This is a genomic window from Pseudoduganella buxea, assembly GCF_009720835.1.
Classification (GTDB): domain Bacteria; phylum Pseudomonadota; class Gammaproteobacteria; order Burkholderiales; family Burkholderiaceae_D; genus Rugamonas; species Rugamonas buxea.
On the sequence record NZ_WNKZ01000056.1, the window covers coordinates 1 to 40,982 of the forward strand.

At 66.8% G+C, this 40,982-nt stretch carries 33 protein-coding genes; 24 read left to right on the forward strand and 9 right to left on the reverse strand.

Annotation, left to right across the window (positions count from 1 at the left end; genetic code table 11):
* The 11 genes from GM672_RS17880 to GM672_RS17930 all read left to right on the forward strand — a co-directional run.
* On the forward strand, positions 1-784 hold a 784-nt coding region (locus tag GM672_RS17880; protein WP_155471894.1), incomplete at its 5' end, for a PEP-CTERM sorting domain-containing protein.
* 246 nt (positions 785-1,030) lie between these two features.
* Positions 1,031-5,095 (forward strand): beta strand repeat-containing protein, encoded by a 4,065-nt coding sequence (locus GM672_RS17885; protein ID WP_155471895.1) that lies wholly within the window; start codon positions 1,031-1,033, stop codon positions 5,093-5,095.
* Positions 5,096-5,536: 441 nt separating this feature from the next.
* The gene (locus GM672_RS29770; protein ID WP_308807481.1) at positions 5,537-6,697 is read left to right on the forward strand and encodes a methyl-accepting chemotaxis protein; all 1,161 of its coding nucleotides are present in this window, start codon (positions 5,537-5,539) and stop codon (positions 6,695-6,697) included.
* Positions 6,698-6,705: 8 nt separating this feature from the next.
* Positions 6,706-7,074: a response regulator gene (locus GM672_RS17895; RefSeq protein WP_155471897.1), complete on the forward strand. Its 369-nt coding sequence runs from the start codon at positions 6,706-6,708 to the stop codon at positions 7,072-7,074.
* A 49-nt stretch (positions 7,075-7,123) separates the two neighbouring features.
* Positions 7,124-7,450 (forward strand): STAS domain-containing protein, encoded by a 327-nt coding sequence (locus GM672_RS17900; RefSeq protein ID WP_155471898.1) that lies wholly within the window; start codon positions 7,124-7,126, stop codon positions 7,448-7,450.
* Positions 7,447-9,561: a chemotaxis protein CheA gene (locus GM672_RS17905; protein ID WP_155471899.1), complete on the forward strand. Its 2,115-nt coding sequence runs from the start codon at positions 7,447-7,449 to the stop codon at positions 9,559-9,561. The genes GM672_RS17900 and GM672_RS17905 overlap by 4 nt, the downstream gene beginning before the upstream one ends.
* 36 nt (positions 9,562-9,597) lie before the next feature.
* Positions 9,598-11,238, forward strand: a complete 1,641-nt coding sequence (locus GM672_RS17910) for a methyl-accepting chemotaxis protein (protein ID WP_170300124.1) — start codon at positions 9,598-9,600, stop codon at positions 11,236-11,238.
* 30 nt (positions 11,239-11,268) lie between these two features.
* Positions 11,269-13,188: a HAMP domain-containing methyl-accepting chemotaxis protein gene (locus GM672_RS17915; protein ID WP_155471900.1), complete on the forward strand. Its 1,920-nt coding sequence runs from the start codon at positions 11,269-11,271 to the stop codon at positions 13,186-13,188.
* A gap of 11 nt (positions 13,189-13,199) precedes the next feature.
* Positions 13,200-13,736: a chemotaxis protein CheW gene (locus GM672_RS17920; protein ID WP_155471901.1), complete on the forward strand. Its 537-nt coding sequence runs from the start codon at positions 13,200-13,202 to the stop codon at positions 13,734-13,736.
* 4 nt (positions 13,737-13,740) lie between these two features.
* The gene (locus GM672_RS17925) at positions 13,741-14,559 is read left to right on the forward strand and encodes a CheR family methyltransferase (RefSeq protein WP_155471902.1); all 819 of its coding nucleotides are present in this window, start codon (positions 13,741-13,743) and stop codon (positions 14,557-14,559) included.
* Positions 14,560-14,591: 32 nt separating this feature from the next.
* Positions 14,592-15,683, forward strand: coding sequence for a protein-glutamate methylesterase/protein-glutamine glutaminase (locus GM672_RS17930; protein ID WP_188915869.1), 1,092 nt, complete (start codon positions 14,592-14,594; stop codon positions 15,681-15,683).
* A gap of 22 nt (positions 15,684-15,705) precedes the next feature.
* On the opposite strand, the gene GM672_RS17935 is transcribed toward GM672_RS17930, so the two are convergent.
* From GM672_RS17935 to GM672_RS17945, 3 genes are read right to left on the reverse strand one after another with little or no spacing between them, the layout of a single operon-like run.
* Positions 15,706-16,674 (reverse strand): sensor domain-containing diguanylate cyclase, encoded by a 969-nt coding sequence (locus GM672_RS17935; RefSeq protein WP_155471903.1) that lies wholly within the window; start codon positions 16,672-16,674, stop codon positions 15,706-15,708.
* Positions 16,675-16,677: 3 nt separating this feature from the next.
* Positions 16,678-17,331 (reverse strand): chemotaxis protein CheC, encoded by a 654-nt coding sequence (locus GM672_RS17940; protein WP_155471904.1) that lies wholly within the window; start codon positions 17,329-17,331, stop codon positions 16,678-16,680.
* Between the two features lies 1 nt (position 17,332).
* A complete protein-coding gene (locus GM672_RS17945) occupies positions 17,333-17,722 on the reverse strand; it encodes a response regulator (protein WP_155471905.1) in 390 nt (129 codons plus the stop codon).
* Positions 17,723-17,868: 146 nt separating this feature from the next.
* Between GM672_RS17945 and rpiA the strand changes: the two genes are divergently transcribed.
* The 3 genes from rpiA (at position 17,869) to GM672_RS17960 (ending at position 20,269) form a co-directional block, all read left to right on the forward strand.
* Positions 17,869-18,546 carry a ribose-5-phosphate isomerase RpiA gene (gene rpiA / locus GM672_RS17950; RefSeq protein WP_155471906.1) on the forward strand — a complete coding sequence of 226 codons (678 nt, stop codon included), beginning with the start codon at positions 17,869-17,871 and terminating at the stop codon, positions 18,544-18,546.
* Between the two features lies 1 nt (position 18,547).
* On the forward strand, positions 18,548-18,895 hold the full coding sequence (locus GM672_RS17955) for a hypothetical protein (protein WP_155471907.1): 348 nt from the start codon (positions 18,548-18,550) through the stop codon (positions 18,893-18,895).
* A gap of 240 nt (positions 18,896-19,135) precedes the next feature.
* Entirely contained in the window at positions 19,136-20,269 is a 1,134-nt protein-coding gene (locus GM672_RS17960) for a glycoside hydrolase family 5 protein (protein ID WP_155471908.1), read from the forward strand.
* A 70-nt stretch (positions 20,270-20,339) separates the two neighbouring features.
* Here GM672_RS17960 and GM672_RS17965 read toward each other — a convergent pair whose 3' ends face one another.
* Both GM672_RS17965 and argA read right to left on the reverse strand, forming a co-directional pair.
* Positions 20,340-20,612, reverse strand: a complete 273-nt coding sequence (locus GM672_RS17965) for an oxidative damage protection protein (protein WP_107143414.1) — start codon at positions 20,610-20,612, stop codon at positions 20,340-20,342.
* 32 nt (positions 20,613-20,644) lie between these two features.
* Positions 20,645-21,955: an amino-acid N-acetyltransferase gene (gene argA, locus GM672_RS17970; RefSeq protein ID WP_155471909.1), complete on the reverse strand. Its 1,311-nt coding sequence runs from the start codon at positions 21,953-21,955 to the stop codon at positions 20,645-20,647.
* 54 nt (positions 21,956-22,009) lie between these two features.
* On the opposite strand from argA, the gene hrpA reads away from it, so the two are divergent.
* Positions 22,010-26,203: an ATP-dependent RNA helicase HrpA gene (gene hrpA, locus GM672_RS17975; RefSeq protein WP_155471910.1), complete on the forward strand. Its 4,194-nt coding sequence runs from the start codon at positions 22,010-22,012 to the stop codon at positions 26,201-26,203.
* A gap of 399 nt (positions 26,204-26,602) precedes the next feature.
* On the opposite strand, the gene GM672_RS17980 is transcribed toward hrpA, so the two are convergent.
* On the reverse strand, positions 26,603-27,286 hold the full coding sequence (locus tag GM672_RS17980) for a PRC-barrel domain-containing protein (RefSeq protein ID WP_155471911.1): 684 nt from the start codon (positions 27,284-27,286) through the stop codon (positions 26,603-26,605).
* Positions 27,287-27,413: 127 nt separating this feature from the next.
* Here GM672_RS17980 and GM672_RS17985 point away from each other — a divergent pair, with 127 nt between their 5' ends.
* From GM672_RS17985 to GM672_RS17995, 3 genes are all read left to right on the forward strand, one after another.
* On the forward strand, positions 27,414-28,538 hold the full coding sequence (locus GM672_RS17985; RefSeq protein WP_155471912.1) for an extracellular catalytic domain type 1 short-chain-length polyhydroxyalkanoate depolymerase: 1,125 nt from the start codon (positions 27,414-27,416) through the stop codon (positions 28,536-28,538).
* 209 nt (positions 28,539-28,747) lie between these two features.
* Positions 28,748-29,458 (forward strand): translesion DNA synthesis-associated protein ImuA, encoded by a 711-nt coding sequence (gene imuA, locus GM672_RS17990; protein WP_155471913.1) that lies wholly within the window; start codon positions 28,748-28,750, stop codon positions 29,456-29,458.
* Positions 29,388-30,863, forward strand: a complete 1,476-nt coding sequence (locus GM672_RS17995) for a Y-family DNA polymerase (protein WP_155471914.1) — start codon at positions 29,388-29,390, stop codon at positions 30,861-30,863. Before imuA ends, GM672_RS17995 begins: the two co-directional genes overlap by 71 nt.
* A gap of 186 nt (positions 30,864-31,049) precedes the next feature.
* On the opposite strand, the gene GM672_RS18000 is transcribed toward GM672_RS17995, so the two are convergent.
* Together GM672_RS18000 and GM672_RS18005 are read right to left on the reverse strand one after the other, a co-directional pair.
* On the reverse strand, positions 31,050-31,685 hold the full coding sequence (locus tag GM672_RS18000; RefSeq protein WP_155471915.1) for a glutathione S-transferase family protein: 636 nt from the start codon (positions 31,683-31,685) through the stop codon (positions 31,050-31,052).
* Between the two features lie 229 nt (positions 31,686-31,914).
* Positions 31,915-33,813, reverse strand: coding sequence for a M61 family metallopeptidase (locus GM672_RS18005; RefSeq protein ID WP_155471916.1), 1,899 nt, complete (start codon positions 33,811-33,813; stop codon positions 31,915-31,917).
* A 218-nt stretch (positions 33,814-34,031) separates the two neighbouring features.
* Here GM672_RS18005 and GM672_RS18010 point away from each other — a divergent pair, with 218 nt between their 5' ends.
* The 6 genes from GM672_RS18010 to coaD all read left to right on the forward strand — a co-directional run bounded on the left by GM672_RS18010 (position 34,032) and on the right by coaD (position 40,410).
* Positions 34,032-34,502, forward strand: a complete 471-nt coding sequence (locus GM672_RS18010; RefSeq protein ID WP_155471917.1) for an Hsp20 family protein — start codon at positions 34,032-34,034, stop codon at positions 34,500-34,502.
* 147 nt (positions 34,503-34,649) lie between these two features.
* Entirely contained in the window at positions 34,650-35,114 is a 465-nt protein-coding gene (locus tag GM672_RS18015; protein WP_155471918.1) for an Hsp20 family protein, read from the forward strand.
* A 435-nt stretch (positions 35,115-35,549) separates the two neighbouring features.
* A complete protein-coding gene (locus GM672_RS18020) occupies positions 35,550-37,070 on the forward strand; it encodes a DegQ family serine endoprotease (RefSeq protein ID WP_155471919.1) in 1,521 nt (506 codons plus the stop codon).
* Positions 37,071-37,164: 94 nt separating this feature from the next.
* Entirely contained in the window at positions 37,165-37,824 is a 660-nt protein-coding gene (locus tag GM672_RS18025) for a response regulator (RefSeq protein ID WP_155471920.1), read from the forward strand.
* Entirely contained in the window at positions 37,824-39,215 is a 1,392-nt protein-coding gene (locus GM672_RS18030) for an ATP-binding protein (protein WP_155471925.1), read from the forward strand. Before GM672_RS18025 ends, GM672_RS18030 begins: the two co-directional genes overlap by 1 nt.
* 52 nt (positions 39,216-39,267) lie before the next feature.
* A complete protein-coding gene (gene coaD / locus GM672_RS18035; RefSeq protein ID WP_155471921.1) occupies positions 39,268-40,410 on the forward strand; it encodes a pantetheine-phosphate adenylyltransferase in 1,143 nt (380 codons plus the stop codon).
* A 57-nt stretch (positions 40,411-40,467) separates the two neighbouring features.
* Here coaD and GM672_RS18040 read toward each other — a convergent pair.
* On the reverse strand, positions 40,468-40,982 hold a 515-nt coding region (locus GM672_RS18040; RefSeq protein ID WP_155471922.1), incomplete at its 5' end, for a tetratricopeptide repeat protein.

The following is a 40,982-nucleotide window of genomic DNA, read 5'->3' on the forward strand; positions in this document are numbered from 1 at the left end:
CGCCAGCGCGCAGGCCACTGCCACGGGCGGCGCCGGTAGCGTGCAGGGCAGTGCCCAGGCCCTGGCCTCGTCGCGCTCGACCGGTGCGGGTGCCGGCAGCGATGCCCTGGCCACGGCCGCCGGCAAGTCCGGCAGCGCTGTGACGCAAAGCGTTGCCAGCCACGGCGGCGTGACGGTGACGACGGACGCACGTGCCGACGTCGCCGGCACTGCCGTGGCCGCCACGGCCGCGCAACTGGGCGGCACGCCGCTGGCGCTGGGCAGTGTCCAGGGCTTCCAGGCAGTCTCGTATGCCACCGGCACGCCGGATGCGGCAGCGGGGGCTTCCCCATTGCTGGGCGCCGGCACGCAAGGCGCTTCCTACAGCGGCACCGGCGTGCTGACGTACGAAACCCAGGCCGGCTTCGCGTTCGACACGGGCACGGACAGCGCGCTGAAACTGGGCACTTTCGGCAGCACCGGCTTCGGCACGGGCCTGACCCTGCTGGAGCTGACGGTGTCGAACAACGGTACGGAACTGTTCTCGCGCTCGTTCACGTCGCTGGCCGACGCCCAGCTGTTCTTCAGCGACGGCAGCTTCTCGCTCGGAACGCTGGCGGCGGGCCATCAGGACCTGCTGCTGACAGCCGGCTTCACCTTCGCCGGCGCCGGCGGCCTGGCCTTCGACTACGGCTTCGCCGTCACGGCCGTGCCGGAACCGGGCACGTGGCTGCTGCTGCTGGGCGGCCTGGCCCTGCTGGCGGCGCGCCAGCACCGCCAGCGTGAGACGGCCGGCAAGGCCTGATTACTTCAGCTCTCCAGCCAAGCCGCGTGCCTGCCAGCACGCGGCTTTTTTTCGCCAACCGAAAGCCGGCGGCATCAAGGCACGCAGCGGCACTTGTGGCTCCAGGTCGCTCCTGCGGATTTCAGGAATTGTTCAGGAATTTTCAACTTGTTTTTTGCTTGTAAAAACGATAATCCCGAGTAAGCGAGATATCGTCGTTTCGCACCGCTCGTCCCCACCGCCATTTACTATTTCAAGAGGAATTCCATGCCAGTATCGACCACACCGCACCGTTTCCTGTGCGCCACCCCATTGTTGCTGGCCCTGTTGGCCCAACACGGGTATGCGGCAGAAACCATCGTCAAGGGCACCGACGGCACCGTCGGCGCCAACGGCGCCACGCCGGGTGCGCCCGGGGCAACGGGGGGAACGGGCGGCAGCGGCATCGCCAATGTCGGACCGGTTGAAGACGCCGAGACCATCGTCCGTGCGACGGGTGGTATCGGCGGCGGCGGCGGCCGGGGTGCGGCCGGCAATGCACAGACGCCCGGTGGCAACGGCGGCAACGGCGGGCAGGGCGGCGATGCGGTCGCCACTGGCCACGGCACGCTGGCCAGTGGCGATACGCGTACCTATGTGCAAGCGACGGGCGGGGCTGGCGGGATCAGCGGCACGGCTGGCGGCGCCGGTACCGGCAGTACCCCGGGCGTGGCGGGTACCGGTGGCACGGGCGGTACGGGCAACGCCGTTGCACACAGCATCGCGCATGGCAACAACAGCGCCAGGGCCGAAGCCTACAGCAATGGTGGCGCGGGCCGCGCCAGCAATGCAGGGCAAGGCGGGCAGGGCGGCACAGCCACCAGCGTCGCCTTCGCCAGCTCCGATACCGGCAACGTTTCCGTACTGGCCCAGAGCACCGGCGGTGTGGGCGGCAGCAGTGCCAGCCGCATGGGCGGCGACGGCGGCAGCGTCACCCTGGTCAACGCCGTGTCCGGCGCCACCACGGGCGCCCTGCGGCTGCAGCAATTTGCAACCGGCGGCAACGCGACGAGCGGGCCGCTCGGCGGTGGCTCGGGCGGCAGCGGATCGAGCTCGCTGGAGTTGAGCGACAGCGCGGCGTCGAGTCTGGATATCGAAGTCAAGGCCCGGGGTGGTGACACTTTTTCCTTCGCGCAGTCGAACACAGCGGCCAACGCGGACGCTGCATTGCGAGCCAGTTCGACGCGCAGTGGCGCGACGATGAAAGCCTATGTTGCCGCCACCAGCGGCCACAGCACCGTCGCCGGCACCGCTACGGGCAGCATGGTGCTGCGTGGCGAAGGGGACGTCACAGGTACCGTGCGGGCAGCCAGCACGGGCGGCGTCGCCACCAGTACTGTCGATATCAGCGGCAAGGGCCGGGTGGTCGGTGCCAGTAGCATCCATGTCCATGCTGCTCGGCAAAATGACTACCTGTCGGCCAATACCGGTACGATTCGTGTTGTTGCGGCGGGTGCCGGCAGCGTCGAAGTGCAGAACCTGGCCGCGGGTGGCTACACCACTGGCGCCACCGGTGTGGGCCGGACGGCAGCGCGGGGCGCGGACACGCTGCTGACGACGGAAGGCCGTTCCACCAGCGGCGCCGTCACCATCGCCGTCACGGGCGATGCCAATGGCGGTGGCAACGGCGACGGCGGCGCCATGGGTGGGGTCGGTGGCAATGCCATCGGTGTCATCGGCGCTGCCACCGGCACCAGCGGCTTGCTGACGATCAGCCAGGACATGACGGGTGGCATTGGCGGCGCCAGCAAGGGCCTGCAGGGTGCAACGGGTGGTAGCGGCATCTCGACGGTGATCGTCAACGACAGCAGCAATACGCGCATGAAGCTGACCGGCACCGGTACCGGCGGCTTGGGCGGCGCTTCCGATACCTCGGTATTCGGTAATGGCGGCAGCGGCAACGCACTGGTCCAGGGCCGCGGCGCCGGCGTCGTCGACGTGACGGCAATCGGGCGCGGCGGCGTGGGCGGCGGCGGGGACGCCCCGGGCAATAGCGGCGGACTGGGCACCGCAGTCGCGCACGGCAGCAGTTCCGGCAGCGGTGCCGTCACCGTCGCCGCCAGTGCCTACGGCGGCAACGGCTACAAGCCGGCTTACTGGATGCCGATGCTGCATCACGGCGATGGCGGCACCGCATCGGCCAGCGCCAGCGGCAGTTCGGCCGGCGGCGGCGCCGTCAGCGTCAGCGCCCTGCAGGTCGGTGGCGATGGCAGCTGGACCGAAACGGATCAATATGTTTACTTCGGCGCGGGCGGCAATGGCGCTGACTCGCATCTCGCCGATGCCGTCAGCGGCGCCACCACGGGCAGCCTGACGCTGGTGCAGGAAGCGCGGGGCGGCAACGGCGGCGTGGGTGAGACGTCCAGCGGCCGCGGCGGCGATGCGTCTTCGCGGCTGTCCGTGGCGGGGCAACGTGCCGGCGACCTGAACGTCACGGTACGTGCGAAGGGGGGCAACGGCGGCGCTGAGGCCAACGCCCGCAGCGGGGGCAACGCCAGCGCGGAACTCGTCCTGACGGGCGTGCAGGCGCGCTCTACCGTCGCTGTCAGCGAAGCCAGCGCCGGCTCGAACAGTGGCCAGCACCAGGCGCAGCCCGATCGGGGCGGCAATGCCAGCGCTACGCTGACGCTGACAGGCAGCGGCAACCTGGATGGCAAGGCCATCGCGACGGGCAATTCGCCCCTGGCAACCAGCAGCGGCGCCCCGGCCGGTGGCAATGCCACGGCCGTGCTTGCACTGGAAGGTGATGGCGCGATCGTCGGCGCCGCCACGGCGAAGGGGAATGCCTTCGGCTCCGACAGCTCCCCAGTCGCCACGACCGGTGGCATGGCAAGCAGCCATGCCACCGGTCGTACCAGCAGCGCGGCGGACGTCACGATTTCGTCCACGGCCACGGGCGGTGCTGCTAGCGGCCCGCTCTCCGTGGGCGGTGGCGTCGATGTCACTGCGTTCGGCAGTTCGGCGGGCGGCAAGGTGGACGTCACGGCACAGGGCACGGGCGGCGTCAGCCTCACTGATAGCGGCGAGCCAGGCAGGGATGGCAAGCAGGTTGCTCTGGTCAATGCGGCACGCGGCAACACGACGGGTGCGCTGGTGCTGAACCAGTTTGCTACCGGCGGCGCCGGCAGCTGGGGCACGGTGGGCGGCAATGGCGGCAATGGCTCTTCGACACTGTCGCTGGACGACGTGACGGCGAACAGCCTGACACTGCGCAGCACAGCCACGGGTGGAGTGGGGGGGCGGGGCCGGTACCATACCGATGGCGGTGCCGGCGGCAGCGGCACCGCCACGGTCAGCGGCAATGCCCGGGATGTGACGTTGCTGGCGCGTGCGATCGGCGGCAACGCCATGCGCGGCGGCGATGCCGTGGCAACGGCCAACGGCACCGGTATCACCCGCGCCGTCAGCCAGGCCGAAGCACGCGGCGGCGAGCGCATCGATCCCCGTGACCCGCTGTCAGTCCACGGCGGCAACGCCCAGGCCACCGCCAGCGCTACGGCGGCGGGTCGCGCCAGTGCTCAAGCCACCGCCACCGGTGGTGCCGGTAGCGTGCAGGGCAGTGCCCAGGCGCTGGCCTCGTCCCGCTCGACCGGTGCGGGTGCCGGCAGCGATGCCCTGGCCACCGCCGCCGGCAAGTCCGGCAGCGCTGTGGCGCAAAGCGTTGCCAGCCACGGCGGCGTGACGGTGACGACGGACGCACGTGCCGACGTGGCTGGCACTGCCGTGGCCGCCACGGCCGCGCAACTGGGCGGCACGCCGCTGGCGCTGGGCAGTGTCCAGGGCTTCCAGGCCGTGGCGTACGCCACCGGCACGCCGGATGCGGCGGCGGGGGCTTCCCCATTGCTGGGCGCCGGCACGCAAGGTGCTTCCTACAGCGGCACCGGCGTGCTGACGTACGAAACCCAGGCCGGCTTCGCGTTCGACACGGGCACGGACAGCGCGCTGAAACTGGGCACCTTCGGCAGCACCGGCTTCGGCACGGGCCTGACCCTGCTGGAACTGACGGTGTCGAACAACGGTACGGAACTGTTCTCGCGCTCGTTCACGTCGCTGGCCGACGCCCAGTTGTTCTTCAGCGACGGCAGCTTCTCGCTCGGAACGCTGGCGGCGGGCCACCAGGACTTGCTGCTGACGGCCGGCTTCACCTTCGCCGGCGCCGGCGGCCTGGCCTTCGACTACGGCTTCGCCGTCACGGCCGTGCCGGAACCGGGCACGTGGATGCTGCTGCTGGGCGGCCTGGCCCTGCTGGCGGCGCGCCAGCACCGCCAGCGTGAGACGGCCGGCAAGGCCTGATTACTTCAGCTCTCCAGCCAAGCCGCGTGCCTGCCAGCACGCGGCTTTTTTGTTCCACTGTCAGCTAGCGACTTTTGAAAGGTATTGCGAATAACCGGTGTCAGACACCGGTTCTCAGGAAATATCACCCTGCGTGTCAATGGGGCACGCCCTACTGCTGGTTTGGACCGCTGCATTAAATGCATGTAGATGGCGAAAAGAAATGCCTTTAAATCAGCCTGCTTTCAATTAGGCATTTCATTAAATCAAGCGCTGTCTGTTTTAAGCGACCTTCCAAGCGAAAAGCCACGCCACTGCTTGCGCTACGGCAATACGATCTGCAATGATTGTGAATAGCACGCGCCATGCATTTCACGCATCCGACCCGTGCCGCGACATTATCGACGACTAGTGGTAATTGTTCGTGATAAATATTCCAATAGTGCTCGTGGAGAATCCTTGGTGCGTTCGTTCAAATTACGCCAGCTGTCCGACTATTATCCGGCCGCGATCGGCGCCGGTGCCGCCGTGGCCATCGTGCCGCTGGCCGACGGTCAATGGCATGGTTGGCTGACCGCCGCCGTACTGCTGGGAGCCGGCGTCGCTGCCAGCCTGCACGGTGCTGCCCGCCAGCCTGCCGCCGACCATGCGCTGGGGGCCTACCTGGCCAGCCGCCAGCAGTTCGGCGAGGAAGTCGCCGGCGTCTGGTCCTCCCACATCGGTGCCTCGCGCGACCAGATGGAAGCGGCCATCGTGGCCCTGGTGGGCCAGTTTTCCGGCATCGTGTTCAAGCTGGAGCAGGCCCTGGCCGCTTCGGGCGAGGCACGCAACAAGGAAGGCGGCGGCATGGTCGAAGTGTTCGCCGACAGCGAGCGCGAACTGCGCTCGCTGCTGGACATGCTGGCCAGCGCGGCGGCCAGCAAGTCGGCCATGCTGGAAAAGATCGAAGGCCTGCAGCACATCACGGCGCAGCTGCAGAAGATGGCTGCCGACGTGGCCAGCATCGCCTGGCAGACCAACCTGCTGGCGCTGAACGCGGCTATCGAGGCGGCCCGCGCCGGCGAGGCGGGGCGAGGCTTTGCCGTCGTCGCCAACGAGGTGCGCATGCTGTCGAACCGGTCGGCCGAAGCGGGCAAGCATATCGCCCAGCAAGTCGGCCAGATCAGCAATGCCATCGCCAGCACCAGTTTCGCGGCCGGCGAGTCGATGCGCGACGAACAGCGCTCGGTACAGGCGTCGGGCGACACCATCAACAAGGTACTGGACGCATTCCGCGGCGTGACCGACGCGCTGGTGCAATCGTCGGACCTGCTGCAGCGCGAAAGCGTGGGCATCAAGGCTGAAGTGGCCGACGCGCTGGTGCAACTGCAGTTCCAGGATCGGGTCAGCCAGATCCTGTCGCACGTGCAGCAGAACATCGCCCGCATGCCGGTCTACCTGGAAGAACACCGCCAGCGCACCGCCGGCGGCCCGACCAACCCGGACGCCGATCTGCCGGTGCTGGAAGCGCGCGCCCTGCTGGCCGAGCTGGAAAGCACGTACGCAATGGCGGAAGAACACGCGCTCCACCAGGGCGCCGCGAAACCTGCACCCCAGCAGGCCGAAGAAATCACATTTTTCTAGGAACTCTCATGGCAAAAACCATCATGGTCGTGGACGACTCGCTGTCGATCCGCCAGGTCGTCAGCATCGCATTGAAGCAGGCTGGCTATGACGTCATCGAAGGCGTGGACGGCGTTGACGCGCTGGCCAAGCTGACCGGGCAGAAGGTCAACCTGATCATCAGCGACGTCAACATGCCCAACATGGATGGCATCACCTTCGTCAAGGAACTGAAGACGCGCGCGGCCTACAAGTTCACGCCCGTGCTGATGCTGACGACCGAATCGCAGGAAGACAAGAAGGCCCAGGGCCAGGCCGCCGGCGCGCGCGCCTGGATGGTCAAGCCGTTCAAGCCGGACACGCTGCTGGCGGCGGTACAGAAACTGGTCATGCCGTAAAGGCCTGGCGAACCAACCCATTGCCGGCGTACGCGCCGGGGAGTATTCCATGACGATTGGCGAAATTGGCCCGGCGGGCCAAGGGGAAGCTGTTGCCCTGCGCATCGAAGGCGAGATGACGATCTACCGCGCGGCGGAGCTGAAGGACGTGCTGGCCGGCGCCGTGGCGCAGGCCGTGGCCGAGGCGCGTGCGCTGGCGCTGGACCTGTCCGACGTGACGGAATTCGACAGCGCCGGCATGCAATTGCTGCTGCTGGCCCGGCGCGAATTGCAGCGCCAGGGCCAGGTCCTGCGGCTCGATGCCTGCAGCCTGGCCGTGCGCGAGGTATTTGAACTGACGGGCCTGACGGCACGTTTCGCCGGGGAGGGCGCATGAATCTCGACCAGCTGATCCACACCTTCATCGCCGAGAGCCGCGACCTGCTCGAGGCGATGGAGCACGCGCTGCTGCACGTGGCCGAGGAAGGCGACGAGGCCGTCAACGCCGTGTTCCGCGCTGCCCACACCATCAAGGGTTCGGCCGGCATGTTCGGCCTGGACGCCGTGGTCGACTTCACCCACGTGGCCGAGAGTGTGCTCGACAAGGTACGCGCCGGCACGGTGCCCGTGACGGACGACCTGGTGGCCTTGCTGCTGACCTGCTGCGACCACATCGGCGCGCTGGTCGATGCGGTCGAAGCAGGCACCCTGGCGGGCGACGACGCGCTGACGGCGCAAGGCGCGCCGCTGTGCGAGCGCCTCCAGGCCTACCTGGGCGCGCCCGCCGCGGCGGCACCGGTGGCGAAGAACGCCCCCGCCGCCGCGGCCCCTGCCACGGCGGAGCAGTGGCACATCTCGCTGCGCTTCGGCCCGGACGTGCTGCGCAACGGCATGGACCCGCTGTCCTTCCTGCGCTACCTGGGCCAGATGGGCCAGATCACCGATATCGCACTGCTGGACGACGCATTGCCGGCCGTGGAAGGCTTCGACGCCGAATCGTGCTACCTGGGGTTCGAGATCGGCTTCTCCACCGCCGCCGACAAGGCCGCCATCGACGAGGTGTTCGACTTCGTCCGCGACGACTGCCAGATCCGCATCCTGGCGCCGCGCACCAAGGTGTCGGAATACGTGCAGCTGATCGACGACATGCCGGAACAACGCAGCCTGCTGGGCGAAATGCTGGTACGCAGCGGCAGCATCACGGCGCGCGAACTGGAGCAGGCGCTGGCCGTGCAAAGCGCCGGCGGCGCCCAGGCCGCGCCGCTGGGCGAAATCCTGGTGGGCCAGGGGCTGGTGCGCCCGCCCGTGGTGGAGGCGGCGTTGTCGAAGCAGAAGCAGGCCAACGAACCGCGCCAGGAAAACCGTTCCGTGCGGGTCGACGCCGACAAGCTCGATCGCCTCATCAACCTGGTCGGTGAACTGATCATCGCCGGCGCCGGCGCCAACCTGATCGCCCGCCGCACGCAGATTCCCGAACTGCTGGAATGCACGTCGACCCTGTCCGGCCTCGTGGAAGAGGTGCGGGACAGCGCGCTGCAGCTGCGCATGGTGAAGATCGGCGCCACCTTCAACCGCTTCCAGCGCGTGGTGCACGACGTCTCGCGCGAGATCGGCAAGGACATCCGCCTGGACGTCAGCGGCGAGGACGCAGAGCTGGACAAGACCGTGGTGGAAAAGATCGGCGATCCGCTGACCCACCTGGTGCGCAATGCGATGGACCACGGCATCGAGCCGGCCGACGTGCGCCTGGCGCGCGGCAAGCCGGCCCAGGGCGTGGTGTCGCTGAACGCCTACCACGAGTCGGGCAGCATCGTCATCGAAGTGAGCGACGACGGCGGCGGCTTGAAGCGCGACCGCATCCTGGCCAAGGCCATCGAGCGGGGCCTGGTCGAGCCGGGCCGGGTGTTGTCGGACAAGGAAATCTTCGGCCTGATCTTCGAGCCGGGCTTCTCCACGGCCGAACAGGTCACCAACCTGTCCGGCCGCGGCGTCGGCATGGATGTCGTCAAGCGCAATATCGTCGCCCTGCGCGGCAGCGTGGAGATGGCCAGCACGGAAGGGGAAGGCACGACGGTGACGGTGCGCCTTCCGCTGACCCTGGCCATCATCAACGGCTTCCAGGTCGGCGTGGGCAAGTCCGTCTTCGTCATTCCGATGGACATGGTGGAGGAATGCGTTGAATTCCGTGACGACCCACTGCACGACTACATCGACCTGCGCGGCCAGGCCATGCCCTTCGTGCGGCTGCGTGAACGATTTGCCGTCGACGGCGCCCCGGCGCGACGGCAGAGCATCGTGGTGGTGCGCTACGGCAGCCGCAAGGCCGGCCTCGTGGTGGACCAACTGCTGGGCGAATTCCAGACGGTGATCAAGCCGTTGGGCAAGGTGTTTTCCGGCGTGCGCTTCCTGAGCGGCTCGTCGATTCTCGGCAACGGCGACGTGGCACTGATTCTCGACATGGCGGCGCTGCTCAGCGTCGAGGACGAGCGCAGCGCGGCGGCGGCATAGGTCATTTTTCAAACGTTTCAATAGTTGGGAGCCATCGTGCTTAAAAATCTGAAAATCGGTATCCGCCTGGCCCTGGCCTTTGGTGCCGTCGTCGCACTGCTGATCGTGCTTGCCGTGCTGGCCATGCAACGCATGAGCGGCATGAACGAGGCCACCCGCCAGATCACGGAAAACGCCTATCCGAAAGTGGTGATGGCCAAGGACATGATCCGCGCCAGCATCGACACGGGCCGGCAAATGCGCAACATGCTGCTGTCGGCGAGCGACGAGGAGAGCAGCAAGTACCGCAAGATCATCGAGGCCAATCGCGCCACGATCGCCACGCAATCGGCCCAGGTCGAGAAGATGCTGGTCACCGACAAGGGTCGCGCGCTGTTCAAGAACATCGCCGACGCCCGCGCCGCACTGGAGCCGAAGTACGAGAAGTTCTTCCAGCTCGAACGCAGCGACCGCAAGCTGGCGACGGACTACATCAAGACCGAATTCCTGAGCACCAACAACCAGTTGGGCGAAGCGCTGGACGTGCTGGCCGACTACCAGAACACGCTGATGGACGCCCAGTCGAAGCAGGCCCACGACAGTTACGAGCAGACCCGCTCGCTGATGCTGATGATGGCCGCCGGCGCCGTGCTGCTGGCCGCCGTGGTGGCCACCTTGATCACGCTGTCGATCACCCGTCCGCTGCGCCAGGCCGTGCAGGTGGCCGACAGCCTGGCCGCCGGCGACCTGACCGTGACGGTGGAAGTGACGTCGCGTGACGAAGCGGGCCAGCTGCTGGCGGCCATGCGCAATATGGTGTCGCGCCTGACCCAGGTGGTCGGTGAAGTCAACGGCAGCGCGCAGTCGCTGGCCAGCGCGTCGGAAGAAGTCAGCGCCACGGCGCAGTCGCTGTCGCAGGCCGCGTCCGAGCAGGCCGCCGGCGTCGAGGAGACTTCCGCGTCGCTGGAACAGATGACGGCGTCGATTTCGCAGAACACTGAGAATGCCCGCGTCACCGACGGCATGGCCGGCAAGGCCGCCAACGAAGCGGCCGAAGGCGGCGAGGCCGTCAAGGCCACCGTGGTGGCCATGAAGCAGATCGCCAAGCAGATCGGCATCATCGACGACATCGCCTACCAGACCAATCTCCTGGCGCTGAACGCGGCCATCGAGGCGGCCCGCGCCGGTGAACACGGCAAGGGCTTCGCCGTGGTGGCGGCCGAAGTGCGCAAGCTGGCCGAACGCAGCCAGGTGGCGGCCCAGGAAATCGGCGAAGTGGCCAGCAACAGCGTGGAACTGGCCGAACGGGCCGGCGCGCTGCTGGACGAAATGGTGCCGAACATCCGCAAGACGTCGGACCTGGTGCAGGAAATCACGGCCGCGTCGGAAGAGCAGTCGGCCGGCGTCGGCCAGATCAATGCCGCCGTGGGCCAGATGAGCCAGACGACGCAGCAGAACGCGTCGAGCTCCGAGGAACTGGCAGCAACCGCCGAGGAAATGAGCAGCCAGGCCGAACAGCTGCAACAGGCCATGTCCTTCTTCCGCCTGCAGGGCGACGGCAGTGTGCCGCGCAGGCCGGCCGCCCCCAAGACCCCGGCACGCGCCGTGAAGAGCCGTCCCGGCATCGCCATGAGCAACCCGGCCTTCGCCGCCGAGATGGTGGCGCCGGACGAAGCGTCGTTCACCCGATTCCAATAATACGGCGGCGCGAGCCGCATGGAGAACCCCATGTTTCGTAACCTGAAATTAAGCGTGCGCCTGGCCCTGGCCTTCGGCGTCGTCTGTGTGCTGTTGATCGGCATGGTCCTGCTGGGCCTGCGCAGCATCGCCGGCATCAGCAGCAATGTCGAGCAGGTCGTCAACGACAAGTACCCGAAGGTCGTCACCAGCTACCAGCTGATCGGCAATATTCGCCAGATCGCCCTGTCGATGCGCAACCTGATCATCTTCGACGACGCCGACAAGCGCCGCCGCGAACTGGCCACGATCGAAGCAAACCGCACCGAGCTGCGCACCAACTTCGACAGCCTGGAAAAGACCGTGCGCTCGGAAAAGGGCCGGGAATCGCTGCGCGTGGCGCAGGAAAACCGCGAACGCTACAAGGTGGTGCAGGAGCAGTTCCTGCGCCTGGCCGCCGAAGGCCGGCGCGACGAAGCGCGCGCCTTGCTGGTCGAACAGGCCGATACGATCCAGGCCACCTATATCGAATCGATCCGCAAGATCATCGCCCACCAGGACGACGCGATGGAAGCGGCCGGCCTGGCCGCGGCCGAAGCCGATGCCCGCGCCGAGACCCAGCAGCTGACATTGGGCGGGATCGCCATCCTGCTGTCGATCGCCATGGCGACGTGGATCACCTTCGCCATCACGCGCCAGATCGGCGGCGAACCGGCCTACGCGGCCGACCTGTTGAAACGCATCTCGGCCGGCGACCTGTCGGCCGACGTCTCGCTGCGCCAGGGCGACCATGACAGCATGCTGCACGCGGTGGGCGAGATGGTGGCCAAGCTGCGCCAGGTCATCGACGGCCAGCGCACCGTCGTCGAGGCGGCCAACCGGGGCGCCTTCGAGGCCCGTGTCGATACGGCCGGCCTGCAGGGCTTCCAGAAGGAGATGGGCGATGGCCTGAACCAGCTGGTGGCCACCACGGGCGCCAGCATCGCCGACGTGGTGCGCGTGATGTCGGCGCTGGCCGAGGGCGACCTGACCAAGCGCATCGACAAGGACTACCAGGGCGCGTTCGCCCAGCTGAAGGATTATTCGAACGGCACGATGGACAAACTGGCCGCCGTCGTCGGCGAAGTCAATGCCAGCGCCGAATCGCTGGCCAGCGCGTCGGAAGAAGTCAGCGCCACGGCGCAGTCGCTGTCGCAGGCCGCGTCCGAGCAGGCCGCCAGCGTCGAGGAGACTTCCGCGTCGCTGGAACAGATGACGGCGTCGATCTCGCAGAACACGGAGAATGCCCGCGTCACCGACGGCATGGCCGGCAAGGCCGCCAAGGAAGCGGCCGAAGGCGGCGAGGCCGTCAAGGCCACGGTGGTGGCGATGAAGCAGATCGCCAAGCAGATCGGCATCATCGACGATATCGCCTACCAGACCAATCTGCTGGCGCTGAACGCTGCCATCGAGGCGGCCCGCGCCGGTGAACACGGCAAGGGCTTCGCGGTCGTCGCGGCCGAAGTGCGCAAGCTGGCCGAACGCAGCCAGGTGGCGGCCCAGGAAATCAGCGAAGTGGCCAGCAACAGCGTGCAACTGGCCGAACGGGCCGGTGCGCTGCTGGACGAGATCGTGCCGAACATCCGCAGGACTTCCGACCTGGTGCAGGAAATCACGGCCGCGTCGGAAGAGCAGTCGGCCGGCGTCGGCCAGATCAACGCAGCCGTGGGCCAGATGAGCCAGGGCACGCAGCAGAACGCATCGAGCTCCGAGGAACTGGCGGCCACGGCCGAGGAAATGAGCAGCCAGGCCGAACAGCTGCAGCAGGCCATCGGCTTCTTCCACCTGGACGCCGCGCCGGCGCGCGCCACGCTGGCCGTGGCCCCGCGTCGCCAGGCCGTGCGGGGCGGCACCCGCCGCGCCACCTTGAAGCTGGCCGACGGCTTCGCGCTGCCGGGCGATCCGGACGAAGCGAACTTCACGAAATTCTGAGCGAGCAGAAAATGAAGCAGTCAAGCAAACAGCAGTCGGCAGCCGTCGACAACGCGGGTGATACCGCCCAGTACCTGACGTTCATGCTGGGCGGCGAATCGTTCGCCATCGGCATCATGGGCGTCAAGGAGATCATCGAGTTCTCCGGCATCACGGAAGTGCCGATGATGCCCGAATGTATTCGCGGCGTCATCAACCTGCGTGGCGCCGTGGTGCCCGTGATGGACCTGGCCGCGCGCTTCGGCCGGCCCCTGGCGGTGCCGGGCAAGCGCACCTGCATCGTCATCGTCGAAACGGAAACGGACGGCGAGCGCCAGGTCACGGGCGTAGTGGTCGACTCGGTCAGCGCGGTGCTCGATATCGCCGCCAGCGAGATCGAACCGGCACCGTCGTTCGGTACCCGCATCCAGGGCGACTTCATCGCCGGCATGGGCAAGTTGAACGGCAAGTTCGTCATCCTGCTCAACGTCGGCCAGGTGCTGGCGCTGGATGCACTGGCGACCTTGCCCGACGTGACAGGCGCGGCAAGCGTGCCGGCAGCGGCCTGACGCGATGAGTGCCTACCCGATCAGCGAGCGCGAATTCACGCTGTTCCAGCGCTTTATCTTCGATATCGCCGGCATCACGATGTCGGATGCCAAGAAGGCTCTCGTCAGCGGGCGCCTGGCCAAGCGGCTGGCGCACCATGGCCTGTCCAGCTACGAGGCGTATTTCAGCATGCTCTCGAGCGGGCAGCACAAGGACGAGACGCAGATCGCGGTGGACCTGTTGACCACCAACGAAACCTACTTCTTCCGCGAGGCCAAGCACTTCGAACTGCTGCGCGCCTCGGCCGAGGCGGCCCGGCCAAACGTGCGCGCGGGCATGCCGTTTCGCGTGTGGAGCGCGGCATGCTCGTCCGGCGAGGAGCCGTACAGCATCGCCATGGTGCTGGCCGACGTGCTGGGCAACGCGCCGTGGGAAGTGGTGGGCTCGGATATCAGCACGCGCGTGCTGCAGCGGGCCCGCACGGGCCACTATCCGATGGAACGTGCCGCGCACGTGCCGCCGGACTACCTGCGCCGCTTCTGCCTGAAGGGCATCGCCGAACAGCAGGGCACGATGCTGGTGGAACGCACCCTGCGCAGCCGCGTAAAGCTGCGCCAGGTGAACCTGAACACGGCGCTGCCCGACGTCGGCAGCTTCGACGTCATCTTCCTGCGCAACGTGATGATCTACTTTAACGGCGACACCAAGCGGCAGGTGGTGGCACGGGTGACGTCGCAGCTGAAACCGGGCGGGCATTTCATCATTGGCCATTCCGAGACGCTCAACGAAATCAGCGACTCGGTGGTGCCGGTGATCCCGTCGGTCTACCGCAAGGCCGCCTGAATGCGGGCCCGCGCGCCGCGAAGGAAGCGAACGTGAACGAGATCAACGTGATGGTGGTGGACGATTCGGCCGTGGTGCGCAAGGTGGTGGGCGCCATGCTGCAATCGGCACCCGGCATCCGCCTGCTGCACGCGGTGGCCGATCCGCTGCTGGCGATCGAGCGCATGAAGCACCAGTGGCCGGACGTGATCGTGCTCGACGTCGAGATGCCGCGCATGGACGGCATCACCTTCCTGCGCAAGATCATGGCCGAGCGGCCCACGCCCGTGGTGATCTGCTCGACCCTGACGGAACGGGGCGCCGAGACCACCGTGGCGGCCATGGCGGCCGGCGCGGTGTCGGTCATCACCAAGCCGCGCCTGGGCCTGAAGGAATTCCTCAACGACAGCGCCGATGAGCTGATCGCCGCCGTGCGCGCCGCCGCCCAGGTCAATGTCAAGCGCCTGGCCGCGCGCGCCGCCGTCAGCGCTCATCCGCCGCAGGCAGCCGTCAAGCTGACGGCCGACGCCATCCTGGCCGCACCCAGCGAGTCGCGCGTGCCGCTGCAGACCACCGAGCGGGTGGTGGCCATCGGCACGTCGACGGGCGGCACGCAGGCACTGGAAGAAGTGCTGACGGTGCTGCCGCGCGTCACGCCCGGCATCGTCATCGTCCAGCACATGCCGGAAAAGTTCACGGCCGCCTTTGCCGAGCGGCTCGACAAGCTGTGCCAGATCCGCGTGATGGAAGCGCGCCACAACGACCGCGTGCTGCCGGGCCGCGCCCTGATCGCGCCGGGCGGGCGCCACATGCTGCTGCGCCGCGACGGCGCCCAATATTATGTGGAAGTGGTCAATGGCCCGCTGGTCAACCGGCATCGCCCGTCCGTGGACGTGCTGTTCCGCTCCGTCGCCCGCAACGCCGGCGCCAACGCGCTTGGTATCATCATGACGGGCATGGGCGACGACGGCGCCGCCGGTCTGCTGGAAATGCGCAAGGCCGGTGCCCGCACCGTGGCGCAGGACGAGGAAAGCTGCGTCGTCTATGGGATGCCGAAGGAAGCCGTCAAGCGCGGCGGCGTCGAAAAGACCGTTGCGCTGAAAAGCATCGACCGCGAGATCCTGGCGCAGCTGACGGTGCGCTAGGGGCAGTGCAGGCCAGGTCAGGTCAAATGAGCTCGTCCGGCGCGGCAACGATGCCGTTGCGCCCCTGCCGCTTGGCGGCATACAGCGCGTGGTCGGCGGCGCCGATCAGGGCCGCCACTTCGCCGTGCCGGCCCGCCGCCAGGGTGGCAACGCCGATGCTGACGGTGACATGCTTGACGGGCCCGGGGGCGCTTTCATGCGGCAGGGCCAGGGCCTCGATGCGGGCGTGCAGCGTGCGCGCCATGTGCATGGCCTGCTGCCCATCGTTGTCGGGCAGGATGACGGCGAATTCCTCGCCGCCGTAGCGGGCCAGCATGTCCACGGAGCGCTGCAGCAGCGCCTGCAGGGCGCTCGATACCTGGATCAGGCACTGGTCGCCCTGCTGGTGGCCGTAGTGGTCGTTGTAGGGCTTGAAGTAGTCGATGTCGATCATCAGCAGCGACACCATGCTGCCGTTGCGCTTGGCGCGGCGCACTTCGCGGTCGATGGCCACGTCGAAGGCGCGGCGATTGGCCACGCCCGTCAGGCCGTCCGAGAAGGTCTGCATGCGCAATAGTTCCGTCTGTTCGCGCAGCAGCTTCTCGCGGCCGGCCGCCATGCTGACGTCGGTCAGCTGGATCAGGCAGTGGCGCTCCACGCCGGGCAGGGCCAGCGGCGTGACGGCGACGGCCTGCTGCATCCGTTCGCCCCGCGCCTGCGCGGCCGGATTGGAGAACAGGGGGAAGGGCGAGCGGTTCAGCGTCTGCGACAGCAGCGACGAGAAATTGTTCTCCAGTGCCTGCGTGACGGCGGCCTGCACGCGCCCGCCGCGCAGTTCCGGCAGCAGCGCGAACAGGTCGGCACCGACGGCGCGGTGCAGGTCCCAGCCGGAATGACGGCTCATCCATTTATTCCACAGCACGATGCGGTGCTGCCGGTCGAGTACGACGGTGCCGACGCTGACCGCTTCCAGCACACATTCGAGCAATTGCAGGCGAGGCAGATCCGTCATGCTTCAGGGCTGCCCCATCGCGCGGGCCAGGTAGCGGTCGATCTGCTCCCTCAGGTCGTGCAGGGCGGTGACGTCGAGCACGAATGCCACGTAGCCGTGGATCTGGTGCTTTTCCAGGATGAAGTCGATATGCAGCATCATCACGACCGTCTCGGCCCGGGTGCCGGTGGCGTCGAGGATTTCGTCGCTGCTGCCCACGTGGTAGACGGGCAGGGAGCCGTGCAGCTCGTGCTGGAAGATATTGGCCAAGGTGCCGACGCAGGAATTGAGGATGATGTTGCCGATTTCGCTCATCGCTTCCTGTTCCATCTCGGACAGCTCGGCCAGCGGAATCGATTCGCCCACCATCAGGCGCACGATCTCCAGGCTTTTCGCTTCCGGGAACATCAGGATGGCCTCGGTCTGGAACGCCCCCTCGTAATGCTGGCTGATGCCGCAGATGCGCGTGTCGCCGGCACCGCTGGAAGCGCTGCCGTTCTGCCGGTGGGCCTGCTCCAGCAGCTGGGCCGCATCAGAGCGCGCCAGGAAGGTAATCGACGGCACCGACATCGTCACTTCCTCGCCGACGATGCCGCTCATGGCCGCTGCCGCCTGGCCGACGCCGATATTGAAGATCTCGACGAGGGCGTCGTGTTCCAGTTCGGAGAGCTCGACCATATCAGGCTTCCAGCGGGGCCAGCACGCGGGCGATACGCTCTTCGGTGACGGGCTTTTCCATGAAGCCGATGCCCAGGTCATGGGCGCGCTGGCGCGTGGCGTCCTGCACATTGGCCGTCAGCAGGGAGATATGGGCGGTGGGCAGCAGCTTGCGCATCTGCTCGGCCGCGGCGACGCCGCCCATGCCTGGCATGTTGACGTCGAGCAGCACCAATTGCGGCTGCAGGTCGGGGGCCTTGGCCAGGGCTTCCTCGCCGGTGCCGGCTTCGACAACGGTCCAGTCGGCGTGGCGCGCCAGGATGTGCTGCCGCGTGACGAGGCGCGAAACGCGGCTGTCGTCGACGATCAGGATGGTGGGCAGCGTCGGGGGCAAGGCGGTCGATTCGGACATGGGCTCTGTGCTGGGATCATCAAGATTGCCCATTTTCTCACAATGGCCGCCGGTGCGTCGCCCTGGCGCACTGCTAAAATAGCGTCCGACAAGCCACTTCGGCATTCTTCCCACCATTTCCCCTTTCAGCAATTACCAATAGTGTTATGACTCAAGACGAACTGAAACAAGCAGTAGCCCGCACGGCCATCGAGTATGTCGTCGACGGCGAGATCATCGGTGTCGGCACGGGCTCGACGGCCAATTTCTTCATCGACGAACTGGCCACCATCAAGCACCGCATCAAGGGCACGGTGGCCTCGTCCGAAGCGACGGCCGCGCGCCTGGCCGGCCATGGCATCCCTGTGTTCGACCTGAACGACGTCGAATCGATCGCCGTGTATATCGACGGTGCCGACGAGATCAACGCGCAGGGCGCCATGATCAAGGGCGGTGGCGCGGCGCTGACGCGCGAGAAGATCGTCGCTTCCGTGTCGCGCCAGTTCGTCTGCATCGCCGACGGCTCGAAGCTGGTCGACACCCTGGGCAAGTTCCCCCTGCCGGTCGAAGTGCTGCCGATGGCCCGCAATGCCGTCATGCGCCGCCTGGCGGCGCTGGGCGGCCAGCCGAAGGTGCGCAACAAAGCCGGCAGCGATGAGGCGTTCGTCACCGACAACGGCGGCAATATCATCGACGTGGCGGGCCTGTCGATCGCCGATCCGGTGGCGCTGGAAACGCAGATCAACGCCATCGTCGGCGTCGTCGCCGTCGGCCTGTTCGCCGCGCGCGGCGCCGATGTCTGCCTGCTTGGCACGCCCGAAGGCGTGCGCACGCTGAAGTACTGACATGACCTCGCGCGCGTCCTGGTTCGTTGCCGCACTGGTGCCGCTGGCGCTGCTGTGCGGCTGCCGCACAGCGCCCGTACCGCAGGCCGCCACGCCGGCGCCAAGGCCGGCCGCCGCCGTGGCCGGGCCGTCGCACCAGGGCACGCCGATCGAGCTGGTGCCGTTCCGCTCCGGCGTGTCGTCGGCTGTGGTGGAACGGCTGGCGCGCCAGGCCGGCTGCACGGGTGGGCAGGGAGCGGGACTGGTGTCCGAGCCGGGGCCGGTCGAGATGTACCGCATGGCCTGCGATGGCGGCAGGGTGTTCCTGGCGCGCTGCGAGCTGCGCCAGTGCGTGGCATTACGCAAGTAGGTTAGTTAAACGTTCTTCCTCCACAACGGCGCCGCGGCGCCGTTTTTCTTTGCCCGGCTCTGTTCCCCCTCGCGCAATTTCGTTTGCCCGTCGGCGGATTTCGCAATTGCGGCGCCATCGCACCCCTCGCACAATAACGGTGCCAAAAAATCAAGACGGACCTGCCACAGCCAAGCTTTCCCACCTGCCCGTGCATGGAGGAGACACCGTGCCGGGCCTTTCACCGAAAGGCAAAACAAGATGAAGACTCAGCTAACGACGGTGCTGGTTTCGCTGGCATTGGGCGCGGCCCTGCCGGTTCTTGCGCAAACTGCGCCCGTGAGCAAACAGACCGGCATGCAGCTGGCGGCCCGCATGACGCCCGGCTGGAACCTGGGCAATTCGCTGGAAGCCATCGGCGGCCCGTACGTGTGGGGCAGCAGCGACTTCAACGAAACCGCCTGGGGCAACCCGAAGGCGACGCGGGCGCTGTTCGATGGCGTCAAGGCGGCCGGCTTCAACAGCGTGCGCATTCCCGTGTCGTGGAAGCAGTATGCGGACGCCGAGGACAATATCAGCCCCCAGTGGATGGCGCGCGTGACGGAGGTGGTGAAACTGGCGCGCGCGGCCAGCCTGGTCGTGATGATCAATATCCACTGGGACGGCGGCTGGCTGCAGCCGACCTATGCACGCCAGGAGGCGGCCAATGCCAGGCTGGCCAGGTTCTGGACGCAGATCGCCACCAATTTCCGCGACCATGACGACGGCCTGCTGTTCGCCGGGACCAACGAGGTGATGGTCGAAGGCGACTATGCTCCGCCCACGCCGGAATACTGCGACGTGCAGCGGGGCTTCAACCAGGTCTTCGTCGACACGGTGCGCGCCACCGGCGGCAACAACGCCAGGCGCCACCTGGTGGTCCAGGGCTTCAACACCAATATCGGCTACGCCATCGACTGCAATGGCGCCCTGCCGCGCGACGCCGTGCCCAAGCGCCTGATGATGGAAGTGCATTACTACGACCCCTACGATTTCACCTTGGACGCCAACAGCGGCAGCTGGACCTGGGGCCAGGCCGCCAACCCCGGCGGCTGGGCCAACGAGGCCTATACGGACTGGCAGTTCCAGCGCATGAAGGAAGCCTTCGTCGACAAGGGGGTGCCCGTGATCCTGGGCGAATACGCGGCCATCCTGCGCACGGAATACGATGCGGCCGGCACCTACCGCAAGTTGTGGGATGCCTACGTCACGCAGTCGGCCGTGCGCCACGGCCTGGTGCCCGTGTACTGGGACAACGGCTACACGAGCAACCACCAGATGGGCCTGTTCGACCGCGCCACCGGTGTGCCGGCCTTTCCGGACGTGACGGGCGCCATCGTCGACGCGGCAAAGTGAAGTTTAAGAGCGCAGTAGAATGAAAAACGGCGCCCGTTGCGGGGCGCCGTTTTCTGCGTGTGCGCAGCGCTTATGCCGGTGGCGGCACGTAGCCCATGGCCTGGTCGGCGCCTTCGCCGAAGAAATGCTTCTCCATCTGCGCGGCCAGGTATTTGCGGGCGCGCACGTCGGCCAGGTTCAGGCGGTTCTCGTTGACCAGCATGGTCTGGTGCTTGAGCCATGCGGCCCACGCTTCCTTCGACACGGATTCATAGATCTTCTTGCCCAGTTCACCCGGATAAGGTGGGAAGTCCAGGCCTTCGGCTTCCTTGTTCAGTTTGATGCAGTGGACGGTACGGGCCATCGCGGGTGCTCCCAATTATGCGAAAAGAACGATTATAAGGTTTTCACCAGCACCTGTGACTTGCGCTGCCAGTTGTACATGCGCTGGCGGTCCTTCGGCAGCGTGTCGACGGTGGCCGGCACGAAGCCGCGCTTGATGAACCAGTGGGCCGTGCGGGTGGTCAGCACGAACAGCTTGGTGATGCCCGAGGCGCGTGCGCGGTTTTCCAGGTGTTTCAGGATGCGTTCGCCGTCGCCCTGGGCCTGCACTTCGGGATTGACGGTCAGGCATGCCATTTCCGCCATCTTCTCTTCCGGGAACGGGTACAGCGCGGCGCAGCCGAAGATGACGCCATCGTGCTCGATGACGGAGAAGTAATTGATCTCCCGTTCGATCAGCTCGCGGCCCCGCTTGACGAGGGTGCCGTCCGCCTCCAGCGGTTCGATCAGCTTGATGATGCCGCCGACGTCCTCGATGGTGGCCGGACGCAGGCTTTCCAGGTTCTCGTGGCTGATCATCGTGCCCACGCCATCGTGGGTGAACAGTTCCAGCATGGCCGAGCCGTCCATCGCGAACGGCACGATGTGCGAGCGCTCCACGCCGCTGTTGCATGCCTTGACGGCGTGCTTCAGGTAGAACGCGCTTTCGGCCGGCAGGAAGTCGGCCTGCAGCACGGCTTCGGCCTGGTGCGAGGACAGTTCGCGGATCTCGGCGCCGCCGCCGTCGCGCATCATCTCCGTCTCCGTGATGAAGATGAGCTTATCGGCGTGCAGGGCGACGGCGGCGGAGACGGCGACATCCTCCATCGTCAGGTTGAACGCTTCGCCCGTGGGCGAGAAGCCCAGCGGCGACAGCAGGATCAGGCCACCGGTGCCCAGGATCGAATGGATGGTTTCGGCATCGACCTTGCGGGTGATGCCCGTCAGTTCCAGGTCGACGCCGTCGATGACGCCCAGCGGGCGGGCCGTGACGAAATTGCCCGAGATGATGCGGATCGCCGCGTTCGACATCGGCGTGTTCGGCAGGCCCTGGCTGAAGGCGGCCTCGATATCGAGCCGCAGTTCGCCGGCCGCCTCCTTGGCGCACTCCATCGCCGCCGTGTCGGTGACGCGGATGCCGTTATGGAAACGGCCTTCGACATTCCGGAGGGCCAACTGTTCGGCCACCTGGGGCCGCGAGCCGTACACGACGACGACCTTGATGCCCAGCGCGTGCAGCAGCGACAGGTCATGGGCCAGCACGGGCAGGGCGCCAGCCGCCACCAGCTCGCCCGGGAAGGCGATCACGAAGGTCTTGCCACGGAAGGCGTGGATATAGGGCGCGACGGAGCGCAGCCACTGGACGAATTCGATAGGGTTTTCCATTGGGCGCATTATAATTCGCTGCGCGGTTTTCGCCGCAAAACTATGTAAAAAACAATGTCAGAAGCAAGCAAGCAGCCCCTTTCCCCCGCCGACGCGGCCAATCCACCGGCCAAGTCGCCAAGCACCCAGCCAGGACGTTCCGCGCCGGAGCAGCGCCGCCCGGCCGATGCACGGGGTGGCCCGCCGCGCGAAGGGCGCCAGCGCCGGCCCGCCGCCAAGGAAGGCGCGCCGAAACAGCCGCTCACGCCCGAGCAGGCCGCCCAGCGCGCCGCGCAGAACGAGAAGCGCGAAGCGGAACGGGCCGCGCGCGAGGCCGAGCGGGCGTTTCGCAATCCGCTGCCGCCCATCCGATTCCCGGAGGACCTGCCCGTTTCCGGGCGTCGCCAGGAAATCGCCGAGGCGCTGCAGAAGCACCAGGTCGTCATCGTCTCCGGCGAGACGGGTTCGGGCAAGACCACCCAGCTGCCGAAGATCTGCCTGGAACTGGGCCGGGGCCGCGATGGCCTGATCGGCCACACGCAGCCGCGCCGCATCGCCGCCTCGTCCACCGCCAAGCGCATCGCCCAGGAGCTGAACTCGCCGCCGGGGGAGCTGGTGGGCTTCAAGGTGCGCTTCAACGACACCTTGCACCGCGGCGCCTACGTCAAGCTGATGACGGACGGTATCCTGCTGGCCGAGACGCAGACCGACCCGCTGCTCAAGGGCTATGACACGATCATCATCGACGAGGCGCACGAACGCAGCCTGAACATCGACTTCCTGCTGGGCTACCTGAAGCAGCTGCTGCCGCGCCGGCCCGACTTGAAGGTGATCATCACGTCGGCCACCATCGACGCCGAGCGCTTCGCGCGCCACTTCACGCAGGAGGGCAAGCCGCCCGTGCCGGTGATCGAGGTATCGGGCCGCCTGTACGCCGTGGAGGTGCGCTACCGGCCCGTCGAGCGCGAGCCGATGACCTTGCCGCCGGGCGCGAACGCGGCCAAGCCGCAGCTGCGCGGTTCCGCCGCCGCCAAGGAAAAGCGCGACCTGATGGACGCCATCGTCGACGGCGTCGATGAAGTGTGCCGCCTGGGCCAGGGCGACGTGCTGGTGTTCCTGCCGGGCGAGCGGGAAATCCGCGATGCCGCCGAGGCGCTGCGCAAGCACCATCCGCCGCACGTGGAGATCCTGCCGCTGTTTGCGCGCCTGTCCGTCGAGGAGCAGGACCGCGTGTTCCGCACCACCAACCAGCGCCGCATCGTGCTGGCCACCAACGTGGCCGAGACGTCGCTGACGGTGCCGGGCATCCGCTACGTCGTCGATGCCGGCACGGCGCGTGTGAAGCGCTACAGTTACCGCAACAAGGTCGAGCAGCTGCAGGTCGAGCCGATCGCCCAGTCGGCCGCCAATCAGCGCGCCGGACGTTGCGGCCGCGTGGCCGACGGTGTCTGCATCCGCCTGTACGAGGAACAGGATTTCAACCAGCGTCCCAAGTTCACGGAACCGGAAATCCTGCGGTCTTCGCTGGCCGCCGTCATCCTGCGCATGAAGTCCCTGCACCTGACGGACGTCGAGACCTTCCCCTTCATCGAGCCGCCGCTGGCGCGGGCGATTGCCGACGGCTACCAGCTGCTGCAGGAGCTGGGCGCCGTCGACGACGAGAACCGCCTGACGGGACTGGGCCGCAAGCTGGCCAAGCTGCCCCTCGATCCGCGCGTGGGCCGCATGATCCTGGCCGCGCAGGAAAGCGCCTGCCTGACCGAGGTGCTGATCGTGGCGTCGGCCCTGTCCGTGCAGGACCCGCGCGACCGCCCCATCGAACACCAGCAGGCGGCCGACCAGGCCCACGCCAAGTTCAATAGCGACAAGTCCGAGTTCGTCGCCTATCTCAGTATCTGGCGCTGGTTCGAGGAAGCGATCGAACACAAGAAGACCAACCGCCAGCTGATGGACAACTGCCGCAGCAATTTCCTGTCGCAGGTGCGCCTGCGCGAGTGGCGCGACGTGTATTCGCAGTTGCTCACGCTGGTGAAAGAGCAGGGCTGGCGCCTGAACGAAGCGCCGGCCACGTACGAGCAGCTGCATATGGCGCTGCTCACTGGCCTGCTGGGCAACGTCGGCTTCAAGCTGGAAGACGAGCCGGGCGCCGGCTATCTGGGCGCGCGCGGCATCAAGTTCCATATCTGGCCCGGCTCCGCGCTGGGCAAGAAGGCCGGCAAGTGGGTGATGGCGGCCGAGCTGGTCGAAACGACGCGGCTGTATGCGCGCACCCTGGCCCGGATCGAGCCGGAATGGGTGGAAAAGGTCGGCGCCCACCTGCTGAAGAAATCCTGGGGCGAGCCGCGCTGGGAGAAAAAGCCCGCGCAGGTGACGGCGGCCGAGAAGGCGACCCTGTACGGCCTGACGGTGTACAGCCAGCGCCGCATCAACTACGCGCTGCACAACCCGATGGAAGCGCGCGAGATCTTCATCCGCGACGCCCTCGTCGGCGGCGACTACGACACGCGTGCGCCGTTCTTCGCACACAACCACAAGCTGGTGAAGGATATCGAGACCCTGGAGCATAAGGCGCGCCGGCAGGACGTGCTGGTGGACGAGCAGCTGATCGAGGCTTTCTACGACAAGCTGATTCCCCACGACGTCGTCAACGGCGCCGGCTTCGAGGCCTGGCACAAGAAGGCCACCCTGGCGGACCCGAAGCTGCTGTTCCTCGTCAAGGAAGACCTGATGCGCCACGAGGCGGCGGGCGTGACGACGGAGCTGTTCCCGAAGAAGATGCTGGCGGCCGGCATCGAGATGAGCCTGACGTATCACTTCGAACCGGGCACGGTGCGCGACGGCGTCACCCTGCACGTGCCCCTGTATGCGCTGAACCAGCTGTCGCGCGAGCGTTGCGAATGGCTGGTGCCGGGCATGCTGAAGGAGAAGGTGCACCTGCTGCTCAAATCGCTGCCGCAGAAGCAGCGCCGCCACATGGTGCCGCTGCCGGACTACGCGGCGAAATTCTGCGAACGCATCGGCCAGAAGGAAGCGTTCGGGCGGGGCGACCTGGTCGACGCCATCATCGCCGACATTCGCGAGCAGGTGACGATCAATGTGCTGACGTCGGACTTCAAGCCCGAACAGCTGCCGGCCCATCACTTCATGAACTTCAAGGTGATCGACGAGCATGGCCGCCAGCTCGACATGGGCCGCAACCTGGCCACCCTGCAGGCCGAATACGGCGTGCAGGCGCGCCAGAGCTTCCAGAAGATGGCGGAGAACGCGCCGCCGGCGTCCAGCGCTTCGCTGGCGCGCCTGGACGCCGGCAAGCCGCACGGGGCGAAACACGGCGGCATCGCCGGCGAAGTGAAGGCCGGCGGCAAGCCGGGCAGCGCACCGCCGCCGGAAGCGAAGGCGCCGCCGGCACCGGCGGCGGCCCACACGAACATCACGGCATGGACTTTCGGCGAACTGCCCGAGCTGCTGGAGATCGTGCAGGGCAAGCTGACCCTGATCGGCTTCCCGGCCCTGGTCGACAAGGTCACCCACTGCGACCTGGAAGTGTTCGACGACCCGAACGTGGCGGCGCGCACCCACCGCATCGGCCTGCGCCGCCTGTTCGCGCTGCAGATGAAGGACCAGATCAAGTTCGTCGAGAAGAGCATTCCGAACCTGCAGCAGATGGGCATGCAGTTCATGGCGATGGGCACGCAGGAGGAACTGCGCGACCAGATCATCGCCAAGGCGATCGACATCGCCTGCCTGCAGGACCCGCTGCCGACGGATGCGGCCTCGTTCAACAAGCGCAAGGACGAAGGCAAGTCGCGCCTGGTGCTGCTGGTGAACGAGATCGCGCGGCTGGTGTCGCAGGTGCTGACGGAATTCCACGGCCTGCCCAAGCGGCTGCAGGGCATCAACCAGCAGGTGGCGGCGGACATGCAGGAGCAGCTGAAGGGCCTGGTGCACAAGCGCTTCCTGCTCGATACGGAGTTTGCCCAGCTGGCCCATTTCCCGCGCTACCTGAAGGCGATGAACGTGCGGCTGGAAAAGCTGCGCGGCGACCCCGCGCGCGACGCCAGGTCCATGGCCGAATGGCACCAGGCAGCCCAGCCTTACCTGCGCCTCGTGCGCGACAAGTCGGCCGGCAAGAACACCGATCCGAAGCTGGTGGAATTTCGCTGGCTGCTCGAAGAGCTGCGCGTGTCGCTGTTCGCCCAGGAGCTGCGCACGCCGATGCCCGTGTCGGTCAAGCGGCTGTTCAAGGTGTGGGAGTCGATGCAGCGGTAGGCGGACCAGCGCCTGCAGCGGCAGCGTGGACCAGCGCCCGCGGCGGTAGGCCGCACGGGCGCCGGCGCGAACTTTTCAATGTAATGATGGTCTCATCTGTGCGGGATGCCGGTCGGAACCTTGTGCAGCACGAATCTTGTGCAGCACGAATCTTGTGCAGTAAGAATCTTGTGCAGCAAGAATCTTGTGCAGCAAGAATTTTGTGCATTATGAACCTTTTGCAGCATAAATCTTGTGCACCAAGAACCTTGTACAGTGAGGAAAATTCACTGCGATCGGGTGACAGAGCGCCGACAAAAAAACGACCGCGTTTGCGGTCGTTTTCACGAGGGGTTCATGATGCCTGGCAGGCATCCCGTGCATCGATCCGAACTTGCCACCCGGATCGTTGCTTAGCCATCAGAACTTCTTGTTCGGATCGATGCTCGTGTTCTGGTTCGACAGGCCGCCGACCTGGTTGACGTTCTTGTCCGTCATGTCGGAGTTGCCCAGGTCCAGCGTATTGCTGCCCAGGCCGCCACTCTGGCTGGACAGGCCGCTGCTGCTGCCCAGGTTGCCGCTCTGGCTGCCCAGCGAGCTGCCCTGGCTGCCGGACAGGCTGCCGCCCTGGCCGTAGCTGGTGCCGCTTTGCATCGTGCTGGTGCCGCTGCCCATGACGCTGCCGGTCGACGTCATCTGGCCCGGCATGGCCTGCTGGGTGCCATAGAAGCCGTGCACCTGGCTGCCGAACTCGGCACTGGCCATATCCGGCCAGCGGTCCTTGTCGAAGCCCGGCGCGCTTTCCAGCCGTTCCTTCGTCACGTCGAGAATGAAACGCTTGTTGACGGTATCGAGCTGCAGGGCCTGCCATGGTACGGCGAACAGCTTGTCGCCCATGCCGAGGATGCCGCCGAAGGACAGTACGGCATAGGCGATCTGGCCGCTCTGCATGTCGATCATGATTTCCTTGATATCGCCCAGGTCTTCTTCCTGGCGGTTGTAAACATCTTCGCCCATCAGGGTGTCGGCACCCATCAGGCGTGGCCCCGGGCCATCGGTGCGGTCACGGTAAATGCCAAACGGGTCTCGGTCGAGATAGCTCATTATGGTCTCCTGTCCTGTGGTGAAAAAGCCGCCGTGCATAGCCCGGCGGTGCGCATGCCAGAATAGCGCAAGCAGGTTTTTTGTGTCCTTACCAGAATTCAACAGTGCGTGCACACCAGGAGGCAGCATGGCGAAACGGGGCAGTGGGGTGGGGTTGTTGCGCAGCCTGGCAAAGCTGGGCAGGACGCAACAGCGCGCGGCGCAGAAGATCATGACGGGCATGATGGGCCTGCCGGCGGCACCGGCACGCAAGAAAACGGTCCGGAAGGCCGTTGCCAAGACGAGTCCGACAACGGCGAAGGCACCGCGCGTGCGCACGCCGGCTGCCGTGCCGGTGGCACCCGGCAAGTGGCTGGCGGGGCAGGAACTGGTCGCGGCGCCCGGTGCCGCACCGCGCCGGATGAGTTACTGGCTGTACCTTCCCAGCACGATGGCGGCGCTGGCGCCGGGCGAAGGCCTGCCGCTGGTCGTGATGCTGCACGGCTGCCAGCAGAGCGCCACGGAATTTGCCCAGGGCACGCGGATGAATGCGGTGGCGGAAAAGAAGGGCTATGCCGTGCTGTATCCGCAGCAGTCGTCCGGCGTGCACGCCCAGCGCTGCTGGCGCTGGTTCGACCGGGCCACCCAGCAGGGCGGCGGCGACGTGCAGCCGATCGCTACCGTGCTGGCGAAAGTGCTGGCCGGTTATCCGGTCGACCGGCGCCGCATTTACCTGTGCGGTATTTCGGCCGGGGCCGCCATGGCCAATATCTTCGCGCTGCACTACCCGGACCTGGTGGCCGGCATCGGCCTGCATTCCGGGCCTGTTTTCGGCGCCGGCAACGGCACCATCGGCGCGCTGGGGGTGATGCAGCACGGCGGTGGCACGCGGGCGGCCCAGGCGATCGAGGAAGTGCTGGCCCGGCGCGCCGATTTCCCCCTGATGCCGACCATCCTGATCCAAGGTGCCGGCGACACGGTGGTGCGCGCCGTCAACCAGCAGCAGCTCGTGCAGCAGAGCCTGCTTTTGAACGGCCTGCCGGCCAATACGCTGCCCCGCGTCAAGGTGCTGCCGGGCGCGCAGCGGGGCCGCCGCTACGGTCACGAAATCCGCGACTACTACCTGGGCCGCAAGCTGGTGCTGCGGGTGGCCCATATCGACGAGATGGAACACGCCTGGAGCGGCGGCGACGAGCGCCTCGCCTTCAATGCCAAGGCGGGGCCGGATGCAAGCCGGATGGTGCTGGAATTTTTCAATAAACACCGGCGCTAAAGGGAGTCAAGCGGACAGGTGCTGCACGATACCGCTCGGCAACAACACCTTTTCGACGTCTGTCGAGCTGGCTATTTTTCTTTTTGTATCAAGGGCTTGCCTTGTCCTTGTTAAGGAAGTGGTTTAGACACTCTGACAAGAAAATCCTTGTCAAAGCCCCGTTCAGCGAGTACTGTATGCATATACAGTATATGAACTTTTGTCATCCCATGGCCCGCTCCGACCCCATCATTGCCGCGCCCGAAACCTTGCATCCCTCGCTGTGGCTTGCATCGCAACTGGCGCAATCGCTGGACCGCTGTGTCGACACGGGCTATCCAGCCCTGTCGGCCCAGCTGCCGGGCGGCGGCTGGCCGACGGGCACCTTGTTCGAACTGTTGCTGCCGCAGCCGGGCGTGGGGGAATTGCGCCTGTTGCGCCCGGCCCTGGCGGCCCTGCAACGGCCCATCGTGCTGCTGCAGCCGCCCCATGCGCCCCAGGCGCTGGCGCTGGCCGCGCTGGGCATCGCGCCGTCGCAGCTGATCTGGATCCGCAAGACGGGCAAGAGCACGGACGCGCTGTGGGCGGCCGAGCAGATCCTGCGCAGCGGCTGCTGCGGCGCACTGCTGTTGTGGCAGCAGCATGTGCGGGGCGAGGCCTTGCGCCGGCTGCACCTGGCGGCGCAAAGCGGCGATACCCTGTTTTGCCTGTTCCGGCCCCTGGCGGCGGCACAGGATGCGTCACCGGCACCGCTGCGCCTGTCGCTGCGGCCCGCCGCGGGCGGCATGGAAATCGGTTTTATCAAGCGCCGGGGGCCGCAACGGGATGCGCCCCTGTTTCTCCCCCTGACGCCTTCTTTACTGCAACGACATGCGACTCTGGATCGGCCTGCACCTGCCCCGGCTCCCGCTCGAAGTGTTCTGCCCGCGCTGGTCGGCTGACACCTGCACGGCTGTGCTGGAACAGGAGGTGGTGCTGGCCGTCTCGGACCTGGCGCGGCAGTCCGGCGTGCGGCCGGGCATGCGGCGCGGCGGTGCGCTGATGCTGGTACCCGACATCGGCCTGCATGAACGGGCGCCCGTGCAGGAGGCCGAGGCCCTGCACGCGGTGGCGATGGCCCTGCTGCAATACACGCCGCAGGTGACGGAAGGCGAGGAAGCAACCTTGCTGCTGGACGTGGGTGCCAGCCTGCGCCTGTTCGGCGGCATCCGGCGGCTGTGCGCGCTGGTGCGGGCCAGCATGGCGGCACTGGGTTTCACGGCCGTGCTGGGCGTGGCCCCGACGGCGCGGGGCGCCTGGCTGCTGGCACGCAGCGGGGCAGGACGTTCTTTGACAATCGAGCGTATGGAACGCCGGCTGCACGGCTTGCCGGTGGGCCTGCTGCCGCCGGCCCGGCCTTACCTGGCCTGGCTGGAAGGCATCGGCTGCCTGACCGTGGGCGAGCTGATGCGCCTGCCCCGGCCGGGCCTGCAGCGGCGTTGCGGCCGCGCCCTGCTCGACGTGCTCGATGCGGCGCGCGGGCACACTGCCGAGATGTTCGGCTGGATCGAAGCGCCGCCCAGCTTTGTCGCCAAGCTGGAACTGTTCGGCCGCATCGAGGACGCCGACCTGCTGCTGGCCGGCGCGCGCCGCCTGCTGCTGCAGATGACGGGCTGGCTGTGCGCGCGCCAGTTCGCCGTCGAGCGCATCAGCCTGCTGCTGGAACACGAACGGGGCAGGGTGGCGCGGCCGCCCACGGCCATCGACATCATGCTGGCCGAGCCGGTCTGGCGCGACGATCACCTGGTGCGGCTGCTGAAGGAAAAGCTGGCCAAGCTGGAACTGGAGGCGCCCGTCATCGGGCTGTGCCTGGAGGCGCTGCAGGTCAGGCCCATGGCACCGCACAGCGATTCGCTGTTTCCCGAGCCGGGCGGCAGCAAGGAGGACCGGCAGCGCCTGTTCGAATTGCTGGTGGCCCGGCTGGGCACCGACAATGTGCTGCAGGCCGCCCCGCGCGCCGATCACCGGCCCGAGCATGCGAACGGCTGGGCCCCCGTGCAGGACAAGCTGCGTCCCGCCGACGTGGCGGCGGCCCTGCCGCCGGGCAGCCTGCCGCGCCCCGCGTGGCTGCTGGCCAAGCCGATCGCGCTGCTGGTGCGCGAGCACCGGCCGTTCTACTGCTCGCCGCTGCGGATGGTGTCGTCGGCCGAGCGCATCGAGGCAGGCTGGTGGGGCGAGACGCAGACGCGCGACTACTTCATCGCCCAAGGCGAGGACAATGCCCACTACTGGGTCTACCGCGAACGCCTGCCGGGCACGGATGACGATGCGGAGCCGCGCTGGTACCTGCACGGCTTGTTCGGCTGACTGTTCGGCGGACTGTCTGGATATACCGTGCGGCTGATTGTTCGGCTGCACGTTCGGCTGCAGGTTTGGCCGCAGGCCCGGTTGCAGGTCGGCAGAGGCGGCGTGAGCCCGGGTGCATGGGGGCGGTTTCCGTTGCAGGCCGGTGCTTCTGCCTCATCGGCCTTCACTGCGGTCAGCCTGGCGGTCTTACGCTGTCGTCTCCGGCTGCCACGCCATCGCCGTGCGCACCGCCGGCCGGCCGCCCACCAGGGCCAGCCACCGTGCCACATCCGGCTTGCCGTCGATGGCCTGGCCCAGCGTGTCGGCCAGCTTTTCCCTGGCCGCCATCAGCCACGGATAGGCGGCGATGTCGGCGATCGAATAGGCGTCGCCCGCCAGGTAGGGGCCGCTCGCCAGTTGCCGGTCCAGCACGTCCAGCAGGCGGTGGGCTTCCTCCATGAAGTGCTCGCGGGCGGGATTGTCGTCCTGCCCGGCGAAAAAGCCCAGCTGGCCGAACATGGGGCCCAGCCCGCCGATCTGCCAATGCAGCCAGCTGAGCACGCGGTAGCGCGCCGGGCCTTGCGCCGGCAGCAGCTTGCCGTGCCGTTCCGCCAGGTAGGTGAGGATGGCGCCGCTTTCGAACATCGTCACGGAGCCGTCCTCGCCCGCGTCATCGACCAGGGCGGGAATCTTGTTGTTGGGGGACAGGGCCAGGAACTCGGGGCGGAACTGCTCATGCTTGTGGATGTCGACGGCGACGGTTTGGTAGGGCACGCCCAGTTCCTCCAGCATGATGAGGGGCTTGCGGCCGTTCGGGGTGGTCCAGGTATGCAGCGTGATCATCGGCGTCTCCATGAATGTGGAGAGCACTGTAACGAAGCGGCGCCGGGGCGGGCGCACAGGAGCGGCAGGTGGCGCAAAGGCAGGGCAGGGCGCAGCAGCGGGCCGAAGGCAGACTCTTCATGGCAGGCACGAGCGCAAAGGCAAACGGGCGCACATCCGCTGGAATATGCGCCCGTCCCGGCTGGCAGCCGGCCCGTCCGGCGGGGCCGGCGAGCGCCGGCGGCCTGCCTTACTTGAGCGGCTGCAGGATCGCTTCCAGCCGGTCCGGCGTGCCCTTGATGCGTTCCAGGCGCGGGTATTTCAGGCCTTCGTGATAGTCCAGTGCCACGGTGCGGTACAGGTTGCCGTGCTTGACCAGCAGCTCGATCGGCTTCGGATCGAGCTTGGCGGCCGTGACGGCGGCGCGCAGGTGCTCGGCCTTGTAGGCGCGGCCATTCACGGCCACCAGGGTCGTGTTGCCGGACAGGCCGGCCTTGAAGCCGGGGCCGTCCCATACGATGGCGGCGATCTTGCCGTCGCTGCCCACCGAGAAGCCCAGCGAGAACTGGAAGTTGGCCGTCTTGCTCTGCTCTTCCACGCCTTTGAGGAACTCCGTCTGCGCGTCCGTGTAGGCCAGCTTCCAGCCGGCGCGGGCCAGGCCGTCCAGCGGTGCCGGCCCTGTTTCCTCGATCCGCTTCTTCAGGAACGGCGCCCAGTCGAAAGGCTGCACGGCGTGCAATGCCTTGACAACGTCGTCGAAGGTGTAGTGCTTGGCCACGTTGACGCCGTTATCGACGCCGAAGAAGCCCCGCGCGAAATCGTCCAGCGAACGCTTGTCGCCGGACAGTTCGCGGATCTTCGTGTCCACGTCGAGCCAGATCAGCGCGCCTTCGGAATAATAGTCCTCGCTGCGCTGCCAGTTCGGCCACACCTGCGGGCGGCGCTGGGTGATGATGGGATCGTTGGTCGTGTCGATCACGGGGCGCCACGAGCGCCCTTGCACGTTCGAGTAGGTGGCCGCGGTGGCGGCGATCATGTCGCGCACGCTGGCCAGCTTGACCAGACCCGAGCGGGAAGCGAGCACCTGGCCCCAGTACTGCGTCTGGCCTTCGTAAACCCACAGCAGGCTGTTGTCGAGCGGCGTGTTGAAGTTCGGTACGTCCTGGCCTTTGGGCCGGCGGAACTTGCCGTTCCACGAGTGCGTGAATTCATGGGGCAGCAGCGTGCGCACCGCTTCCGTCTTGGCCCACTCCGTGAAGTAATTGCTCTTCACGCCGTTCTCGCTGGACTGGTGGTGCTCGCGCCCGACGCCGCCGAATTCGTCCGACAGTGCGAACAGGAAATCATAGTGCGTGTAGTGCTGCGAGTTGAACAGCTTGTACGCCTGCTGCACCAGCGCGCGGTGCAGTTCCACCTGCTCCGGCTTGGCCTCCAGTGCCTCGGCCGAGTCGGCCACGATATTGAGTCGCACGGGAATCTTGCCGCCCGGGTCGAGGTCGAAGCGCTTGAAGTGACGGCCCGCAAACAAGGGGGAATCGATAAAGGTTTCCAGGTCCGTCGTCTTGAATTCGATCTCGTCGCCGCGCCGCTGCACCGTTTCCAGCGCCGTGCCGTATTGCCACCCGGCAGGGAGGGTCAAGGTCGTGTGGACGGGAATGCGGCGCGTGTTGTAACCGGCCGGATACATCGTCATCGACTGCCACTGGATGCCGAGGATATCGGGCGTCATGGCGATGCGGCCCTGGCTGCTTTCCGTCGGCGACAGGTGCTGGTATTCCACCTCCAGCATCTGCACGTCCTTCGGCACGTCAACGCGGAAGGCGAACACGTTCAGCGGATCGCGCTGCCACGGCACGGCACGGCCGTTCCCCGTCACCTTCAGGCCGGCCAACTGGTGCAGTGCCCCCGTGGGGCCATGCTGGGCCGTCACCCATTGCGGGTACAGCAAGGTCAGCTTGCCCGCTTTCACAGGGATGCTCTGGCGGATGCGGAAGATATTGCGGGCGGTATCGGAAGCATCGACCTTCATCTGGATCGTGCCCGGATAGGGCTGGTCCAGCGAAGGGGGAAGCGGGTCGGCGCTGACGCTGAAGGTGCTGGCCAGCAGCAGGGGCAGGATCGCTGCACGGAAGGCGAAAGGCAGGGGCATTGGCATGGTTTCAAAATGGTCCAGCCGTCGAGTGTAGCACGTGAGAAATCTACAATGTTTCGGAAAGTAACAAGGCCCACGGCTGCGGAAAATTTTGATGTACCGGCCCTTGAAAGCGATGGCGGCGACCGTATATCGGATGCAGTCGCGGTTGCCCAGAAGGGGGCCGGGACTTTGGTAATTCAATCTGATATCGCTTAACTGAAAGGATATTGATCATGCGTACTTTTGACCTGACTCCGTTGTACCGCACCGCCATTGGCTTCGATCGCCTGGCACAAATGTTGAACAGTGCCGAGACCCAGCCCAGCTATCCGCCGTACAACATCGAACTCGTTTCCGAAGACCAGTACCGCATCGTGATGGCACTGGCCGGCTTCGACCGTTCGGAAATCGACATCACCAGCGAACGCGATACGCTGTTCGTCATCGGTCGCAAGCAGAAGGATGGCCTTGAACGCACCTATCTGCACCGCGGCATCGCTGCCCGCGACTTCGAGCAGCGCTTCCAGCTGGCCAACCACGTCAAGGTGACTGGTGCGTCGTTCAACAACGGCATGCTCACCATCGACCTGGTGCGTGAAGTGCCCGAGGCACACAAGCCGCGCAAGATCGCCATCGACGGCGTGGCGAGCGCTGACGTTCCCGCGCTCGAAGAGCAGCGCACGGAAGAACAGCGCGCGGCATAAGCGGCCTGGCCCACGGGCCTGCCGGATCCCGCAGGCCGTGGCCACCGCGAAGGGTGGCGCGCCGCCACCCTTCATCCAACCATTGTTGTGTACCGCGGCCGCCCGCCTGGGGGCCGCACCTTATCGCTTCCTGAAAGGATAGAAAACATGCGTACTTTCGACCTCACTCCCCTGTACCGCAGCGCCATCGGCTTCGACCGCCTGGCACAACTGCTGAACAACGAATCGCAAGCCGGTTCGCAGCCCAGCTACCCGCCCTACAATATCGAGCTGGTGGCCCAGGACCAGTACCGCATCGTGATGGCGCTGGCCGGGTTCGATCGTTCCGAGATCGACATCACGACCGAGCGCGACACGCTCGTCATCACGGGGCGCAAGCAGAAGGACACCGCCGAGCGCACCTTCCTGCACCGTGGCATCGCCGCGCGCGATTTCGAGCAGCGTTTCCAGCTGACCGACCATGTCAAGGTGACGGGTGCATCCTTCAATAACGGCATGCTGAACATCGAACTGGTGCGCGAGGTGCCGGAAGCGCTGAAGCCCCGCAAGATCGCCATCGACGGCGTCGGCGGCAATGTCTCGGCGCTGGAGGAACGGCGCGCCGCTGCATAAGCAGGACGACAAGGCCGGTTCCGGCCTGCGGCGAATCGGTGCCGGCATGCTGGCAACGGCGGTCGCGGCAGACCAGCTCGCCAGCAATGGGCGCGGATGAACCGCACAAAGGCCGGGGCAACCCGGCCTTTGTGCGTCCGGGACCACTGTCGCGGCCGCCATAGCCGGAAACAGCGCATTCAAGTTTGCGCTGCAATAAAAGTTAAGTGGCACCTAAGCTTAAGGCATCATATTGCTAGGGAGCGCTGATTTGATTCTGGCGGGAGGGAATGGTTCTGAAAAAAGTGGCAGGCAAGGCGTGAATCGTTGTCAATACCGAGGTATGGCGACGATTTGGAACGCAGCATGGCGCTTTTTCTCAGGGCCAGGCCCCCCTCCATGAATAAATCAGCGGTTCCTTAGTATCGATAATCTGATTTACCTGGGAGTTCAGCAATGAGCAAGACGACTGTTGTCTCGATGACGATGAAGCGACTGGTGCTGACCTTGTGCGCGGTCGGCGTGCTGGGCGCTGGCGCAGCGATCGCAGTACAGCGGAACACCGCCGCCGAGGCCGCGCCGGCCGCGCCCGTTGCGAATGCCGTGGCGCCGCAGGCCGGTGTGCCGGCCAACGCCGCCGCTGGCGCACCCGCGCCCACGCCGGCACCGATGATCGCGCTGCCGGACTTCAGCGTGATTGCGTCCCGCAACGGTCCCGCCGTCGTCAACATCAGCACGACGGGCCGGGTCCGGGCCGGCTACGAAGGCCGTGCCGAGCCATTCGCCGACGATCCCTTCTTCGAATTCTTTCGCCGCTTCCAGGGCCCCCGCGGCGGAGGCCGTGAAGCGCCCAGCCATGGCGTCGGCTCCGGCTTCATCGTCAGTGCCGACGGCATCATCCTGACCAACGCCCACGTGGTGCGCGATGCCAGCGAGGTGTCCGTCAAGCTGACCGACCGGCGCGAATTCCGTGCCAAGGTGCTCGGTTCCGATCCGAAAACGGACGTGGCCGTACTGAAGATCGACGCGAAGAACCTGCCGGTGGTACCGTTGGGCCGCTCGATCGACCTGAAGGTGGGCGAGTGGGTACTGGCCATCGGTTCGCCATTCGGCCTGGAAAGCACGGTGACGGCCGGCGTCGTCAGCGCCAAGGGCCGTTCGCTGGCCGACGACAGCAACGTGCCCTTCATCCAGACCGACGTGGCCGTCAATCCCGGCAACTCGGGCGGCCCCCTGTTCAACACGAAGGGCGAAGTGGTCGGCATCAACTCGCAGATCTACAGCCAGACGGGCGGCTACCAGGGCCTGTCGTTCGCCATCCCGATCGACCTGGCCACCCGCATCAAGGACCAGATCGTCGCCACCGGCAAGGTGGTGCATGCCCGCCTGGGCGTGACGGTGCAGGAAGTGAACCAGAGCATCGCCGACTCGTTCAACCTGGCCACGCCCGAGGGCGCGCTGGTGGCGAACGTGGAACCGGGCAGCCCTGGTGATCAGGCCGGCCTGAAGCCGGGCGACGTGATCCGCACCGTCAACGGCCAGAAGATCATCGCCTCGGGCGACCTGCCGGCAATGGTGGCGCTGGCCAGGCCGGGCGACAAGGTAACGATGGATGTCTGGCGCCAGGGCAAACCCGTCACGTTGACGGGCAAGCTGGGCAACGCCAACGAACGGGCCGTTGCCAGTGTCGAGGAACGTGCGCCGGCCGACAAGCTGCGCCTGGGCCTGGCCCTGCGCCCGCTCGATCCCCTCGAGCGGCGCCAGGCCGGCGTGCCGGTAGGCCTGTTGATCGAGGATGCCGGCGGCGCCGCCGCCAGTGCCGGCGTGCAGCCGGGCGACGTGCTGCTGTCCGTGAACGGGCGGCCCGTGACGTCGGTCGAACAGGTGCGCGACGTCGTGTCGCGCTCGGACAAATCCGTCGCCCTGCTGATCCAGCGGGGCGAGGAACGCATCTTCATTCCCGTGCGGCTGGGCTGAACTGCATCGCTGGACTGCTTTATGCGCGCCGGCACCGGCGGCCCGAACGGGCTGCCGGCCGGCACGAAGAACAAGAACATTGAAAGGATTTGCTATGCGGCTCTTGCTGGTGGAAGACGATGTGATGATTGGTGAAGTGGTACTGGACCTGCTCCGGGCCGAGCATTACGCCGTCGATTGGGTCAAGGACGGCGACATGGCCGATACGGCATTGCAGACGCAGACCTACGACCTGGTGCTGCTGGACCTGGGCCTGCCCCGCAAGGACGGCCTGGAAGTGCTGCGCTCGATGCGCACCCGCAAGGAGCTGACGCCCGTGCTGGTAGCCACCGCGCGCGACGCCGTCGACCAGCGCATCGCCGGTCTCGATGCGGGCGCCGACGACTACGTCCTGAAACCCTACGACCTGGACGAATTGCTGGCCCGCATCCGCGCGCTGCTGCGCCGATCCGCCGGCCGCGCCGAACCCGTGTTCGAGCACAAGGGCGTGTCGATCAACCCGCAGACCCGTGAAGTGATTTCCCAGGGCCAGCCGGTCAGCCTGTCCGCCCGCGAATGGGCCGTGCTGGAAGCACTGATCGCCCGGCCAGGCATCGTGCTGTCGCGCGCCCAGCTGGAAGAAAAGCTGTACAGCTGGAAGGATGAAGTCAACAGCAATGCCGTCGAAGTGTATATCCACGGCCTGCGCAAGAAGCTCGGCAGCGAACTGATCCAGAACGTGCGCGGCCTGGGCTACATGGTGCCGAAGGTATGATGCCGAAGGTCCCGAAGGTGAAGGTCAACGTGTCGCATTCGCTGCGGGGCCGCCTGTTGTGGTTCCTGCTGGCGGCGATCACGATGGCCGCGCTGGCGCAGGCGATGATCGCCTACCGCAGCGCCTTGCACGACGCGGACCAGATCTTCGACTACCACATGCAGCAGATGGCGCTGGCGCTGCGCTCCGGCGCGCCGCTGGCCAACTCCGTGCACGGCCCCAGCGTCGATCCCGGCAACGACGACATGGTGGTGCAGGTGTGGACGCCGGACGGCATCCAGGTATTCCGCTCGATCTCGCGCGCCGAACTGCCGCAGCGCGCCGTGCTGGGTTTTTCGAACGTGAAGGCCAAGGGCACCACCTACCGCGTGTTCTCCGTCCAGACCAGCAACCAGACCGTGCAGATCGCCCAGGACATGGCCGTGCGCAAGCGCATGGCCGGCGCGCTGGCGCTGCGAACGGTCGGCCCCATCGCCATGATGGCGCCGATGCTGATGCTGGTAGTGTGGTGGGTGGTCAGCGGCTCGCTGGCGCCCGTCTCGCGCGTGCGCCGCCAAGTGGCGCAGCGCCAGGCCGACGACCTGTCGCCCGTGTCCGAATCGGACCTGCCGGACGAAGTCAAGCCGCTGGTGCATGAACTGAACCTGCTGTTCGGCCGCGTGCGCACGGCCTTCGACGCCCAGCAGCATTTCGTCGCCGACGCGGCGCACGAGCTGCGCTCGCCGCTGGCGGCGCTGAAGCTGCAGGTCCTGAGCCTGGACCGGGCCGAGGACGATGCGGCCCGCGCCGTCGCCATCGGCCGGCTGACGGCCGGCATCGAGCGGGCCACCCGCCTGGTCGAGCAGCTGCTGGTGCTGGCGCGCCAGGAAGCGGCCGAAGCCAAGCTGGAACCGGTCAGCCTGACCGATCTGGCCAAGCGCACCCTGGGCGACATGGTCAACGGCGCCGCCACGCGCGAGATCGACCTGGGCCTGCACCAGGCCGACGAAGTACAGGTGCGCGGCCAGGCCGACGCCCTGCTGGTCCTGTTGCGCAACCTGATCGACAATGCCGTCAAATACACGCCACCGGGCGGCACGGTCGACGTGTCGGTGCGGGCCGGCGAAGGCGAGGGCGGCGCCATGCTGGTGGTCGAGGACAGCGGCCCCGGTATCTCGCCCGAGGAGCGCGAGCGCGTGTTCAGCCGGTTCTACCGCGTGCCGGGCAGCACCGCCACCGGCAGCGGCCTGGGGCTGGCCATCATCAAGGCCATCGCCGAACGCCATGGCGCCACCTTGACCCTGGACCAGTCCGAACGGCTGGGCGGCCTGCTGGTGCGGGTCGCGTTCCCGCCTGCGACGGGCAAGCCTGCCGCCAAGGGGGCCGCGCCGGCCAAGCCGCCGGCAGCGTGAGCGGAGCGTCGGCTAGAATACCGATATTGATATTGAGCCAACAGGGCGGCGCATGAACAAAATCGGTTTCTCGGGCACTCTCGACCCGATCACGAACGGCCATATGTGGGTCATCGGCGAAGCACGCACGATCGCGAAGGAAGTGGTGGTGTTCCTGTCGGAGAACTCGACCAAGCAGCCCAAGTTCTCCGCCGAGGAGCGCCGCGACATCGTGCTGGCCAGCTGCGCCGAACGGGGCTGGGACAATGTCCAGGTGCAGATCGTCAAGAGCGACTACACGGCCCGCGTGGCCCGCAAGCACGGCATCGACTACCTGATCCGGGGCATTCGCACCACCGCCGATTTCGACTACGAAAACCTGATCCAGCAGACCAACGTGGAAGTCATCGGCGGCGCCAAGACGCTGTTCGTGATGCCGCCGCGCGACCTGGGGTCGGTCAGCTCCAGTTTCGTCAAGGCGCTGGAAGGGCCCGTGGGCTGGAACTGGACGATGAAGAAGTTCGTGCCGGCGCCGGCCTACCGGGCCTGGATACTGGACTGGCTGCACAAGGAATGGCAGGCGCTGTGGCGCGACGCCAATCCCGCTGCCCTGGCAGCCGCCGACACCTGGTTCGAGCGCCTGACGGGCGCCGGCGCCTACGGCGGCACCGAACGCCACTACCACAACCTGGATCACCTGGTGCACGGCCTGTCCGAAATCCGCGCGTGGAGCGCCAATACCCGGCCCGCGCCGGGCGACGCCGATATCGTGCGGGCCGCCTTCTGGTTCCACGACGCCGACTACTCGCATGGCGCCGGCGACGGCGTGTCGAACGAGGAAGCGAGCGCGCGCCTGTGGCTGGAAAGCGGCCTGGCCCGCGACGCCGCCATGGCCGACCAGGTGGCGCAGCTGATCCGCGCCACCGATCACTTCCAGGGCAACGCCATCGAACACCGGCTCAAGGGCATCATGCTGGGCGTCGACCTGGCCATCCTGGGTCAGGACGAAGAGGTCTACGAGCATTACGCGCGCGGCATCCGCGCCGAATACGCGCACGTGCCGGAAGAGCGCTACACGAGCCAGCGCGGCCAGGTGCTGGCACACCTGCGCGGCAAGGCCGAGCAAAGCCAGTTGTATGTGGACGGCTGGTTCGCCGACCAGTACAACGACCAGGCCATCGCCAACATGACGCGGGAGCTGGCGACGCTGGCGTGAGCGTGGCAGGGTGGGGGGCAGGCAGGGAGCGGTGCTCCTTGAATTCCCCGCTACGCCTTAGAACTTGTTCCAGTTATTGCGCCGATGTTCGGTGGCTTCCTTCATCAGGTGACCGGCGCGGGTGGGGTCTTGTGTCGTCATCGCCAGTTCCTGCAGCGCGGGCGGGTATTCCCGCTCGGCCGATTCCTCCAGCAACGCGGCGGCCTTGTCCAGGTCGCGCGGCACGCCGTCGCCTTCGCGGTAGGCATACGACAGCAGGAACATCGCGTGGGCATTGCCCAGTCCACTGGCCAGCTGCAGCCAGCGCGCCGCCGTGGCGGCGTCGCGCGGCACGCCTTCGCCGTTCTTCGCCATCAAGCCCAGCATCAGGGCCGCACGGGCCTGGCCGCCCTCGGCGGCGCGCTGGTACCACGGCCATGCGGCGGCCGGATCGGCCTTGATGCCGGCGCTGGGGCTGCGCAGCATCTCGCCCAGGTGGAAAGCGGCCTGCGCGTCGCCGGCCTGCGCCGCCTGCAGCAGCAAGCCGTGCGCCTCGGCGCGCGACGCGCAGGCCGCTTTCCACCTGGGCGAGA

Coding starts and splice junctions, on each gene's coding strand:
- GM672_RS17925 (WP_155471902.1), top strand. CDS start 13,741: ATGAGTGCCTACCCGATCAGCGAGCGCGAATTCACGCTGTTCCAGCGC.
- GM672_RS17945 (WP_155471905.1), bottom strand. CDS start 17,722: ATGTCCGAATCGACCGCCTTGCCCCCGACGCTGCCCACCATCCTGATC.
- GM672_RS17915 (WP_155471900.1), top strand. CDS start 11,269: ATGTTTCGTAACCTGAAATTAAGCGTGCGCCTGGCCCTGGCCTTCGGC.
- GM672_RS17995 (WP_155471914.1), top strand. CDS start 29,388: ATGCGACTCTGGATCGGCCTGCACCTGCCCCGGCTCCCGCTCGAAGTG.
- coaD (WP_155471921.1), top strand. CDS start 39,268: ATGAACAAAATCGGTTTCTCGGGCACTCTCGACCCGATCACGAACGGC.
- GM672_RS17920 (WP_155471901.1), top strand. CDS start 13,200: ATGAAGCAGTCAAGCAAACAGCAGTCGGCAGCCGTCGACAACGCGGGT.
- GM672_RS17985 (WP_155471912.1), top strand. CDS start 27,414: ATGGCGAAACGGGGCAGTGGGGTGGGGTTGTTGCGCAGCCTGGCAAAG.
- GM672_RS18005 (WP_155471916.1), bottom strand. CDS start 33,813: ATGCCCCTGCCTTTCGCCTTCCGTGCAGCGATCCTGCCCCTGCTGCTG.
- GM672_RS17905 (WP_155471899.1), top strand. CDS start 7,447: ATGAATCTCGACCAGCTGATCCACACCTTCATCGCCGAGAGCCGCGAC.
- GM672_RS18020 (WP_155471919.1), top strand. CDS start 35,550: ATGAGCAAGACGACTGTTGTCTCGATGACGATGAAGCGACTGGTGCTG.
- GM672_RS18010 (WP_155471917.1), top strand. CDS start 34,032: ATGCGTACTTTTGACCTGACTCCGTTGTACCGCACCGCCATTGGCTTC.
- hrpA (WP_155471910.1), top strand. CDS start 22,010: ATGTCAGAAGCAAGCAAGCAGCCCCTTTCCCCCGCCGACGCGGCCAAT.
- GM672_RS17955 (WP_155471907.1), top strand. CDS start 18,548: ATGACCTCGCGCGCGTCCTGGTTCGTTGCCGCACTGGTGCCGCTGGCG.
- GM672_RS18025 (WP_155471920.1), top strand. CDS start 37,165: ATGCGGCTCTTGCTGGTGGAAGACGATGTGATGATTGGTGAAGTGGTA.
- GM672_RS17940 (WP_155471904.1), bottom strand. CDS start 17,331: ATGGTCGAGCTCTCCGAACTGGAACACGACGCCCTCGTCGAGATCTTC.
- GM672_RS17960 (WP_155471908.1), top strand. CDS start 19,136: ATGAAGACTCAGCTAACGACGGTGCTGGTTTCGCTGGCATTGGGCGCG.
- GM672_RS17980 (WP_155471911.1), bottom strand. CDS start 27,286: ATGAGCTATCTCGACCGAGACCCGTTTGGCATTTACCGTGACCGCACC.
- imuA (WP_155471913.1), top strand. CDS start 28,748: ATGGCCCGCTCCGACCCCATCATTGCCGCGCCCGAAACCTTGCATCCC.
- GM672_RS17935 (WP_155471903.1), bottom strand. CDS start 16,674: ATGACGGATCTGCCTCGCCTGCAATTGCTCGAATGTGTGCTGGAAGCG.
- GM672_RS17965 (WP_107143414.1), bottom strand. CDS start 20,612: ATGGCCCGTACCGTCCACTGCATCAAACTGAACAAGGAAGCCGAAGGC.
- GM672_RS18000 (WP_155471915.1), bottom strand. CDS start 31,685: ATGATCACGCTGCATACCTGGACCACCCCGAACGGCCGCAAGCCCCTC.
- GM672_RS17900 (WP_155471898.1), top strand. CDS start 7,124: ATGACGATTGGCGAAATTGGCCCGGCGGGCCAAGGGGAAGCTGTTGCC.
- GM672_RS18015 (WP_155471918.1), top strand. CDS start 34,650: ATGCGTACTTTCGACCTCACTCCCCTGTACCGCAGCGCCATCGGCTTC.
- GM672_RS17885 (WP_155471895.1), top strand. CDS start 1,031: ATGCCAGTATCGACCACACCGCACCGTTTCCTGTGCGCCACCCCATTG.
- argA (WP_155471909.1), bottom strand. CDS start 21,955: ATGGAAAACCCTATCGAATTCGTCCAGTGGCTGCGCTCCGTCGCGCCC.
- rpiA (WP_155471906.1), top strand. CDS start 17,869: ATGACTCAAGACGAACTGAAACAAGCAGTAGCCCGCACGGCCATCGAG.
- GM672_RS17895 (WP_155471897.1), top strand. CDS start 6,706: ATGGCAAAAACCATCATGGTCGTGGACGACTCGCTGTCGATCCGCCAG.
- GM672_RS18030 (WP_155471925.1), top strand. CDS start 37,824: ATGCCGAAGGTCCCGAAGGTGAAGGTCAACGTGTCGCATTCGCTGCGG.